Annotated in this window: 21 protein-coding genes (2 of these 21 running past the window's edge); 8 read left to right on the forward strand and 13 right to left on the reverse strand. The window is 74.9% G+C overall.

Translation table 11 applies throughout. The features are described 5' to 3' along the window. The 4 genes in view from ACWD0J_RS03580 to ACWD0J_RS03595 are tightly spaced (at most 44 nt apart) and all read right to left on the reverse strand, a layout consistent with a single transcriptional unit that may run on beyond the window. Window positions 1-774: the 5' portion of a beta-ketoacyl synthase N-terminal-like domain-containing protein gene (locus ACWD0J_RS03580; RefSeq protein WP_451494063.1), read on the reverse strand. Its footprint begins 360 nt before the window's first position; only the first 774 of its 1,134 coding nucleotides appear in the window; its start codon is at window positions 772-774; its stop codon lies beyond the left edge, outside the window. Then, a complete protein-coding gene (locus ACWD0J_RS03585) occupies window positions 771-2,027 on the reverse strand; it encodes a beta-ketoacyl-[acyl-carrier-protein] synthase family protein (RefSeq protein ID WP_451494064.1) in 1,257 nt (418 codons plus the stop codon). The genes ACWD0J_RS03580 and ACWD0J_RS03585 overlap by 4 nt, the downstream gene beginning before the upstream one ends. Before the next feature lie 44 nt (window positions 2,028-2,071). Beyond that, window positions 2,072-2,323: an acyl carrier protein gene (locus ACWD0J_RS03590; protein WP_451494065.1), complete on the reverse strand. Its 252-nt coding sequence runs from the start codon at window positions 2,321-2,323 to the stop codon at window positions 2,072-2,074. 42 nt (window positions 2,324-2,365) lie between these two features. Beyond that, entirely contained in the window at window positions 2,366-2,584 is a 219-nt protein-coding gene (locus tag ACWD0J_RS03595; protein WP_451494066.1) for an MbtH family protein, read from the reverse strand. Between the two features lie 717 nt (window positions 2,585-3,301). Between ACWD0J_RS03595 and ACWD0J_RS03600 the strand changes: the two genes are divergently transcribed. Beyond that, a complete protein-coding gene (locus ACWD0J_RS03600; RefSeq protein ID WP_451494067.1) occupies window positions 3,302-3,544 on the forward strand; it encodes a hypothetical protein in 243 nt (80 codons plus the stop codon). Between the two features lie 60 nt (window positions 3,545-3,604). Here the strand turns inward: ACWD0J_RS03600 and ACWD0J_RS03605 are convergent, their stop codons facing one another. Next, window positions 3,605-4,141 (reverse strand): hypothetical protein, encoded by a 537-nt coding sequence (locus ACWD0J_RS03605; protein WP_451494068.1) that lies wholly within the window; start codon window positions 4,139-4,141, stop codon window positions 3,605-3,607. 182 nt (window positions 4,142-4,323) lie between these two features. On the opposite strand from ACWD0J_RS03605, the gene hppD reads away from it, so the two are divergent. The 6 genes from hppD to ACWD0J_RS03635 all read left to right on the forward strand — a co-directional run bounded on the left by hppD (window position 4,324) and on the right by ACWD0J_RS03635 (window position 12,255). Continuing rightward, window positions 4,324-5,349, forward strand: a complete 1,026-nt coding sequence (hppD, locus tag ACWD0J_RS03610) for a 4-hydroxyphenylpyruvate dioxygenase (RefSeq protein WP_451494069.1) — start codon at window positions 4,324-4,326, stop codon at window positions 5,347-5,349. Beyond that, on the forward strand, window positions 5,346-7,823 hold the full coding sequence (locus tag ACWD0J_RS03615) for an aminotransferase class I/II-fold pyridoxal phosphate-dependent enzyme (RefSeq protein ID WP_451494070.1): 2,478 nt from the start codon (window positions 5,346-5,348) through the stop codon (window positions 7,821-7,823). Before hppD ends, ACWD0J_RS03615 begins: the two co-directional genes overlap by 4 nt. Beyond that, window positions 7,820-8,929: a prephenate dehydrogenase gene (locus tag ACWD0J_RS03620; RefSeq protein ID WP_451494071.1), complete on the forward strand. Its 1,110-nt coding sequence runs from the start codon at window positions 7,820-7,822 to the stop codon at window positions 8,927-8,929. The genes ACWD0J_RS03615 and ACWD0J_RS03620 overlap by 4 nt, the downstream gene beginning before the upstream one ends. A gap of 72 nt (window positions 8,930-9,001) precedes the next feature. Further along, window positions 9,002-10,234 (forward strand): sensor histidine kinase, encoded by a 1,233-nt coding sequence (locus ACWD0J_RS03625; RefSeq protein ID WP_451494072.1) that lies wholly within the window; start codon window positions 9,002-9,004, stop codon window positions 10,232-10,234. Window positions 10,235-10,465: 231 nt separating this feature from the next. Beyond that, window positions 10,466-11,404, forward strand: a complete 939-nt coding sequence (locus ACWD0J_RS03630; protein WP_451494073.1) for an ATP-binding cassette domain-containing protein — start codon at window positions 10,466-10,468, stop codon at window positions 11,402-11,404. Between the two features lie 14 nt (window positions 11,405-11,418). Beyond that, a complete protein-coding gene (locus ACWD0J_RS03635) occupies window positions 11,419-12,255 on the forward strand; it encodes an ABC transporter permease (protein WP_451494074.1) in 837 nt (278 codons plus the stop codon). 71 nt (window positions 12,256-12,326) lie between these two features. Here the strand turns inward: ACWD0J_RS03635 and ACWD0J_RS03640 are convergent, their stop codons facing one another. The 8 genes from ACWD0J_RS03640 to ACWD0J_RS03675 all read right to left on the reverse strand — a co-directional run bounded on the left by ACWD0J_RS03640 (window position 12,327) and on the right by ACWD0J_RS03675 (window position 57,383). Continuing rightward, the gene (locus ACWD0J_RS03640) at window positions 12,327-12,650 is read right to left on the reverse strand and encodes a hypothetical protein (protein ID WP_451494075.1); all 324 of its coding nucleotides are present in this window, start codon (window positions 12,648-12,650) and stop codon (window positions 12,327-12,329) included. Window positions 12,651-12,869: 219 nt separating this feature from the next. After that, window positions 12,870-13,949, reverse strand: a complete 1,080-nt coding sequence (locus ACWD0J_RS03645; protein WP_451494076.1) for a hypothetical protein — start codon at window positions 13,947-13,949, stop codon at window positions 12,870-12,872. A gap of 234 nt (window positions 13,950-14,183) precedes the next feature. Then, window positions 14,184-29,075 carry an amino acid adenylation domain-containing protein gene (locus ACWD0J_RS03650; protein WP_451494077.1) on the reverse strand — a complete coding sequence of 4,964 codons (14,892 nt, stop codon included), beginning with the start codon at window positions 29,073-29,075 and terminating at the stop codon, window positions 14,184-14,186. Next, on the reverse strand, window positions 29,075-44,563 hold the full coding sequence (locus ACWD0J_RS03655; RefSeq protein WP_451494078.1) for an amino acid adenylation domain-containing protein: 15,489 nt from the start codon (window positions 44,561-44,563) through the stop codon (window positions 29,075-29,077). Before ACWD0J_RS03655 ends, ACWD0J_RS03650 begins: the two co-directional genes overlap by 1 nt. Beyond that, complete coding sequence (locus ACWD0J_RS03660; RefSeq protein ID WP_451494079.1) at window positions 44,563-50,853, reverse strand: amino acid adenylation domain-containing protein; 6,291 nt, start codon at window positions 50,851-50,853, stop codon at window positions 44,563-44,565. The genes ACWD0J_RS03655 and ACWD0J_RS03660 overlap by 1 nt, the downstream gene beginning before the upstream one ends. Before the next feature lie 232 nt (window positions 50,854-51,085). Continuing rightward, a complete protein-coding gene (locus ACWD0J_RS03665) occupies window positions 51,086-52,312 on the reverse strand; it encodes a cytochrome P450 (protein WP_451494080.1) in 1,227 nt (408 codons plus the stop codon). Beyond that, window positions 52,309-53,298: a TauD/TfdA family dioxygenase gene (locus ACWD0J_RS03670; protein WP_451494081.1), complete on the reverse strand. Its 990-nt coding sequence runs from the start codon at window positions 53,296-53,298 to the stop codon at window positions 52,309-52,311. The genes ACWD0J_RS03665 and ACWD0J_RS03670 overlap by 4 nt, the downstream gene beginning before the upstream one ends. Then, on the reverse strand, window positions 53,295-57,383 hold the full coding sequence (locus ACWD0J_RS03675; RefSeq protein ID WP_451494082.1) for a PA14 domain-containing protein: 4,089 nt from the start codon (window positions 57,381-57,383) through the stop codon (window positions 53,295-53,297). The genes ACWD0J_RS03670 and ACWD0J_RS03675 overlap by 4 nt, the downstream gene beginning before the upstream one ends. 287 nt (window positions 57,384-57,670) lie before the next feature. On the opposite strand from ACWD0J_RS03675, the gene ACWD0J_RS03680 reads away from it, so the two are divergent. Beyond that, window position 57,671, forward strand: partial view of a response regulator gene (locus ACWD0J_RS03680; protein WP_451494083.1) — a 1-nt sliver only. Its footprint extends 650 nt past the window's final position; a 1-nt sliver of its 651-nt coding sequence is all that appears in the window; its start codon straddles the right edge of the window (only 1 of its three bases is visible, at window position 57,671); its stop codon lies off the right edge, out of view.

The following is a 57,671-nucleotide window of genomic DNA, read 5'->3' on the forward strand; positions in this document are numbered from 1 at the left end:
GACGCCGGCCTGCCGCTGCGCCGCGCGGACGGCCGCCTCCACGCCGGCCTCGTCGGGGGCGGTCTGGTGGTGGGCGTCGCAGTTGACGGCCACCGACTCGAGCCGGCCGCGGACCGGGCGGCCGGCGGGGGCGGAGCGGGTGAGGACGACGGCCGCGGCGCCCTCGCCCAGGATGGTGCCCTGACGGGCCCGGTCCATGGGGCGCACGGCGGGCGGCGGGTCGAACTGCACCCGGTCCGCCTGGCCGAACATGCTCTCCGTGACCACGTCGCAGCCGGCCACCACGACGGTCTCCGCCTCGCCCTGTTCCAGCAGGTCCCAGGCGAGCGCCAGCGCGTAGAGGGAGGCCGAGCAGGCACCGGCGAAGGTGTGGGTGTCGACGCTGCCGAACCGGCGCCGCAGCGCGTTCGCGAAGTGCAGTCCGTCGGCGTCGAGGGGGACGCCGTCGCGCCACCACAGTTCCAGGGTGCGCAGCTCGCGCAGCCCGGTGCCGACGAGTACCGGGATCCCCGCCAGCTCGGCGGGGCCCAGTCCGGCGTCCTCGACGGCCTGCCGGACCGCCTCGACGAGGAAGCGGGTGGCCCGCCCGGGTTCGTCGACGCCCTCGGCCTGCCGGTCGTCGATCTCGAAGAGCTGCTGGGCCGTGTAGCGGGAGGGGTCGAAGGCCCGCAGCGGTGCGAGGCCGCTGCGCCCGGCGCACAGGGCGGCGAATATCTCCTCCGGGTCGGCGCCGATGGAGGCCACCGCGCCGGTCCCGACGATGGGGTACGTCACCGGGGGTCACCGTCCCCGTCGTACTTGCCGAGGATCACGATGGCGTTGTTGCCGCCGAAGGCGAGCCCGTTGTTCTGCACGACGCGGAGGTCGGCGTCGACGGCGTGGTTGGGCACGCAGTCGATGTCGCACTCCGGGTCGGTGCGGTGGTGGTTGATGGTCGGCGGGATGAAGCCGTGCGTGATGGCGAGGCCACAGGCGATGGCGCCGAGCGCGCTGGCGGCGCCCATGGTGTGGCCGAGCATCGACTTCAGCGAGATGGTGCGTGGGGTGGCGTCGCCGAAGACGCTGCGGATGGCGGCGGCCTCGGTGATGTCGTTGGCCTTGGTGCCGGTGCCGTGGGCCGAGATCAGGTCGACCTCGGCGGGCTTCACTCCGGCGTTGTCCAGGGCGATGCTCATGCACTGGGCGACGCTGTCGCCGTTGGGCGCGACCTGGTGGTACGCGTCGCAGTTGAGGCCGTAGCCGAGGACTTCGGCGTAGATGGTGGCGCCCCGGGCGAGCGCGGAGTCCAGGCTCTCCAGGACGAGGACGCCGGCGCCCTCGCCGGTGAGGATGCCCTTGCGGTCGGCGTCGAAGGGCTGGCAGTACTCGGGGGCGATGGTGCCGAGCCGGTAGAAACCGGTGAAGGTCTTGCGGCACATCGCGTCCGCGCCTCCGCACAGGGCGAAGTCCACCTCGCCCGAGCCGACCGCGTCGAAGCCGTACCCGATCGCGTAGTTGCCGGCGGAGCAGGCGGTGGCGATGGTGGGGGCCTCGACGTCGGTCAGGTCCAGTTCCTGGGCGATGGCGGTGGAGAGCCGGGCCGCCGAGACCCGCCGGACGATCTCCGGGTCCATGTGCTCGGGCCCGTCGGCGAGCTCGGCGGCCACCAGCTGGTCCAGTTCGTAGGACTCGCCGTCCGTGGTGCCGACGGAGATCAGTCCCCGTCGGCCGGCGAGTTCCGCGGGATCCAGACCAGCGTCCCGGACGGCCATCACGGCCGCGGCGACGGCGAAGCGACTGGCGCGGCCCAGTTCGCCCACCGGAGTGCGGGAGATCCACTGCTCGGGGTCGAACCCCTTGACCTCGCAGCCGTTGACGTGGGCGAAGCCCTCGACGTCGAACAGCGAGATGGGGCTGACACCACTGCGGCCGGCCCGCAGGCTGTCGGTGAACTCCTCGGCTCCGGTGCCGATACTGGAGATCACTCCGAAGCCGGTGAGAACCACGCGGCGTTTCCCGGTTCCCACGCCAGGGCGTGTTGAGGACATGCTTTTTCCCCTTCAACCTTCGGATCGGCTCAGCGGTGACTCGGTCAGCGGACGGGCGCCTTCGCGACGACGGTGTAGACCGCCTCCAGGTTGATCATCTCGGCCAGTTCGGACTGGTCGATGGTGATGCCGAACTCCTTCTCCAGGGACGCGAGGATCTCGATGGCGCGCAGCGAGTCGGCCCCGTGGTCGTCGATGAAGAGGCTGGTGTCGGTCACCTCGCCATCCTCGAGCTCGAGAATGTCGCAGACTATTTCCCTGACTGCGGCGCGGCGGTCTTCGGCAAGGATCGACATTTTTCGTTTTCTCCTAGGTGGTTCGGTCGCGTGCGGGGGATGTCAGGACGCCGGCGCGTCCATGGCGGCTGCCAGGCTGCGCGGACGCATGTCCGTCCAGTGCTCTTCGACGTAGTCGAGGCATTCCTGGCGGGGGGCGGCGCCGTGCGCCCTGTCCCAGCCCGCCGGAATCTCGGCGAATACGGGCCAGAGGGAGTACTGCCCCTCCTCGTTCACGAGCACGTAGTACTCGGCATTGTCATCCTCGAACGGATTGACCATCGCACTCTTCCCTTCCGGGCCTGTCACCCATTTCGGCTCGACTCTAGGCAGCGGGGAATCACGCCGACAAGGCCTCACGGAAACTGGTCCGACCGGACGTTCGAGGGTTTGCAATGAGAAGAATTGAATAACGCGTTGCGGGATTTCCGGCGGCCGTCCCGCAGGGGCACAACCCGCGGCGAAAAGGGGCGGGCGGGGCCCTCGCCGGCCGCCGATCCGACGGGCGGTCACTCCCACGGCCTTCCTGACTACCCAGGGTCATCCGCGGGCCATCGAAGATTTCTGGCCGCCGACTGCGCCGCGCGGCGGCTGCCGGTACGTTCCCCGATGCCCTTTCCACGGCCCCGAGAGGAGTCCGGATGACCGGGCCACGGATACCACCGCAGACAGGGCCGCGGATCCGGCCGCTGAAGCCACTGATCCAGCCACTGATCCAGCCGCTGAAGGCACAGACCCGGCCACTGCCCCGCCCCGGGGCCCCGCACACCCTGTCCCGCCTGAGCCGCCGCGGCGGCGGTACGGCACGCTTCCGGCCCTGGGCCCGCGTGCTGCCCGAGAACACCGAGCCGGCCCGGTCCTCCTGCCCCGGCAGGGAGGCCCGGCACACCGAGCCGTTCGCGCGCGACGGGGCGGAGCTGCCCGACGACGCCCCGACCGCGCTGCGCGGCCTCGCCGGGCGCGGCGGTACGGGAAAGGGGCGAGCGGCGCGCGCTGGAGGTGTTCCGGGCGGACCTGCGGGCCGCCGGTTCCTGGCGGTACCGGCCGGGCGACGTGGTCCGGGCACCGCTGCGGGGGCCGGCCGGCGAGGACGACGACCTGGACGGCACGGCCGTGGACGCCTGGCACGCGCTGTCCACCGGCGCGGTGACGCCGACCCGTCTCACCGGCGGCCGCTTCCGCGCCTCGCCGGTCCGGCGGGGTCTGCCCCGGCACCTGACGGCGTTCCACGTCCCGGCGTGAGCGCGCGACCGGGGCGAGGGCGGGCCGGGCGAGCCACGCGCCCCGGGGCCGCCTGGCGGGTCAGGGACTCGTCGTCTCCCGTACGACCCGGTTGCGGATGGCCCGCAGCATGGACTTACGGGTGAGACCGCTGGCGAACACGATGAGATACCAGTAGGGCGCGAACCTGCGGCGGGTCCGCTCGTCCGTGGCGAAGACCCGGGTCTCCGTGCTGAGGACGCCGTCCGCGACCCGCACGTTCATGCCGATCTTCAGGATCCCCGGATCCTGGCAGCCGGTGACGATCTCATAGAGGCTGCCGGCGGGCCGGGGCGCGTCGCCCGGGGACTGCGCTCCGACGAAGAGGAACTCGTCCTCGCCGCCCGGCACCACCTCCCCCATGCCGGCCAGGAAGTCGGGGACGATGCGGCGCTCGGCCGACACGTCGGCCCGGGTGAGGGCGACCAGCGCGCGGGCCAGCGGAGCCTCGGACCAGGTCGTCGCGTGCACGGCCCGCATGACCTCCGCCCGGGTACCGGGAACCGGAATGGTGTGCAGCTCCCTGAAATGCCATTCCGGCAGCATGCGGGCCAGTCCGTAACCAGATTCTTCGGACACCTCGGTCTCCTCCCGGGACATCACTTCGCTCACACTCCGGACAGCCTAGAGAAATTTTCGATGCAGCCTCGAAAAAAGCCGCCCGATGGCAGCTAAATGACACTGCGGAGATGCTGCGCCAGATATCCGGCCATGACCCGTGGTCCGGTTTTCAGGAAGCTGCCAGAAAACGGAGATGCATAGTGACCGCATACGACGTCGAGTACATCGAGATCTACACCGCCGATTCTCGGGGCACCACCGCCTACTTCCGCTCCGCGTTCGGCTTCCACGAGATCGCGCGCGGCACCGCGGACGGCCTCGACTCGGTGCTGCTGGAACAGGGCGGTGTCCGGCTCGTGGTCAGTTCCGGGCCGGCCGCCGGCGCGTTCCTCGCCGCCCACGGCGACGGTGTCGCCGACCTCGCGTTCGCCTGCGCGGACCCCCTCGCGGTGCGGGACACCGCGCTGGCCGCCGGCGCCCGCGCGCTGCCCGGCCACGCTCCCGACGCCCCGGTCGTCTCCGGCTTCGGGGCCGTCCGCCACACCCTGGTCCGGCGTCCCGTGGGCGCCCCCGCCCGCCTGCCCGCCGGTCGCGAGTGGACCGCCCGCGGTCCCGCGCCTCTCACCGCGGCGCCCGCGCTGAACTCGCTCGACCACGTCGCGGTGTGCCTGGAGGCCGGGACGCTGCGCGACACGGTCCGCTTCTACCTCGACGGGTTCGGCTTCGAGCAGTACTACAGCGAGTACGTCTCCGTCGGCGAGCAGGCCATGGACTCGGTCGTGGTGCGCAGCCCGTCCGCCGGGATCACCTTCACGATCATCGAGCCCGACGTGTCGAGGAAGCCCGGCCAGATCGACGAGTTCCTCGTCCGCAACGGCGGCGCCGGGGTCCAGCACCTGGCGTTCATGGTGGACGAGATCGTCCCCGCGGTCCTGGAGTTCGAGTCCCGGGGCGTGGAGTTCCTGCGCACCCCGGACACGTACTACGACGCCCTCGCCGAGCGGGTCGCCACGCTCGACGAGACGATCGCCGACCTGCGCCGGACCAACGTGCTCGCCGACCTGGACGAGTGGGGCTACCTGCTCCAGCTGTTCACCCGCTCCCCCTTCGAGCGGCGCACGCTCTTCTTCGAACTCATCCAGCGGCACGGCGCGCAGGGCTTCGGCAGCTCCAACATCCGTGCCCTGTACGAGGCCGTGGAGCGGGCCCGGGCGGTCGCCGCGTGAGCGGCCGCACCGGCGCCGCCGCACCGCCCCGCGCGGTGACACTCGCCGACGTCGCCGAGCGGGCGCGGGCCGTGACCGACCCCCATGTCTGGGACTTCGTCGAGGGCGGGGCCGGTGAGGAGCGCACGCTGGCGGCGAACCTGCGGGCGTTCGACCGCGTCCGGCTGCGCCCGCGGGTGCTGGCCGGGGTCGGCGAACCGGACCCGGGCACCACCGTCCTGGGGCGCCGCTGGGCCGCGCCGGTGGGGGTGGCGCCGATGGCGTACCACACGCTGATGCACCCGCAGGGCGAGACGGCCACGGCCCGGGCGGCCGGCGCGGCCGGCCTGCCGCTCGTGGTGAGCACCTTCGCGGGCCGGGCGTTCGAGGAGATCGCCGAGGCCGCGAGCGGTCCGCTGTGGCTCCAGGTGTACTGCTTCCGGGACCGGGACACCACCCGGCGGCTCGTGCAGCGCGCCGAACGGGCCGGCTTCGAGGCGCTGGTGCTCACGGCCGACGCCCCGCGGCTCGGCCGCCGGCCGCGCGACGAACGCAACGGGTTCCGGCTGCCGCCGCACATCGTGCCGGCCAATCTCCCGCCGGGCGACCACGCCTGCCCCGCCGCACATGCCCGGGCCGAGCTCGACCCCGCCCTCGACTGGTCGGTGGTGGCCTGGCTGCGTTCGGTGAGCGCGCTGCCCGTCCTGGTCAAGGGCGTGCTGACGGCCGCCGACGCGGTGCGCGCGCTGGCCGCCGGCGTGGACGGCCTGGTGGTCTCCAACCACGGCGGCCGGCAACTGGACGGCGCCCCGGCCACGCTGGACGTGCTGGCGGAGGTCGCCGCCGCGGTGGACGGCCGGGTGCCGCTCCTCCTGGACGGCGGGGTCCGCCGGGGCGCCGACGTGCTGGCGGCGCTCGCCCTGGGCGCGGACGCCGTCCTGGTGGGCCGCCCCGTGCTGCACGGCCTGGCCGCCGGCGGCCGGGACGGAGCGGAAGAGGTCCTGGAACTGGTCGTCGACGGGCTCACCGAGGCCATGGCCCTCACCGGCACCGCGTCGGTGGCCGCGGCCGGCCCCGGCGTACTGGAACGCGCCGCCGCCGGCCCGCGGACACGGCCGCACGAGCCGCTCCCGCACGCGGCGCCCGGCCCGTCCGCCGCGCGGCGGACGGTGCTGCGCCGGCAGGACCTGCACGCCAGTGTCTCGGACCCGGTCCTGGACACCATGAACTTCCTCAACGAGATCGCCGGGCGCTTCCCCGCCGCGGTCTCCTTCGCCCCCGGCCGCCCCTACGAGGGCTTCTTCGACACCGAGGAGCTCTTCGGGCACATCCGGCGCTACCTCGACCACCTCGCCGCCCGGGGTGCCTCCGCCGACGAGGTGCGCACCGCGCTGTACCAGTACGGGCCGACGGCGGGCCGGATCCGTGAGCTGATCGCCGACTCGCTGCGCACCGACGAGGGGATCGACGTCCCGCCGGAGTCGATCGTCGTCACCGTCGGCGGGCAGGAGGCGATGCTGCTGTCCCTGCGCGCCCTGTTCGCCGGACCCGACGACGTCCTGCTGGTGGCCAGCCCCTGCTACGTGGGCATCACCGGCGCCGCCCGGCTGCTGGACATCCCGCTGGCGCCGGTGGAGGAGCGGGCCGACGGCATCGACTGCGCCGACGTCGAGGCGGCCGTGCTCGCCCAGCGGGCCCTCGGGCGCCGCCCGCGGGCCCTGTACGTCGTACCGGACCATTCCAACCCGTCCGGTACGACCCTGACCCGCGCGGCGCGCGAGGGGCTGCTCGACCTGGCGGCGCGTCACGACTTCCTGATCCTGGAGGACAGTCCGTACCGGCTGGTCAGCGCCGGACCACGGGAGCCGGCCCTCAAGTCGCTCGACCGTGAACGCCGGGTCGTGCACCTGGGCTCGTACTCCAAGACGGTCTTCCCGGGCGCCCGGATCGGGTTCGCCGTCGCGGACCAGCCGGTCGTGGACGCGTCGGGCGCCGGCGGCCTCCTCGCGGACGAACTGGCGAAGATCAAGAGCATGGTCACGGTGAACACCCCGCCGCTGAGCCAGGCGGCCGTCGCGGGCGCGCTGCTGGCGTGCGACGGCAGTCTCGCCGAGTTCAACGCCGTGCCCGCCAAGCACTACGGCGAGGCGCTCGGGGTGCTGCTCGGCGCGCTCGACCGGCACTTCCCCCAGGAGCCGGGCGCCGCCTCCAAGGTGAGCTGGAACCGGCCGGCCGGCGGGTTCTTCCTCACCCTGCGGGTGCCGTTCGCCGCGGACGACGACGCGCTGCTCGACTCCGCACGGGAGTACGGGGTCATCTGGACGCCGATGTCGTACTTCCATCCGGCGGGCGGCGGCGACCGGGCGATCCGGCTGTCGTTCAGCTCGCTGGGCCACGCGGAGATCGAGGAGGGCGTGGCCCGCCTCGCCCGCTTCGTCCGGGCCAGGACGGCGCCGGCCGGCTCCCGCGCCGAGCCGACGGGACGGACCGCATGAGGACCGCCGCCGTCATCGGGACCGGGCTGATCGGCACCTCCGTCGCCCTGGCGCTGAGCCGGCGGGGCGTGGCGGTGTTCCTGGACGACGCGGACACCACGGCCGCCCGGACCGCGGAGGCGCTGGGCGCCGGTTCGCTCGCGGCGCCCGGCGCGCCGGTGGACCTCGCCGTGCTCGCGGTGCCGCCGACGCAGGTCGGCCCGGTGCTCGCGCGCTGTCAGGAGCGGGGGCTCGCGCACGCGTACACCGATGTCGCCAGCGTCAAGGTACGCCCGTACGACGGTGTGCTGCTGGCGGGCGGGGACCCGGCGCACTACGTCGGCGGGCATCCGCTGGCCGGCTCGGAGCGCTCGGGGCCGCTGGCCGCCCGCGCCGATCTCTTCGAGGGCCGGCTGTGGGTGCTGACCCCCTCGCCCGCGACCACCCGCCCGGCCCTCAACCAGGGACTGGAACTGGTGTCCCTGTGCGGCGGTACGCCGGTCATCATGGACGCCGCCGCCCACGACCGGGCGGTGGCCCTCACCTCGCACGCCCCTCATCTGGTCTCCTCGATGATGGCGGCCCGGCTGGAGGGGGCGGACGCCGAGTACGTGCGGGTGTCCGGGCAGGGGCTGCGGGACATGACCCGGATCGCGGCGGGCGAGCCCGCCCTGTGGGGCGACATCCTGGAGGCCAACGCCGACGCGGTGGCCGACGTCCTGGAGGCCTGTGCCGAGGACCTCGGCCGGACGGTCCGCGCGCTGCGCGGTCTGGGCAGCCCGGACGACGGGGTGCGCGAGGAGGCCGCCGTCGGCCTGGACGAGGTGCTGCGGCGCGGCAACCGGGGCTGCGCGCGGGTCCCGGGCAAGCACGGCACCCGCCCCGCCGAGCAGGTCACGGTCCCGGTGGCCGTACCGGACCAGCCGGGCGCGCTGGCCCGGCTGTTCGCCGCGGTGAGCGGGGCGGGCGTCAACATCGAGGACGTCAGCATCGAGCACGCGGTGGACCAGCCCAGCGGCCTGGTGGAGCTGCTCGTGGACCAGTCGTCGAGCGAGGAGGTGCGACGGCTCCTCGACCTGCACGGCTGGGCCCCCGAGGCCCGGGTGACCCTCACCGGGAACGGCTGAATCCCACCGGTCCGCCGGTCCAACTGACCGGCGGCCCGGCCGGGTTGATCCGCCGGGCCTAGAATCTGCGGGATGGCGGCGCTGGGCTCGAACACCGGGAAAGACCTCCACCGGCGGGTGCTGCGCCCGGTCTGCGCGGCCCTGGGGACCGGCGTGGTGGCGGCCGGGCTGGTCGCCGGCCCGACGGCCGGCTGGCGGGCGACGGTACCGATGGCCGTGGCGGTGCTGGGCACCCTGGTCACGGCCGGCCTGCGCGGCCGGGTCCCGGTGGCGGCGACGGCCGCCGTGGTGGCGGTGAGTTCCGCGCTGGGCACGGTGCTCGGCCGGCCGCCGGCCGAACGGCAGTCGACCGGACTGGTCACCCTGGTGGAGATCGCCGCCGAACTGCTGCTGGTCTGCCTGGTCGTGCGGTACGCGATCCCCCGGTGGGCCACGGTGACCGCCACCGCGCTGGGTCTCGCCGCGTCGACCGCGATCCTGCGTCTCCAGGTGCCCGACACCCTGCTGGAGACGGCCGCGCAGAGCGCGTTCTTCGCGCTCGGCGCGGTCGCCGCGGCCGCCGTCGGGGGCTGGCTGCGCGCCCTGGAGGCACGGCGGGTGCGGTCGGTGCACGAGGCCCGCCGCAGCCAGCGGCTCCACCTGGCGCGCGATCTGCACGACTTCGTGGCGCACGACGTGTCGGGCATCGTGGTGCTCGCGCAGGCGGCACAGGTGATCGGCGCGGACCAGCCGGAGAAGGTGCTGCCGATCCTGGAACAGATCGAGGCCGCCGGGCTCCAGGCCCTCGGCTCCATGGACCGTACGGTGCACATGCTGGACGACTCCAGCGGTCCGGCCGCGGGGCCGGGCGAGGGACCGGGCGAGGGCGCACCGCAGGCCTACGGGCTCGCCGACATCGTGGACGTCGTCGAACGGTTCCGGGAGGCGGGGCGGACCGAGGTACGGATGGACATCGACCTCTCGGCCGAGCAGGCCGCACGGGTGCCCCGGGAGGTGGCCAGCACCGCCCACCGGGTGGTGGTCGAGGCCCTGACCAACGTCCGGCGCCATGCGGCGGCCGCTCCCCTGGTCCGCGTGTCCGTGCGGCCCGGCCTCGACGGCCCGGACGAGGTGCTCACGGTGACCGTGGCCAACAGCGCCCCGTCCCTGACCGAACCGGGGAGCCGGCTCGGTGACGGCGGGCGGCGCGGCGGCACGGGTCTGGAGGGGCTCGCCGGACGGGTCGGGGCACTGGGCGGGCGTCTCGACTTCGGCGGCGACGGGGACGGCGGCTGGCGGGTGACGGCGGTGCTGCCGGTGGGCTGAGGCGACGGCCCGCCCGCTCCGCCGCCGCGCGTTGACCGTACCCGCCGAAAAATACCGGTTCCGAAGGGGCGCGCAATACCAGTTCGAGAGTTCTGATGCCGCCTCGGGAATTCCCGGATCCAGGGCTACCGTACGCCTGTAGGTGACGGCCCATGTGGTCCCTTTCGGTCATCCCTGAAACACCGCCCGACGACCGGCAGTGGGCTTCCGGAATCGTGCGGAGGGAATTCCATGGACACCCTGATGATCGACGTCTCGGACGTCACGAAGACTTACGGTTCGGCGCATGCCCTGGACGGGGTGAGCCTGGCCGTGCCGCAGGGCACCGTGCAGGGGCTGCTCGGGCACAACGGCGCCGGGAAGACCACGCTCGTCGGCATCCTGAGCACCCTCTCGCTGCCGACGGCGGGGCGGGCGAAGGTGGCCGGGCTCGACGTCACCCGGCAGCCGGAGGAGGTGCGCCGCCGCATCGGGCTCACCGGCCAGTACGCGGCCGTCGACGAGACCCTGTCCGGCCGCGCCAACCTGGTGCTCATCGCCCGGCTGCTGGGCGCCTCACGGGCCCGGTCCGCGGAGCGCGCCGAGGAACTGCTCGACCTCTTCTCGCTCACCGACGCCGCGGACCGCAAGACGAAGGACTACTCGGGCGGGATGCGCCGACGCCTGGACCTGGCGGCCAGCCTGGTCGGCCGGCCGGAGGTGATCTTCCTCGACGAGCCCACCACCGGCCTCGACCCCGCGGCCCGCCGGGCCCTGTGGAGCGTGGTCAAACGGCTGGTCCGGGAGGGCACCACGGTCCTGCTGACCACCCAGTACCTCGACGAGGCCGACGTCCTGGCCGATGCGATCACGGTGCTCGCGGCCGGCCGGGTCATCGCCTCGGGCACGGCCGAGGAACTCAAGAGCCGGGTCGGACGGCGTTCGGTGTCGGTCACCGTGCGCGACGCCGAGGACCGCTCCCGGGCCGTGGCGGCGTTGCGCGGGGCCGGTCTCGTCCCGGCGCACGAGGAGAACGGCCTGGTGCTGACCATGCCCGTGACCGACTCCACCGACCTGGCCCGGATCGTGCGGGCGGCCGACGACGCGAAGGTGGAGCTGACCGGCCTCGCGTTCTCCGAACCCTCGCTGGACGACGTGTACATGACCCTGAACCACTCCACCGGACGCTAGGCAGGGATGTCCCGATGACCCTCACCACCCACCAGACGACGCCGTCGGCGCCCGCGCCCGCGCCGCCCGAGCAGTACGGCGGAGCCGGCCTGCTCCGGCAGATATCCGTCCTGTCCGGCCGGTCGCTGCGGGCGCTGCGGGACCCCTCCCTGGTGCTGCCGGGCATCCTGGAACCGATCCTGATGCTGACCGTGTTCAGCCAGGTCTTCAAGAGCGTCTCGCAGACCTCCGCCTTCCCCCCGGGCGTCAGCTACATCGACTACCTGCTGCCGGCCTTCCTCGTCACCGGCTCGATCAGCGCGGCCCTGAAGTCCGGGGTGGCCCTGACCACCGAGATGAACAACGGCATCATCGCCCGCTTCAAGGCGATGCCCATCAACACCGCGTCGGTCCTGATCGGCAGGAGCATCGCCGACACCGTGCTCAACGTGGTCAACATGCTGGTCATGCTGGCGGCCGCCGCCCTGGTCTTCGGCTTCGGTCCGGCCGGCGGCCTGCTCGGCTCGCTCGGCGCGGTCCTGGTCGCGGTGGTGCTCGGCTGGTCCCTCGGCTGGGTGTTCATGGCCCTGTCCGCCTGGCTGCGCCGCCCGGAGGCGCTCCAGCCGATCGGCGGCATGGTGAACATGGTGCTGCTGTTCGCCTCGAACGCCTTCGTCCCGGCCGAGGGCCTGCCGAGCTGGCTGAAGGGCTTCGCCGAGGTCAACCCGATGTCCCACGCCATCACGGCGGCCCGCGACCTCGCGCTCGGCGAACCCGCGACCGGCACCGTGCTGGCCACGCTGGCCGCCTGCGGGGTGCTCGTGCTGGTCACCGCGCCGCTGGCGATCCGCAACTTCCGCCGGGCGTCCTGACCGGCCGCGTCCCCGGCACGTACGTCGGCCCGGAACCGGGTGACCGGTTCCGGGCCGAGGTGTGTGCCGGATCAGCAGGGGATGAGCCCCACATAGCGGTCGGCCAGCCAGAAGGGCTCGCTGGTGGTGACCGTCGTGCCCGGCGCCACGGTGTGGCACTTGTCCGGGACGTAGGTCACGCCGCCCCTGGTGTACTCCACGTTCACCTGCTGGGTGGTGGTGCAGTTGTTGGTGATCGAGGCACCCACGGTGACCATGTAGACGGGCTTGCCCACCACGCAGCCGGGGACGGACGCCGCGGCACCGCCCTCGGCGGCCCGCGCCGTGCCCTGGAGACCGCCGAGCAGGGCGAGTCCGGCCGCGCCGGCCCCGATCGCGTGCACGAGCTTCCTCATTCTGCGCCTCCTGATGGTGTGCGGTCCCGGACCGTTCGTGATTCCGGGAAACCCGATTCAATAAGTCCGGCGTACGGCGCCTCAATGCCACATCAACGAATTCACAGGAGCACCCACGGAAAGCAGCCGGCCGCAAAAGGAGCTGTCCGCAAAAAAAGGAGCCGTCCGCACAAAGGGCCCGGAACCGGTGTTCCGGTTCCGGGCCCTGCCGTGCGGTGTTCATCCCCGGCCGCAGCGCTTGCACTCCCCGCGCCGCCGGAAGTAGTAGGCGAGCGTGGCGGCCGCCAGGGCGATGCCCCACACCGGCCAGACCGTCTCGGGGACCGTGGCGCCCCAGTCGTCCTTCTCGTTGTCGAAGGAGCCCGTGAGGTGCAGGCGGATGTACATGATCCCGGCGATGGTGACCATCACGGAGACGAGCGAGGCCGGCACGATGGCCAGGGCCGGCGGCACCCGCTTGCCCCGCAGCCCCAGCACCCAGCGCGGGAAGACCTCGCCCCAGCGCCGCACCAGGCCCAGGGTGAGCAGCGAACCGAGCGCGCCCATGGTGGCGAGGGCGGCACCGAAGATCCACAGGTGGTCCTCCTTGCCCTCCTCCCACAGTTCGTCGGAGATGCCGAGGGGGTAGCCGAGGGCCCAGGCCCAGCGCGTGCTGGCGTACAGCAGGGGGACGACGACGGCGGTGTAGGCGGCCTTGCGGCCCCAGCGGGCGGCGGACTCCGGCGAGGTCCACTCCCCGCCCTCGTCGGTGCGTCCGCAGCGTACGCAGGCACCGCCGGTCCGGCGCTGGTAGGCGACGGCCGCGGCGGCCAGGAGACCCACCGAGCCGACCGCGAACACCTGGTTGACGACCGACCAGTTGATGGCGCTGAACCGCAGCATGAAGACGTAGGCGAGGTTGCCGAGGATGCGGAAGTCGGCGAGCGTGCAGAAGACCGCGGCGACGCACAGGCCGGTGGCGCCGAGCAGCACCGGCGTCGGGATCCGGCGGCGGCCCGGCAGCGCGAGCAGCAGGGCCACCGCGGCGGCGGCCAGGAAGCCGGCCGCGAGCCACGGGGCCAGCTGGTCCCGGCCGACGTGCTCGAAGGCCGAGTACTCCGGGTTGGCGTCGTCGGCGCCGAAGGGGAAACCGCCGCCGCCGAGGGCCCAGTAGGTGTGGGCGAGCCCGTAGCACAGCAGGGCGAGGAAGGCCGCGAGTCCGATCCGGGTGGGCCGGGCGGGCCGGTCCGGCTCTCGGCGCTCCGGTTCCCCAGGGCCGGCCTGCCGCCGTAACGACGCGTTGTCGGTGGCCTGTGTCATGACGCTGCCTCCTCGTGTGTTCTGTGTTCAGCATCGCGGGCGGGCCGCGTCGGCACATCTGCCGATCGGCAGAGATCCGGAAGGCGAGGAGCCCGGCGGCGGGGAACCGGACGGCGGCAGCACGACGGCCCGGCGCCGCCCGCTCGCGAGGCGGACGGCGCCGGGACCGGTCGTACGGCGGCGGGGACCGCCGCCGCTGTCCGCGGCGGCCCCTGGGCGCCCGGAGCGCCCGGACTAGCCCTCGGCGGGGGCCCGGAGCCGCTCCTGGAGAATCCGGCCGACCTCGGCCACCGGGCCGGCCTGCAGGAGCTGCCGGTGCTCGCAGTCGATCTCCCGCACCTCCACCTCCCCGGTGACGAACCGCCGCAGCCTGGTGACCGAGCGGTCCTTCTTGGCCTGCGGGGTCTCGTCCTCGTCCCGGGTGGCGACGAGGAGCAGGACGTCACCGTCGAAGACCGCCGGTTCGTAGCCGACCGTCAGGGACCAGTTGTTGTTGTTCACGGCGCCGATCCGCAGGATGTGCTCCTCGTCGAAGGTGGCGAGCGCGCTGCCCTCCGCCCGCAGCACCGCCATGACCTCCTCGTGCACCAGCGGTCCCGCCCCGAGCGTGCGGGGGTCGCGGCCCACGAAGTCCAGCAGGGCCAAAAGGACCTTCTGTTCGTCCGCGGCGACGTACTCGCCGCCCAGTTCCTCCGCGCTCATCGGCACCTGGTCGAGGTTGGCCAGCAGTCCGACCCGCTCCCCCCGCGCCTGGAGCCGGGCCGCCACCTCGTGGGCGAGGATCGCGCCCATCGACCAGCCCAGGAGGTGGTACGGGCCGGACGGCTGGACCTCCTGGATCCGCTCCACGTAGTGGTCGGCCATCTCCGGCACGGAGGCGGGCAGTGGCTCCTCGCGGGCGAGGCCGCGGGCCTGGATGCCGTAGACCGGGTGGGCGCCGTCGACGTACCGCATCAGGCCGGAGTACATCCAGCTGACACCGCCGACCGGGTGCAGGCAGAACAGCGGGGCGGCGTCCCCTCCGGTCCGCAACGGCAGGACCACGTCGAAGGAGTCGTCCCGGCGTCCGCCGGCGCTCAGCAGGTCCGTCATCGCCGCCACCGTGGGCGCCTCGAAGACGGCCCGGTTGGACAGGTCCACGCCGAACACGGCCCGGACCCGGCTGGTGAGCTGGAGGGAGACGATGCTGTCGCCGCCGAGTTCGAAGAAGTTGTCGTCGATGCCGACCCGGTCCAGCCTGAGCACCTCGGCCCACAGCCGGCACAGAAGTTCCTCCCGTGGGTCGCGCGGCCCGCGGCCCTGGGCCGACGCCGAGAAGTCCGGGTCGGGCAGGGCCGCGCGGTCGACCTTCCCGTTCGCGTTCAGCGGCAGCTCGGAGAGGTACACGAACGCGGACGGGACCATGTAGTCCGGCAGTTGCCGCGCGACCAGGTCCCGCAGTCCCGCGGTGTCCGCCCCGGGCTGCGGGACGACGTAGGCGACGAGCTTCTTGTCACCGGGACGCGGCTCCCGCACGGTCACCAGGGTCTGGGCGACCTGCGGCTGGCCGCGCAGGGCGGACTCGATCTCACCGAGCTCGATGCGCAGGCCGCGGATCTTCACCTGGTGGTCCGCCCGCCCGACGAAGTCGAGGTACCCCTCGGCGTCCCAGCGCACCACGTCACCGGTGCGGTACATCCGCTCGCCCACCGCGCCGAACGGGTCGGCCACGAACCGCTCCGCGGTCATCGCCGGCAGTCCGGCATACCCGCGGGCGGTGCCGGCTCCGGCCAGGTACAGCTCGCCGGGCACACCGGTGGGCACCGGCCGCATCCGCTCGTCCAGGACGTACGCCCGGGTGTTGTCCATCGGGCGGCCGATCGGAATGCTGCGGCCCACCCGGGCGGAGCCGCGCAGCGGCACACAGGTGGCGTACACCGTCGCCTCGGTCGGCCCGTAGACGTGGACCACGGTGGTGTCGGGGCAGGCGTCGAGCACCCGCCGGAAGGCGGGCGGGGACACCTGTTCACCGCCGGTCCACACCTCGGCGAGGGCGCCGAAGCAGGCCGGGTCCTCCTCGGCGAGCAGGTTGAACAGGGCCGTGGTGAGGAACACCGCGGTGAGCCCCTCGTCCTCGGTGAGCCGGCGCAGCCGCACCGCGTCCAGCTGCCCGGGGGGCGCGACGACGAGCAGTCCGCCGCCCAGGAGCGTCCCCCAGATCTCGTACGTCGAGGCGTCGAAGGCGTACGGCGAGTGCAGCAGCACCCGCTCGTGCCCGGTGTGCCAGCGCTCGTCGGCGGCGAGCGCGACGACGTTGGCGTGCGTGATCCCGATCCCCTTCGGCTCTCCCGTCGACCCGGAGGTGTACATGAGGTACGCCAGCTGGTCGGGGTGCAGGCCGAGCCGGAGCGGGGCCGGATCGCAGGCCGCGACGGCCGCGGCGTCCTCGTCCGCGTCGACCACCAGCACCCGGGCCGCGTGCCGGAACTCCGTGCCCGCCAGGGCCTTGTCGGTGAGGAGGACTCCGCAGCCGGTGCGCTCCACGATCAGTTCGAGCCGGGGCTGCGGGGAGCGGACGTCCAGCGGCACATAGGCGGCGCCCGCCTTCAGCACGGCGAGCGTGGAGACCACCAGGTCGATCGACCGCTCCTGGAGGACCGCCACCCGGTCGCCCGGGGCGACCCCGGCGCCGGCGAGCCGGCGGGCGAGCCGGTCGGCCCGGGCGTCCAGCTCGGCGTAGTCGAGGGTCTCGCCCGCCGCGGTGACCGCCGGGGCGTCGGGGGTCGCCGCCGCCCGTGCCTCGAACAGCGAGACGATCGTCTCCCGGGGCAGGTCCCGGGCGGTGTCGTTGACCTCGGCCAGCACGGTCCGCTCGCGCGGTGAGAGCAGGTCGAGGTCGGCCACCGGGCGGGCCGGGTCGGCGACGACCGCCGCCAGCAGCCGCACCAGCCGGCCGGCGACGGCCTCGGCCGTGGCGCGGTCGAACAGCGCGGTGTTGTACTCCAGCTGGCCGCCGAGACCGGCCGGGGCACCGTCCACGGCGGTCTCGGCGAAGCCGAAGGACAGGTCGAACTTGGCGATGTCCGCCGTGGTCGGCTGCGGTGCCAGGGTGAGCCCCGGCAGCTCCAGCCGTGCCTCCTCGTTGTTCTCCAGACTGACGGCCACCTGGAAGAGCGGGTTGCGGGACAGGGCCCGCGCCGGGTTCAGCTCCTCCACCAGCCGCTCGAACGGCACGTCCTGGTGGGTGAAGGCGGCCAGGTCGGCCGTCTTGACCCGGTCCACCAGCTCCGCGAACCCGGGGGTGCCGGACAGGTCGGTGCGCAGCACCAGCGTGTTGACGAAGAAGCCGACCAGGTCCTCCAGGGCCTCGTCGCCGCGGCCGGCGACCACCGTGCCGAGCGGGATGTCGGTGCCGGCGCCGAGCCGGTGCAGCAGGGCCGCGACGGCCGCGTGCACCACCATGAACAGGCTCGCCCCGTGCTCCCGGGCCAGCCGGTGCACCCCCTCGGCGACGTCGTCCGGAACGGCGAGGTCGACCCGTCCGCCATGGTTGCCGGCCCCGGCCGCGCGCGGCCGGTCGAACGGCAGCGGCAGTTCCTCCGGCAGGCCGGCAAGAGCCGTGCGCCAGTACGCCAGCTGCCGTCCGAAGGGGCTGTCCGGGTCGGTGTCGTCGCCCAGGGACTGCCGCTGCCACACGGCGTAGTCGGCGTACTGCACCGGCAGCGGGGTGAACTCGGGCGGACGGCCCGCCGTCCGGGCGGCGTAGGCGGTGCCGAGGTCCCGGGCCAGCGGGGCCAGCGAGGAGCCGTCGCAGGCGATGTGGTGCAGGACCAGGGCCAGTACGTGCTCCTGCGGGGCCAGCCGCAGCAGTTCGGCGCGCAGCGGGATGTCCGCGGCCAGGTCGAACGCGGCCGCCGCCACCGTGCCGAGGGCCTCGTCCAGGTCCCCTTCGGTGACCGTGCGGGTGCCGAGGGCCAGGGTGTACTCGCCGGGGGCGAGGATCCGCTGGCGCGGGGCTCCGCCCTCGGCGGGGAAGACGGTGCGCAGGCTCTCGTGACGCTCGACCACGTCCGCGAGCGCCGCCCGCAGTGCCTGCGCGTCCAGCTCGCCCAGCAGCCGTACGGCCAGCTGGATGTTGTACGAACCGGCCGTGTCCTCCACCGAGTCGATGAACCACAGCCGGCGCTGGGCGTGCGAGAGGGGGACGGCCGCCGGCCGTTCGACCGGCGCGAGCCGCTGCCGCGCCGTCTGCGCGTCGGCCAGCCTGGCGGCGAGCGCGGCGACCGTGGGCGCCTCGAACACGGCCCGCACCGGGACCTCCACGCCGAAAGCGGTGCGGACGCGGTTGACGAGCCGGGTGGCGAGCAGGGAGTGCCCGCCGAGGTCGAAGAAGCCGTCGTCGATGCCGACGTCCGGGACGCCGAGGACGTCGGCGTACAGGACGCACAGCCGTTCCTCGCGCTCGTCGCGCGGTGCCCGGCGCTCCGTCCCCGCCGTGCGGTCGGGCGCGGGCAGGGCCCGGCGGTCGACCTTGCCGTTCGCTGTCAGCGGCAGGGTGTCCACCGCGAGCAGCGCCGACGGCACCATGTAGTCGGGCAGTTCGCCGCTCAGGTGCTCCCTGAGCGCGCCGGTGTCGAGCGTCCGGCCGGGGTCGGCGGTGCGGTCCGGCACGACGTAGCCGACCAGGCGTTTGTCGCCGGGCCGGTCCTCGCGGACCAGGACGGCGGCCTGGGCGACGGCCGGGTGGCGGGCCAGCCGGTCCTCGATCTCGCCGAGTTCGATGCGGAAGCCGCGCAGTTTGATCTGGTCGTCGGCCCGGCCGGCGAACTCCAGCACGCCGTCGCCGGTCCAGCGGACCAGGTCGCCGGTGCGGTACATGCGGGCGCCGGACGGACCGAAGGGGTCGGCCACGAACCGCTGCGCGGTCAGTGCCGGCTGCCGGGTGTAGCCGCGGGCGAGTCCGGCGCCGGCGATGTGGAGCTCGCCGACGACGCCGACGGGTACCGGGCGCAGGGCGCGGTCGAGGACGTACACCCGCATGTTGTCCAGCGGCCGGCCGATCGGTATCCGGGAGGGCACCGGGGCGCCGGCGGCGAGGGTGTGGCCGAGCGCGAACGTGGTCGTCTCGGTCGGCCCGTAGCCGTCCGCGACCACGGTGTCCGGGCAGGCCGCGCGCACCTGGCGCACCGCCGCCGCCGGCACCACGTCGCCGCCGGTCCACACCTCCCGCACGCCCGCCAGGCTGCCCGGCGCCTCCTCGGCGACCAGGCGGAAGAGGCCGGCGGTGAGCCAGAGCGCGGTCACCCGGTGTGCGGTCAGGACCCGTTCCAGGGCGGCCACGTCGAGCTCCGCCGGCGGGGCCACGACCACCGTGCCGCCGTTCAGCAGCGGGACCCACAGCTCGTAGGTGGAGGCGTCGAACGCCGTCGGGGAGTGCAGCAGCACCCGCCGGTGTGCGGCGTCCTGCCAGCGCCGGTCGGCGGCCAGTTCGACGACGTCCCGGTGGGTGATCTCCACGCCCTTGGGCAGGCCGGTGGAGCCGGAGGTGTACATCACGTACGCGAGCCGGTCCGGGAGCGCCGTGACGGGGGGCGCCGTGACGGGCACCGCCTCGCCGGGGGTGTCCTCGTCGGCGGCGAGCACGGTGATGCCGAGTTCCTCGGCGCGTGCGCGCAGGGCGGTGTCGGTGACGACGACCGGCGCACCGGTGTCGGTGACGACGTGGCGCTGGCGCGGCAGCGGGTCGGTGTCCCGCAGCGGGACGTAGGCGCCGCCCGCCTTGAGGATGCCGAGCAGGGCGACGGGCAGCCACTGCGAGCGCTCCATCAGCACGGCCACCGGGGTCTCCGGGCCGACGCCGAGCGCGGCCAGCCGCCCGGCGAGCCGGTCGGTGAGCTCGTCGAGTTCGCGGTAGCCGTGACGGACCTCGCCGAAGACGACGGCGGGGGCGTCGGGGGTGCGGGCGGCGTGGGTCCGGAAGAGTCCGGGCACGTCGGTGGCCGGCACCTGCCGCGCGGTGTCGTTCCACTCGACCAGCAGGGTGTGCCGCTCGGCGGCGGACAGCAGGTCGAGGGTGTCGACCGGGCGGCCGGGGTCGGCGGCGAACTCCTCCAGGACCGTGCGCAGCCGTTCGGCCAGGGCGCGGGCGGTGTCGTCGTCGAACAGGTCGGGACGGTGGTCGAGGGTGAGCGCGACCGTCGTCCCGTTGTCCGCGGCACCGAGCGCGAGCGGGTAGTGGGTGCCGTCCTGGACCAGGGCGTCGACGACCGTGAGGTCCCCGGCCGTCTCCTGGAGGTCGTCGGAGTCGACCGGGTAGTTGCTGAACTCGGTGGAGGTGTCGAACAGGGCGGCCGTTGCGGTGATCCGCTGGATGTCGGTGAGGCCCAGGTACTTGTGCGGCAACAGGGCGACCTGCTGCTCCTGGAGCCGCCTCACCACGTCGAGCAGCGAGTCGCCGCGCTCGACGCGCACCCGCACCGGAAGGGTGTTGATGAACAGGCCCACCATGGTCTCGACGCCGGGCAGTTCGGCGGGGCGGCCGTTGACGGTCTCGCCGAAGATGACGTCGTCGCGGCCGGTGAGGCCGGTCAGCAGCAGGCCCCAGGCGGCCTGGATCACCGTGTTCTTGGTGACGCCGTGCCGCCGGGCCGTCGCGGTGAGGGCGGCGGTGGCCGACGCGGACAGCTCCAGCCGGTGCCGGTGCGGCCGTACCGGCTCGCGGGCGGGATCGGCGGGCGCGACCAGGGTCGGCTCGTCCACCCCGTCGAGGGTCTGCCGCCAGGCCTCCTCGGCGGCGGCGCGATCCTGCCCGGCGAGCCAGACCAGGTACTCCTTGTACGGCGTCACCGGGGGCAGCGCCGTGTCGTCGCCGCCGGTCCGGTACAGCTCGAAGAGCTCACCGCACAGCACGGGTCCCGACCAGCCGTCGAACAGGATGTGGTGGTTGGCCAGCAGCAGCCGGTGGGTCTGCGGGCCGGTCCTGACCAGGGTGAAGCGCAGCAGCGGGGCGGTGCGCGGATCGAAGCGTTCAGCGGTCGCCCCGGCGGTCAGCCGGTCGAGTTCCCGACCGCGCGGCTCCTCGTCCAGCCCGCTCAGGTCCACCTCGTGCCAGGGCACGTCGACGGTCCGGGGGATGACCTGGAGCGACTGGCCGGCGGCGCCGGGACGGAAGGCGGCCCGCAGGTTGTCGTGCCGGCGCAGCAGCGCGGCGGCGGCCTCCCGCAGCCGGGACGCGTCCAGGTCGCCCCGCAGGTCGAAGGCGAGGAGGGTGGTGTAGATGTCGCTGCCGCGCTCGTCGTAGAGGGCGTGGAAGAGCAGTCCTTCCTGGAGCGGGGAGAGCGGCAGGACGTCGGCGACACCGCCGGCGGCGGACTCGAACCGGTCGATCTCGTCCTGGTCGAGGCGGACCAGGGTGAGGTCGGAGGGGCTGAGCCCGCCTGCCGCGCCGGGGCCCTCGGCGTGCCGCACCAGGGCCTCCAGCGCCCGGAACCAGGCCTCGGCGAGGTCGCGGATCTCGTCGTCCGAGAACAGTTCCCCGGCCCAGATCCAGTGGGCGACCAGCCGGGGCCCGTCCGGGTGGGTGACGGCGGTGGCGGTGAGGTCGAGGGCGTGCGGCAGGGCCATGCCGGCCTCGGCGACGCCGGACAGGTCGCGGTTGATCACGGGCTGCCCGGGCTCGGAGGCGTCCTCGGACGCGCCGAGCCGGCCCAGGTAGTTGAAGCCGATCTGGGGCCGCGGGTAGCGGCCGAGGACCTGGGCGGTCTGCGGGTTGAGGTGGCGCAGCAGGCCGTAGCCGATCCCGTTGTCGGGCAGGGCCCGCAGCTGTTCCTTGATCCGTTTGACGGCGCGGCCGACGGCCGGCCCGCCGGACCACACCTCCTCGGACGCCGTCTCGCCCGGGTCGAGGCGCAGCGGGTAGAGGCTGGTGAACCAGCCGACGGTGCGGGAGAGGTCGATCCCGTCGGCGATCTCCTCGCGGCCGTGTCCCTCCAGGTCGATGAGGACGTCCTGTCCGGCGCCGCGTCCGGTGCGCCGGCGCCAGTCGCCGACGGCGAGCGCGAGCGCGGTCAGCAGCACGTCGTTGATGCCCGCGTTGAACAGGGCGGGGACCCGTCCGAGCAGGGGCTGGGTGAGTTCGGCGGGCAGGTGCACGCTCAGCTGCGCGGCGGTGCCGAAAGTGTCGCGCGCCGCGTCCAGCGGGCGGGTGGTCAGCAGCGGGTCGGGGCCGTCGAGGATGCCGCGCCACAGCGGGAGTTCCCGCATCCGGTCCGGCTGTCCGGCGAGTTCCGTCAGCCGGCGGGCCCAGCCGCGGAAGGAGGTGCCGACGGGTTCGAGGGTGACGCTCCGGCCGGCCGTGAGCGCCTCGAAGGCGGCCTCCAGGTCGGGCAGCAGGATCCGCCAGGACACCCCGTCGACGACCAGGTGGTGGGCGACGACGGTGAGGCGGCCCGGCTCGGCGGGGCCCGCGTCGAACCAGACGCAGCGCACCATGGCCCCGGCCCCGGGGTCGAGCCGGGACTGGGCCGCGGTGATCTCGGCGGTCGCGCGGGCGTCGAGCTCCTCCTCGCTCAGGCCGGCGGCGACCAGGGCGGCCGCGTCGACGCGGTGCAGGCAGTCCTTCGCGCGTACGGTGCCGGGCGCGGTGGTGCTCAGGGACCAGCCGAAGTCGTCGCCGAGCCGGGTCAGGGTCATCCGCAGCGCGTCGTGGTGGTCCAGTACGGCCTGCAGCGCGGCCGTCACCAGGCCGGTGCCGGCGCCGGGCGGCACCGGCAGGGACATCGTCTGGTTGAACTGGTCCAGGGCACCGCCGCGTTCCCGGATCCAGTGGACGATCGGGGTCAGCGGCACGTCGCCGACGCCGTCGCCGGGTGCCGCGGACGGCCCGGCGGCGGGGTCCGGCTCGGACAGCGCGGACAGCACGGACGCGGCCAGGGCCTCGGGCGTGCGGTGCACGAACACGTCACGCGGGGTGAACCGCAGTCCGGCCACGCGGGCCCGGCTGACCAGCTGGATCGAGCTGATGCTGTCGCCGCCGGCGGCGAAGAAGCTCTCGGTGACGTCGACCCGTTCGACGCCGAGCACCTCGGCGAACAGCGCGCACAGCGTCGCCTCGGTGGGGCCGGCCGGCTCCCTGGACGGCTCGGCGGCGCCGAACTCGGGCGCGGGCAGGGCCTTGCGGTCGAGTTTGCCGTTGACGGTCAGCGGCAGCGTGTCCAGCGGGACGAACAGGGACGGCACCATGTGGGCCGGCAGCGCGGCGGCCACGTGGGCGGCCAGTTCCTCCGCGCCGGGCCGGCGGCCGGCCGCCGGCACCACGTAGGCGACCAGGTGCCTGACGCCCGGGGAGGCCTCGTGGGCCACCACGACCGCCCGGTCGACGTCGGCGTGCCGGGCCAGGACGGTCTCGATCTCGCCGGGTTCGATGCGGACACCCCGGATCTTGACCTGCTGGTCGGCGCGGCCGACGAAGTCGAGGACGCCGTCGGCGCGGCGGCGCACGACGTCGCCCGTGCGGTACATGCGTCCGCCCGCGGGATGGAACGGGTCGGCGACGAACCGTTCGGCGGTGAGCGGGGCCCGGTGCAGATAGCCGCGGGCCAGCGAGCCGCCCGCCAGGTACAGCTCGCCGGGCACGCCGGGCGGCACGAGCCGCAGCGAGGAGTCCAGGACGTAGGCCCGGCTGCCCCGGATCGGGCCGCCGATGGGCGGCGCCCCGGCTCCCGGGGCGAGCGGCTGGGACAGGGTGGTGGCGACGGTCGCCTCGGTGGGGCCGTAGGCGACGACGAAGCGCCTCCCGCGGCTCCAGCGGTCCGCCAGCTCGGCGGAGACGGTGTCGCCGCCGACGGCCACGCTGCGCAGCCCGGGTACGGCCTCCGGGGCGATCGTGGCCAGTACGGCGGGCTGGATCTGCAGATGGCTGACCCGGCGGTCCGCCAGGACCGCGGCCAGCGGGTCGCCGGCCAGCGGGCCCGGCTCGGGCACCACGAGGGTGGCGCCCGCCAGCAGGGTCATGCACAGCTCCATCACCGACGCGTCGAAGCTCGGTGAGGCGTACTGCAGCACCCGGCTGTCCGGGGTGACGTCGAACCGCTCGTGTTCGGCGGCCGCGAAGTCGGCGAGGCCGGCGTGGGTGACCACCACGCCCTTGGGCACGCCGGTGGAGCCGGAGGTGTAGATGACGTAGGCGGGGTGGACCACCCGCAGCGGGCGGGTGCGGTCCGCGTCGGCCGGGGGCGTGCCGGGCAGGGCGGCGAGCCGGGCGGTGACGTCCGCGTCGTCGAGGACGGTCACCGGCGCGGTGCCGGTGTCCGGTACGGCGTGCAGGTGGGCGGCCGTGGTGAGGACGGCGCCGGGCCGGGCGTCCCGGAACATGAACGCGATCCGGTCCGCCGGGTAGTCGGGGTCGACCGGCAGATACGCGGCGCCCGCCTTGAGCACGGCGAGCTGGGCCACCACGGACTCCACGGACCGGCCGAGGACCAGTGCCACCGTCCGCTCCGGTCCGGCGCCCTGGGCGATCAGCAGCCGGGCCAGCCGGTTAGCCCGCTCGTCCAGCCGGGCGTAGTCGAGCCGCAGCCCGGGGGCGTCCACGGCGGGCGCCCGGGGGGCCGCGGCGACGCGGGCGGCGAACAGGTCGGGGAAGGTGGCCGGGGCCACGGGAGCGCCGTCGGCCGCGCCGGGCGCGGTCATCGCGGCCCGTTCCGCCGTGGAGACCAGCTCGGTCGCCGCGAGCGGGCGGGCGGGGTCCTCGGCGAAGGCCTCCAGCACCCGCAGCACCCGCTCGCCGACGGCCGTGACGTCCGCGCGGTCGAACAGGTCCGGCCGGTACTGCCAGTGCAGGCTCATCCGGGTGCCGCGCTGGGTCACCCCGAGCGCCAGCGGGTAGTGCATGGCGTCGTGCACCTGGGCGTCGACGACCCCCAGCCCCTGCCCGGAGCTGTGCAGGCCCTCGAAGTCGACGGGGTAGTTCTCGAACACGAGGACCGTGTCGAAGAGTTCGCCGCCGCCCGCGAGCCGCTGCACGTCGGTCAGGCCCAGGTGCTGGTGGGCGAGGAGGGACGCCTGCCGGGTCTGCAGCCGGTCCAGGAGGGTCAGCAGGGTGTCGTCGCGTTCGGTCCGGACCCGGACCGGCAGGGTGTTGATGAACAGGCCGACCATCTTCTCGACGCCGGGCAGCTCGGGCGGGCGCCCGGAGACCGTGGCGCCGAAGACGGCGTCCTGCCGGCCGGTGAGCGCGCCGAGCACCACGCCCCAGGCTCCCTGCACCAGGGTGTTGACGGTCAGCCCGTGTGCGCGGGCCCGTGCCACCAGCCGTTCGGTGAGCGCCCCGGGCAGTTCCACCAGGAGCCGCTCGGGCACGACCGGGTCACGCTCCTGGGCGTCGGGCGCCAGCAGCGTGGGCTCGTCGAGCCCGGCCAGCGCCTCGCGCCAGACCTCCAGCGAGGCCTCCCGGTCCTGCGCGGCGAGCCAGGCGAGGTAGTCCCGGTACGGCACGACCGGCGGCAGCGTCGCCGGGTCACCGCCCTTCCCGTACAGCTCGAACAGCTCGCCGATCACCAGCGGCATGGACCAGCCGTCCAGGGCGATGTGGTGCACGGTCAGCACGAAGCGGTGGCGCTGCCCGTCGAGCCGGACCAGCGTGCAGCGCAGCAGGGGCGGCGCGCCGAGGTCGAAGCGCCGGCCGCGGTCCGCCGCGAGCAGCCGGGCCAGCTCCTCCTCCTGGGCGGGGCCGGTGAGGTGGCCGAGGTCGATCTCCTCCCAGGGCAGCTCCACCTCCCGGGGCACCACCTGGAGCGGGTCGCCGGACGAGCCGGTGACGAAGTAGGCGCGCAGGTTGTCGTGGCGGCGCAGCAGCTCCCGTGCGGAGCGGCGCAGCGCCCCGCTGTCGAGGGGGCCGTCGAGTTCGAGGGCCGACTGGATCGTGTAGACGTCGGCGACCGTGTCGTCGTACAGGCCGTGGAAGTGCAGCCCTCGTTGCAGCGGGGAGAGGGGCAGCAGGTCGGCGAGGCCGCCGGGGGCCTCGGCCAGCCGGTCGAGCTCCGGCTGGGTGACGGTGACCAGGGGCAGGTCGGAGGGGGTGGGGCCGCCGGCGTCCGGGCGGGCGGCGTGCTCGGTGAGGGTCTGGAGCGCCTCGAACCACAGCCGGGCGAGCCGTTCGGCCTCGTCGTCGGCGAGGAGTTCGCCGGAGTACGTCCAGGACGCCACCAGGCGCTCTCCGTCGGAGTGTCCGACGGCTGCCGCGTTCAGCTCCAGGGTGTACGCGAGCGGCATGGCCGCGTCGCCGGCACCGGTGAGGGCCCGCACCCGCACGGAGTCGGCGCCGGCCGCCTCGGCGGCGTCGGCGGTGCCCAGCCGGCCCAGGTAGTTGAAGCCGATCTGGGGTTCCGGGAAGCCCGCCAGCTCGGGGCCGGTGGCGGGGTTGAGGTGGCGCAGCAGGCCGTAGCCCATGCCCTTGTCGGGCAGGGCGCGCAGCTGCTCCTTGACCGTCTTGAAGGCGGCGCCGAGGGCGGGACCGCCGGACCACACGTCGTCCGGGTCGGTCGGGCCGGGGTCGACGGCGACCGGGTAGAGGCTGGTGAACCAGCCGACCGTGCGGGACAGGTCGGCGCCCGCCACGATCTCCTCGCGGCCGTGCCCCTCCAGCCCCACCAGCACCGCACTGCCCTCACCACGGCCGCGCTCGCGCCGCCAGCGCGCCACCGCCAGGGCCAGCGCGGTGAGCATCGCCTCGTCCGGGCCGGCCCGGAACAGCGCGGGCACCTCTCTCAGCAGGGGTCCGGTGACCGAGGCGGGCAGCGTCAGGGTCAGTTTCCGGGCCGTGCCCACGACGTCGCGGGCCGGGTCGGTGCGGCGGTCGGCGAGCAGCGGGTCGGGGGTGGCCAGCACCGAGCGCCACAGCGGGAGTTCGGCGGTGCGGCGGTCGGTCAGCGCCTCCTCGGCCAGTTGTCGCGCCCACTGGCGGAACGAGGTGCCGACCGGGTCGAGGCGGATCTCCTCACCGGCCAGCAGCGCGGCGAGGGCGGCCTGCAGGTCGGGCAGCAGGACCCGCCAGGACACGCCGTCGACGGCCAGGTGGTGGACGACGAGCGCCAGCCGGCCCTCGGCGTCGGGCCCGGCGTCGCACCAGAGCGCCTGCACCATCCGGCCCTCGGCGGGCGCGAGCCGTTCCATGGCGGCGCGCAGCCCGGCCGCGTCGACGCCGTCGGCCGCGTCGGCGGCGGCGCGCGTCACGCAGTCCGCGGCGCGGACGGTGCCCGCCGGGGCGACCTGAAGGGTCCACCGGTCGTCCGCCGCGCGGCCGAGCCGCAGCCGGAGCGCGTCGTGGTGGTCGAGCAGGGCCTGTACGGCCGCGTGGATCCGCTGCTCGTCGAGGCCGGCCGGGACGGGCACGGTCATGGTCTGGTTGAAGGCGTCGAGGGGTCCGCCCTGTTCCAGCTGCCAGTGCATGACCGGGGTGAGCGGCACCGGGCCGGTCCCCTCGTCGGCGGCGGCCGGGGGGCCGGCGGCGAGCCGCTCACGGCCGGCGAGGACGGCCAGCCGGGCCACCGTGCGGTGCTCGAAGATCTCCCGCAGGCTGAGCACCAGGCCCTCCTTGCGGGCGCGGTGGGCCAGTTGGATGGAGCTGATGGAGTCGCCGCCGCGTTCGAAGAAGCTGTCGTGCACGGAGACCGAGTCGACGCCCAGCACCTCGGCGAACAGCCGTGCCAGCAGGGCCTCGTGCTCGTCGCGGGGGCCGCCGCCACCGTCGGACCGCGCGTCGGACCGCGCGGTGTCCGGCGCGGCGGCGGGGGCGCCGGCCGGGAGCACCAGGCGGGCCCGGTCGGCGGCCGTGAACAGCGCCACGGAGCCGACCGGCCGGCCCGGGTCGTCGGCGAAGGCCGCCAGGACCGCCAGCAGCCGGTCGAGGATCTCCCGTCCGGCGCCCTCGGCGAACAGGTCCGACCGGTGGTCCAGCCGGACCGTCATGCGCTCGCCGCGGACGGTGCCCTCCAGGTTGAGGGCGTAGTGCGTGGCGTCGACGGTGGTGGCCGCCACGGCGCCGATACCCTCGGCCTCCACCCGCAGCGTGTCGGTGTCGACGGGGTAGTTGGCGAAGATCGTGATGGCGTCGAACAGCGGTCCGCTGCCGAGGAACTGCTGGATGTCGGCGAGGCCCAGGTGCTTGTGCGCGAGCAGGTCGGCCTGGGCGTCCTGCAGCCGGCGCACCTGCTCGCCGAGCGGCAGGCCGGCCTCGATGCGCATCCGGACGGGCAGGGTGTTGATGAACAGGCCGACCATCTTCTCGACGCCGGGCAGCTCCGGCGGCCGGCCCGAGACGGTCTCCCCGAACACCACGTCGTCGCGGCCGGTCAGCCCGCCGAGCACCAGGCCCCAGGCGGTCTGCACCACGCTGTTGAGGGTCAGGCCCAGGGCGCGGGCCCGCCGTACGAGGGCGCCGGACAGCTCCGGGGCGACCTCCTCGATCAGCGTCGCGGGCATCGAGGCGCCGCGCCCGGGGCCCGCGACCAGCGTCGGCTCGGCGCCCGCGAGCGCCTGCTTCCAGGCCAGTTCGGCCTCCTCGCGGTCCTGCGCGGACAGCCAGGCGAGATAGTCCTTGTACGGCACGACGGGGGCGAGCCGCGCGCGGTCGCCGCCGTTGTTGTAGAGCTCCATCAGCTCACCGAGCACCAGCGGCATGGACCAGCCGTCGAGCAGGATGTGGTGGGCCGTGAAGACGAACCGGTACTCCTGCTCGGCGACCTTGATCAGGGAGAACCGCAGGGGCGGGCGGGACAGGTCGAACCGCCGGGTGCGGTCGAGGTCGAGGAGCCGCCGCAGTTCGCCGGCGCGCTCCCCCTCCGCCAGAGCGCTGATGTCGGCCTCGGACCAGTCCGGCGCGGCGTCCCGCAGGATCGCCTGGACCGGCTCGCCGGACGCGCGGTTGCGGAACGAGGCCCGCAGGTTGTCGTGGCGGGCGAGCACGCCGGACACGGCGTTCCTCAGGGCGCTCACGTCCAGCTCGCGCCGCAGGTCGAGCGCCATCTGGATGACGTACACGTCCGTGGACCGCTCGTCGTACAGGGCGTGGAACAGCATGCCCTTCTGAAGCGGGGACAGGGGCCAGATGTCGACGAATCCAGGCTTTGTCACCGTGCTGCTTCCTCTCATCAGCTCAGATCACTCTCGAATTCATCGATCTCGTCCTGCGACAGCTGCAGCAGGGACACGTCGGACGGGGTCAGGCCGCCGGCCTCGGGACGGGCGGCGAACTCGGCCAGGGCGGTGAGCGCCCCGGCCCACAGGTCCGCGAGTTCGCGGACCTCCGGCTCCGTGAACAGGGCCTCGGGCCAGGACCAGACGGCCACCAGCCGCACCCCGTCGGGCCGTTCCTGGGCCACCGCGCCGAGCCCGAGGGCGTGGGCGAGGGGCCGTTGCGGGTGGCCGCCGCTGCCCAGGGTCTCGGTGGCCTCCGGCGGCGGCGCCCAGTCCTCGGCCCGGGCGTCGGCCGCGTCACCGGGACCGGGTGCGTCGTTGGCGGTGAAGCGGCCCAGGTAGTTGAAGCCGATCTGGGGTTCCGGGAAGCCGGCCAGCTCGGGGCCGGTGGCGGGGTTGAGGTGGCGCAGCAGGCCGTAACCCATGCCCTTGTCGGGCAGGGCCCGCAGCTGCTCCTTCACCCGCTTCAGGGCGGTGCCCGGGTCCGCGCCGGCCGGGCCGGGGTCGACGGCGACCGGGTAGAGGCTGGTGAACCAGCCGACCGTGCGGGACAGGTCGGCGCCCGCCACGATCTCCTCGCGGCCGTGCCCCTCCAGCCCCACCAGCACCGCACTGCCCTCACCACGGCCGCGTGCGCGCCGCCAGCGCGCCACCGCCAGGGCGAGACCGGTCAGCAGCACCTCGTCGACCGTGGTGTGGAACGCGGCGGGCACCGTGCCCAGCAGCGGTCCGGCCACCTCGGGCGGCAGCGAGAGCGTCAGCCGGCGCGCGGTGGACACCACGTCGACGGCGGGGTCGAGGCGGCGGTGCGAGAGCGCCGGGTCGGGGGTGGCCAGCACCGAGCGCCACAGCGGGAGTTCCGCCGCCCGGGCCGGGCCGGTCGCCTGCTCGGCGAGCCGGGCGGACCAGCGCCGGAACGAGGTGCGCACCGGTACGAGGTCCGCCGTGCGGCCCTCGGTGACGGCCGACCAGGCCGCGGCGAGGTCCTCGCGCAGGATGCGCCAGGACACGCCGTCGACGGCCAGGTGGTGGACGAGGACCAGCAGCCGGCCGGGCCGGCCGGGTCCCGCGTCGAACCAGACGGCGCGGACCATGGCGCCGTCGGCGGGCGACAGTTCGGCCTGCAGCCGCGTCTGGGCCTCGGCGACCAGGTGGATCAGCTCGCTCTGCGGCACGGCCGAGATGTCCGTACGGCCGAGCAGCGCGGCCGCGTCGACCGCGCCCGGCGGGGCGACCTCCAGCCGCACTCCCCCGGGTCCGTCGAGCGTCCGGGAGCGGAGCATGTCGTGGTGGTCGAGGACGGTCTGGAGGGTGGCGGCGAGCCGCTGCCGGCCGGCGCCCGCCGGGACCTGGAGGAGGGCGGCCTGGTGGACCTCGTCGGTCGGCCCGCCCCGCTCGTACAGGTCGAGCATGACCGGCGTCAGGGCGAGTTCGCCGAGGGCGTCCTCGGGCGCCTCGCCGGCCGCCGGACCGTCGTCCACCCGGGCGACGCGGGCGAGAGCCCGGACCGTGCGGTGCTTGAAGACGTCCCGCAGGCTGATCAGCAGGCCCGCGGCGCGGGCCCGGCCGGCCAGCTGGATGGAGACGATGGAGTCGCCGCCCAGTGCGAAGAAGTCGTCGTCGTGTCCGACGTCGGCGACCCCGAGCAGGTCGGCGAAGAGCCCGGCGAGCACCTCCTCCCGCGAGGCGGCCGTCCCGGCCGGGAGGCCGCCCGCCCCGGCCGTTTCGTCGGCGCCCCGGTCGCCGGCGGCGTCCGCCGTGTCCCGGCCGGCCCGTCCGTCGAGCCGGGCCCGGACGCCGGACCAGAACGCGGTGAGCGGGTCGTCGGCCGGACGGACGGGCCGTGAGGCGGGGGCGGCGAGGGTTTCGAGGACCTCCCGCAGCCCGTCGGCGACGGTCTCGGCGTCCGCCTTGGTGAACAGGTCGGGGCGGTAACCGAGCCGGCAGTGCAGCTGGTCCCCGGACAGACCGGCGTCCAGGGTGAGCGGGTAGTGGGTGGCGTCGTTCATCTCCAGGTCCACGGCTCGGACCCGGTCGGCGTCGCCGCCGAACCCCGCTCCGTCGGCGGGGATGTTCTGGAACACCAGGAGCGTGTCGAACAGCTCGCCCTTCCCGGCCAGGCGCTGCACGTCGACGAGGCGCACGTGCTGGTGCGCGGTGAGCTCGATGTGCTGCTCCCACAGCCGGTTCAGTACGGCGTCAACCGGCTCGCCGGGCAGGTGGCGGGCGCGCACCGGCACGGTGTTGATGAACAGGCCGACCATCCGCTCGATCCCCGGGACCGCCGGCGGCCGTCCGGAGACGGTGGCCCCGAACACCACGTCGTCGCGGCCGGTCAGCCGGGCCAGCAGCATCCCCCAGGCGGCCTGGACGACGGTGTTCATCGTGGTGCCGTGCCGGCTCGCGAGGCGGGTGAGCGCCGCCACCAGGTCGCCGCCGAAGGCGACGGAGATCTTCTCGGTCGCCACCGCGGCCCGGTCCTGGTCGGCCGGAGCCAGCAGGGTGGGTTCGACGGACGGGTCGAACACCTCCGCCCAGGCCCGTTCGGAGCGGGCCCGGTCCTGGGCGCCCAGCCAGGCCAGATAGCCGCGGTAGGGGCGGGCCTCGGGCAGACCGGACGGGTCGCCGCCGGCCGCGTACAGCCGCATCAGCTCGTCGAGCAGGATCGGCGTGGACCAGCCGTCCAGCAGGATGTGGTGGAAGGTCAGCACGAGCCGGGCCCGGCCGCCGCCGAGGCGCAGCAGCGCGCAGCGCACCAGCGGGGGACGGTCGACGTCGAACCGCTCGGTCCTGGCCCGCAGCATCGCGCGGTCCACCTCGGCGGCCTGCTCGGCGGCGTCCAGCTCGCTCAGATCACCCTCGGACCAGGGGAGTTCGATGTCCGCCGGGATGAACTGCACCGGCCGGGACAGTCCCTCGTGGGCGAATCCGGCGCGCAGGTTGTCGTGCCGGTCGAGCAGGGCCCGTACCGCAGCGCGCAGTACGCCGGTCTCCGGGCCGCCCTCCAGGTCCAGCCCGAACTGGACGGTGTAGACGTCGGGTTCGCGCCGGTCGTACAGGGAGTGGAAGAGCAGTCCCTCCTGCAGCGGGGCCAGCGGCAGGACGTCGGCGAGTGCCCGTCCGTCCCGCTCCAGCAGGTCGATGTCCCGCTGCTCCAGGCGCACCAGCGGGAAGTCGGACGGGGTGCGCCCGCCGGACCCGGCGGAGCCGGCGGCCACCGCCCGCAGCGCGCGCTGCCACAGCTCGGCGAGCTCGGCCACGTCGTCCCGCGCGAACAGTGCCTCGGGCCAGCTCCAGCGCGCCGCCAGCCGGACACCGTCGGGGCCTTCGCAGGCCCAGGTCTCGACGTCGAGCGGGTGGGTCACCGGGGTGTCCGCGTCGGCCACGGAGGCCGGGCGTACGGCGTCCGGTGCGCCGAGCGGCACCGAGCCGTCGGCCAGCGGCTGCCCGAACCGGCCGCGGTGGGCGAACCGCACCTGGGGCGCCGCCTGGGCGGCGAGCAGCGGCACGGTCTGCGGGTTGAGGTGGCGCAGCAGGCCGTAGCCGGTGCCGTCGCCCGGGACCCCGGCCAGCAGTTCCTTGACCCGCTTGACCACCGCCACGGGCTCCGGGGCGCCGTCGTCGGTGCCGGTGTCCAGCCGGACGGGGTGCACGTCGGCCAGTGCCCCGACGGTGCGCCGGTCGGCGTCGGCGGTGCGGCCGTCGCGCTCCACGGCGACCAGGATCCCGTCGCCGGGGGCGAGTCCGCGCCGGCCGCGCCACTCGGCCACGGCGGCCGTGAAGGCACCCAGCAGCACCTCCTCGGTCCCGGTGCCGAAGTGGTCCGGGAGTTCGGTGAGCAGGGCCGCCGACTCCGCGCCGGAGAAGCCGAGTTCGAGGTGGCGGACGGTGGCGTGGGTGTCCCGGCCGGGGCTCTGCGGCCCGGTCAGCGGCGTGGCGCCGGTCGCCGACGGGCCGGTCCACTCCTGGAGTTCGTCGAGGAGCTCCGGGGCGGCCGCCGCGGCGGCGGTGCGCTCGGCCCACGTCCGGTAGGCGGTGGGCGGTGGCAGCGTCGCCGTCGGCGCGTCCCAGACGGCGCGCAGGTCGTCGACGAGGATCCGCCAGGAGGCGGTGTCGGCGGCGAGCGGGTGCGCCGCGAGCAGCAGCCGGTGCTCGCCGTCCGGTCCCCCGTCGAACCAGACGGCCCGGAAGACGACGCCGTCCTCCGGTGCCAGGGCGGCCCGTACGGCGTCGGCCCGCTCGGCCAGCGCGGCGGCGTACGCCGCGGGGGCGGCGCCGGCCAGGTCGACCCGGGTGAGCAGCGCGTCGGCGCGGACCTCGGCGCGCGGCCGGACCTCCAGGTCCCACACCAGGTTCCCGGCGCGCCGGCCGAGCCGCAGCCGCAGCGCGTCGTGCCGGTCGAGCAGCGTCTGCAGCGCGGTGCGCAGGCGCTGTCCGCCGGTGCCGGCGGGCAGGGCGAGCAGGACGGTGGAGGCCGCGCCGGCCACCGGGCCGCCCCGCTCGCGCAGGGCGTGGACCGCCGGGCTCAGCGGCACCTCGCCGCTGTCGGCGGCGTCGGCCTCGCCGGCCGGGGCCGAGGGGTCCGGGCCGGTGGCGGCGGCGGCCAGTTCCCCGACCGTGCGGTGGCGCAGCACGTCCGCCGCGGTGAACTCCAGGCCCGCTTCCAGCGCCCGGCTGACCAGCTGGATGGAGACGATGGAGTCGCCGCCCAGGTCGAAGAAGCTGTCGTCGACGCCGACCCGCTCCACACCGAGGAGGTCACGGATCAGCTCGCACAGCAGCCGCTCCTTCGCGTCGCGCGGCTCGCGGCCGGCGGGCCGCCCGCCGGGGTCGGGGTCGGGGTCGGGCAGTGCCCTGCGGTCGACCTTGCCGTTGGCGTTCAGCGGCAGCGCGTCGAGCACGACGTACGCGGTGGGCACCATGTACTCCGGCAGCTGCCCGGCGAGATGGGCGCGCAGGGCCTCGGGCCGGGCGGTGGCGCCGGGGGCCGGGACCACATGGGCCACCAGCCGCCGGCGGCCGTCGTCGGACTCGTGGACGCTCACCGCGGCGCGGGCCACGGTGGCGTGGGCCGCGAGCACGGCCTCGATCTCGCCCGGCTCGATCCGGAAGCCGCGCAGCTTGACCTGGTCGTCGGCCCGGCCGTCGAACTCCAGCTGCCCGTCGGCGGTCCAGCGCACCAGGTCGCCGGTGCGGTAGAGCCGCTCGCCCGGGGCGCCGAAGGGGTGGGCCACGAAGCGTTCGGCGGTCAGCGCGGCCCGGTCCAGGTAGCCGCGGGCGAGGCCGTCGCCGGCGATGTGGAGTTCGCCGGTGACCCCGGGCGGCACCGGACGCAGGAAGGCGTCCAGGACGTACACCCGGGTGTTCCACAGCGGGCTGCCGATGGGCGGGCGCACCGCGCCGGACTGCGGCCGGCTCATGGTGGAGCAGACGGTCGCCTCGCTGGGCCCGTACACGTTGAGCAGCCGTCGGCCCCGGGACCAGTGCGCCACCTCGTCGGGCGGGCAGGCCTCGCCGCCGACGGCGAGGGTGCGCAGCGCGGGCAGCTCGACGTGCGGCAGCGTGGCCAGGACACCGGCGGTGATCTGCAGATGCGTGACGGCGTGGCCGGCCAGCAGCGCGGCCAGTTCCGGGCCGGCCGGTGCCACATCGCCGTCCGGCAGCACCAGGGTGGCGCCGCTGAGCAGGGTCATCGCCAGGTCCGCCATGGAGACGTCGAAGCTCGGCGAGACGGCTTGCAGGACGCGGCTGCCGGCGTCGATCGCGAAGTTCTCCGCGTGCGCCCCGGCCATGCCCGCGATGCCCCGGTGGGTGACCAGGACGCCCTTGGGCCGGCCGGTCGAGCCCGAGGTGTAGATCACGTACGCGGGATGGTCGAGGAGCAGCCGCCCGCGCCGGTCGCCGTCGGTCGGGTCGGTGGCCGGCGAGGCCGCCACCGCGGCCCGTACGTCGGGCGCGTCCGCGCGCAGCACCGGGACGCCGTCCGGCAGGCCGGCCGGCGGCGGGCCGGTGACGACGACCAGGGCGGGCCGCGCGTCCTCGGTGATGTACGCGAGGCGGTCGGCGGGCAGACCGGGGTCGACGGGCAGGTGGGCCGCGCCCGCCTTGAGGACGCCGAGGGTGACGGCGAGCCAGTCGGCCGAGCGCGGCACCGCGACCATCACCCGCTGCTCGGGTCCGGCCCCGCGGCGGATGAGGTGGTGCGCCCACCGGTTGGCGCGCTCGTTGAGCTCGGCGTAGGTCAGCCGCTGCCCGCCGGCCTCGACGGCGGTGCGGTCGCCCGCCGCGGCGGCCCGCGCCTCGAACAGGTCGGGGAACGTGGCGGCCGGCACCTCGCGCGCGGTGTCGTTCCACTCGGTGAGCACCTGCCGCAGCGCGGGGCCGGAGAGCAGGTCGATCCCGCTGACCGGGAGCCGCGGGTCGGCGGCGACCGCGTCGAGCAGGGCGGTGAGGCGGGCCGCGATCGTCCGTACGGTCGCGGCGTCGAACAGGTCGGTGCGGTAGCTGACCATGCCGTCCAGGCCCGCCGGGCCGCCGTCGGCGGCGAACCGCTCGGTCAGTTCGACGCCGAGGTCGGTCTTGGCCGAGGTCAGCTCGATGTCCGCCGGCCGGGCGGTGAGACCGGGCAGCTCCAGGCGGGGCGCCGCGTTGTTCTGGAAGGCGAGGAACACCTGGAACAGCGGGGTGTGCGCCGATGAGCGCACCGCCGGGCCGAGGTGGTCGACGAGCCGCTCGAAGGGCAGGTCCTGGTGGGCGTAGGCCGCGAGGTCGGTGGCCCGCACCCGGTCCAGGAGGTCCGCGAAGGCGGGGTCGCCCGAGGTGTCGGTGCGCAGCACCAGGGTGTTGACGAAGAACCCGACGAGGTCCTCCAGGGCCGCGTCGGGGCGGCCGGCGACCGCGGTGCCGATCGGGATGTCGGTGCCGGAGCCGAGCCGGGTGAGCAGGGCCGCCAGCGCGGCCTGCGCCACCATGAAGAGGCTGACCTGGTGGGTGCGGGCCAGCGCGGCCAGCCGGCCGTGCAGGTCCGCGTCGATCCGGAAGTCGACGGTGGCGCCGGCCGCGGTCAGCTCCGCGGGCCGGGGCCGGTCGACGGGCAGCGCCAGCTCCGCCGGGGCGCCGGCCAGCGCCTCGGTCCAGAAGGCCAGTTGGCGGGCGGCGAGGCTGTCCGGGTCGTTCTCGTCGCCGAGCAGCTCGCGCTGCCACAGGGTGTAGTCGGCGTACTGCACGGGCAGGGGCGTGAAGCCGGGCGCCCGGCCCTCGGCGCGGCGGGCGTAGGCGTGGCACAGGTCGCGGGCCAGCGGGGCGTTGGACCAGCCGTCGGACGCGATGTGGTGGAGCGTGAGCAGCAGCACGTGCTCGGTGCCGGACAGGGCGAACAGGGTGGCGCGCAGCGGGGGTTCGGCGGCGAGGTCGAAGCCGCGCGCGGCGGTGTCCCGCAGTGCCGTGGCGAGGGCCTCGGGCGCGAGGGTGACGATCTCCAGCGGCACCGTGGCGCCGTCCGCGTCGAGCACCGACTGCCGGGGCCGGCCGCCGGTGTCCGGGAACACCGTGCGCAGGCTCTCGTGCCGGGCCACCACGTCGGCGACGGCGGCGCGCAGCGCGGCCACGTCGAGCGGGCCGGTGAGCCGGATGCCGATGGGGATGTTGTACGAACCGGTGCGGCCCTCCAGCCGGCCGAGGAACCACAGCCGGCGCTGGGCGAAGGACAGCGGGATCTCCTTCGGCCGGGGCCGCGGGGCCAGTGCGGGCCGTGCGGTGCCGCCGGCGGCGACCCGTCCGGCCAGCAGGGCCGGGGTGGGTGCCTCGAAGACCGCGCGGACGTCGACCTCGGCGCCGAAGGCCGCCCGGACCCGGCTGAGCAGCCGGACCGCGCTGAGCGAGTTGCCGCCGAGCTCGAAGAAGTGGTCGTCCACGCCGACGCCGGGCCGGTCGAGCACCTGGGCGAAGAGCCCGCACAGGATCTCCTCCTGCGGGGTGCGCGCGGCGCGGGGCGCCGGGGCGGCGGTGAACTCCGGTTCCGGCAGGGCCTTGCGGTCCAGTTTGCCGTTGACGGTGACCGGCAGGGCGTCGAGGACGACGACGGCCTCCGGGAGCATGTACGCGGGCAGCGTGGTGGTGAGCCGCTCGCGCAGCTCCCCGCCCGTGAGGGCGGCCCCGGCCGCGGGGACGGCGTAGGCGATGAGCCGGGCGCCGTCGGCGCCGTCGCGGACCACCACCGCCTGGGCGGCCACGCCGGGCAGGGCGGCGACCGCGGCGGACACCTCGCCGAGTTCGACGCGGTGGCCGCGGATCTTGACCTGGTCGTCGGCGCGGCCGGCGAACACCAGGTCGCCGTCCGGCAGCCGGCGGGCCACGTCGCCGGTGCGGTACATGCGGGACCCGGCCGGACCGTACGGGTCGGCGGTGAACCGTTCGGCGGTCAGCGCGGGCCGGCCGAGGTAGCCGCGGGCCAGGCAGGGGCCGGCCAGGTACAGCTCGCCCGCCACACCGGGCGGGACCGGGCGCAGCGCCCCGTCCAGGACGTAGGCCCGGACGTTGCCCTGCGGGCGGCCGATCGGGACCGGTCCGGGGGCGAGCTCGGCACCCGGTGCGATGCGGAACTCGGTGACGTTGACGGTGGCCTCGGTGGGGCCGTACACGTTCCAGACCGTCGCGTCCGGGTGGCGTGCGCGCCACTCGGCGAGTGTCTCCCCGAGCAACGCCTCCCCGCCGAGCAGGAGTTCACCGGCGGGCGAGTACGCCGTGGGCAGCGCCCCCAGCAGCGGCAGGTGGCTCGGGGTCGCCTTCAGGAAGGTGACGGGTGTCCCGGCCAGGCGGGCGGTGGTCTCGGGGGTCTCCTCCAGCGGGGCGATCAGGACGGTGCCGCCGACGGTGAGCGGGGTGAACAGGGCGGTCACCGTCAGGTCGAAGGCGACCGGGGAGTGCAGCAGGGCGAGTCCGGCGGCGCCCGGGTAGGCGGTGGCGGTCCAGCCGAGGTAGTCGACGACCGAGGCGTGGGTGACGACCACGCCCTTGGGGCGTCCGGTGGAGCCGGAGGTGTAGAGGACGTACGCCGGGTGGGCGGGGGCCAGCGGGCGGACACGGTCCGCGTCGGCCGGGTCGGCGGCCGGGTGTGCCGTGAGCGAGGCCGCGGTGCCGGGGTCGTCCACGACGAGGGTGTCGAGGGCGTGCGCCGGCAGGACGGCGGCCGTGGCGCGGTCGGTCAGCAGGAGGCACGGGCGGGCGTCGCCGAGCAGGTGGGTGATGCGCTCGGCCGGGTGGGCCGGGTCGACGGGCACGTACGCGGCGCCGGACTTGAGGACCGCGAGCAGCGCGACCACCAGGCCGGCCGAGCGTTCCATGGCGACGGCGACGAGCGCCTCGGGGCCGGCGCCGCGGGCGATCAGGGCGTGCGCGAGGCGGTTGGCCCGCTCGTTGAGCGCGCGGTAGGTCAGCTCGGTGCCGCCGTCGGCCAGGGCGACGGCGTCGGGGGTCCGGGCCGCCTGGGCCTGGACCAGTCCGGGGACCAGGGCGGCGGAGGCGGGCCGGACGGGGCCGGCCGCGCCCACGGTCAGCTGCCGCGTCTGCGTCTCGTCCAGCAGGGCGAGGCGGCCGACCGGGGTGTCCGGCGCCGACGTGAACGTCTCCAGGATCCGCCGCAGCCGGCGGGTCGCGGACGCCACCAGCTCGGGGTCCAGGAGGTCGGCGCGGTAGTACCAGTTGAGGACCATCCGCCGGTCGTCCTGCAGGACGACCATGCCGAGCGGGTAGTGGTTGTCGCCCTTGGTGTCGACCTCGGACAGGGCGAGGCCGTGCACGTTCTGGCCCGTGCCGGGGTCGGTGGGGAAGTTCTCGAAGACGACCGCGGTGTCGAACAGGGTGGTCAGACCGGTCAGCCGCTGGAGGTCGGCGAGGCCCAGGTAGTGGTGGCCGAGCAGGTCGACGCGCCGGGCCTGGACCCGGGCGAGGGTGTCGGCGAGGGAGACGGCCGGGTCGACGCGGACCCGGACCGGCACGGTGTTGCTGAACAGGCCGACCATCGACTCGACGCCGGGCAGCTCCGGCGGGCGGCCGGAGACCGTCTCACCGAACAGGACGTCGTCGCGGCCGGTGAGGTGGGCGAGCACCAGGCCCCAGGCGCCCTGCACCACCGCGTTCGGGGTGAGGCCGTGGGCGCGGGCGGCCGACAGGAGCGCCGCGGTCAGGTCGCCGGGCAGTTCGTCGACCACGCGGTGCGGCAGCGCGGCCGGGTGACCGGCGGCGTCGGGGGCGATCAGCGTCGGCTCGTCGACACCGTCGAGGGCGGTGCGCCACGCGGCCTCGGCGGCGCCGCGGTCCTGGCCGGCGAGCCAGGTCAGGTACTCCTTGTACGGGACGACGGCCGGCAGGACGCGGACGTCGCCGCGCTGCCCGTACAGCGCGAACAGCTCCCGCGCCAGCACCGGTGCCGACCAGCCGTCGAGCAGCAGGTGGTGGGCGGCGAACAGCAGCCGGTGCCGGTCCGGGCCGAGCCGGATGAGGGTGAAGCGCAGCAGCGGCGGCCGTTCGGGGTCGAAGCGGCGGGCCCGCTCCCGCACCAGCAGCCGGTCCAGTTCGGCCCGCTGCTCCGCCTCGTCGAGACCGCTCAGGTCGATCTCGCTCCAGGGAACGTCGACCCGGCCCGGTATCAGCTGGACGGGCACGCCCTGGTCGGTGCGGTGGAAGGCGGCACGGAGTCCGTCGTGGCGCTCCAGCAGCCCGGCGACGGCGGCGTGCAGCGCCCCGGTGTCGAGCGTGCCGCGGACGTCCAGGGCGAGCCGGGTGATGTAGACGTCCTCGGCGTGCTGGTCGTACTCGGTGTGGAAGAGCAGCCCTTCCTGGAGCGGGGACAGCGGCAGGACGTCGGTGAGGTGCGGCAGGGCCTGTTCCAGGCGGTCGATCGCGGCCTGGGGGAGCTCCACCAGGGGCAGGTCGGAGGGCGTCAGCCCGCTGGAGGCGGCCGGCCGGCCGGCGCCGTCCACCACGGCGCGCAGGGCCTCGAACCAGGCCTCGGCGAGCGGCCGTACGTCGTCCTCGGTGAGGAGCCCGCCGGGCCAGGTCCAGGTGGCGGTCAGGCGCGGCCCGTCCGCGTGGGTCTCGGCGGCCGCGTTCGCCGTGAGGGTGTAGGGCAGCGGGGTCGCGGGGTCCGCGCCGCCGCCCAGGCCGTCCCCGGTGCCGCCGTCCGGGCCGCCGATGCGGCCGAGGTAGTTGAAGCCGATCTGCGGCTCGGGGAACCGGGCCAGGGTCGCCGCGGTACGGGCGTTGAGGTGGCGCAGCAGGCCGTAGCCGATGCCGTTGTCGGGGACCGCCCGCAGCTGCTCCTTCACCGCCTTGAGCGCGCCGACCAGGGCGGGGGCGTCCGGGGCGGTGATCTCGCCGGGGTCCAGCCGCACCGGGTAGAGGCTGGTGAACCAGCCCACCGTGCGGGAGAGGTCGGCCCCGTCGAGGATGTCCTCGCGGCCGTGTCCCTCCAGGCCGACCAGGACGGACGAGGTGTCGCCGAGGCCGCGTCCGCGGCGCCAGCCGGCGACGGCGACGGCCAGGGCGGTGAGCAGGACGTCGTTGATCTGGGCGCTGAAGGCGGCGGGCACCTTGCCCAGCAGCGGTCCGGTGATCTCGGCGGGCAGCTGGAGGGTGAGGTGTCCGGCGGTGGCGAGGGTGTCCTTGCCCGGGTCCAGGGGGCGCTCGGTGAGCAGCGGGTCCGGGCCGGAGAGGATCGAGCGCCACAGCGTGAGTTCCCGGATCCGGCCGGGTTCGCCGGCCGCCGCCGTCAGGTGCTGGGCCCAGCGGCGGAAGGAGGTGCCGACCGGTTCGGGGGTGAGGTTTCGGCCCTCGGCGGCCGCCTGGAGCGCGGCCGAGAGTTCCGGCAGGAGGATGCGCCAGGAGACGCCGTCCACCGCGAGGTGGTGGATCACCAGGTGCAGCCGGCCCTGCCGGTCCGGTCCGGCGTCGAGCCAGACCGCCTGGACCATCCGTCCCTCCTCGGGGGCGAGCCGGGCCTGGGCGGCGGCGGACTCCCGCTCGGCGCGGGCGCGCAGCGCGTCCGCGCCGAGTCCGGCGACGTCGGCCCGGTGCAGCGACTCGGCGGCCGCCACGCTGCCGGGCGGGGGGATCTCCAGGGTCCACTCGTCGATGTCCTCGATGCGGGTCAGCCGCAGCCGCAGGGCGTCGTGGTGGTCGAGGAAGGTCTGCAGCACGCCGGTGATCCGGGCGGTGTCGAGCCCGGCGGGCACCGGCAGCGACATCGCCTGGCTGAACTCGGCGGTGGGACCGCTGTGTTCGCGGAACCAGTGGATGATCGGGGTGAGCGGGACACCGCCCACCCCGTCCGAGGGGGCGCGGCGGCGGACCGGGGCACCCTCCTGGACCACGGCGGCGAGCGCCTCGACGGTCTTGTGGGTGAACACGTCACGCGGGGCGAGACGCAGACCGGCCTTGCGGGCGCGGCTGATCAGCTGGATGGAGGCGATGCTGTCGCCGCCCAGCTCGAAGAAGCTCTGGTCCACGCCGACCCGGTCGACGCCGAGCACCTCGGCGAAGAGCCGGCACAGCTGCTCCTCGCGCTCACCGGCGGGGGCGCGGCCCTCGGAGACCGGGGCCTGCGGGGCGGGCAGCGCCTTGCGGTCGAGCTTGCCGTTGACCATCAGCGGCAGCGTGTCGAGCGGCACGACCAGCGACGGCACCATGTACTCGGGCAGCAGTCCCGCGGCGTGCGCGCGCAGCGCCTCGGCGTCGACGTCCGCGCCGGTGACCGGGACGGCGTAGGCGACCAGCTGCCTGACGCCCTGCTGGGTCTCGTGGGCGATCACGGCGGCCCGGTCCACGTCCGGGTGGCGGGCCAGGACGCTCTCGATCTCGCCCAGTTCGATCCGGAAGCCGCGCACCTTGACCTGGTCGTCGGCGCGGCCGACGAACTCCAGCTGGCCGTCCTGGCGCAGCCGGACCACGTCGCCGGTGCGGTACATCCGCGCGCCGGGGGCACCGAACGGGTCGGCGACGAAGCGTTCCGCGGTCAGTGCGGCGCGGCGCAGGTAACCGCGGGCCAGCCCCGCGCCGGAGACGTACAGCTCGCCCTCGGTGCCCTGCGGTACCAGGCGCAGCGCCGTGTCCAGGACGTAGGCGCGGGTGTCGCGCACCGGCGCGCCGATGGGCGGGACGCTGCCGGTGGCCTCCAGCGGGGTGCTCATGGACACCGCGACCGTCGACTCGGTGGGGCCGTAGGCGTTGACCATGCGCCGGCCCGGGGCCCAGCGGGCCACCAGGTCGGGCGGGCAGGCGTCGCCGCCGACGATCAGGCAGCCGAAGCCGGGCAGTCCGGCGGCGGGCACGCTGGCCAGCGCGGCCGGCGGGATCAGGGCGTGGGTGACGCGGCGGGCGGCGATCAGCTCGGCGAGCGGTTCGCCCGCCAGCGGGCCGGGCTCGGGCACGACGAGGGCCGCGCCGGACGTCAGGGTCATGCACAGTTCGAGGACGGAGGCGTCGAAGCTCGGCGAGGAGAACTGCAGCACCCGGCTGGAGCCGTCCACGGCGAACCGCTCGCGCTCGGTCGCGGCGAAGGCGGCGAGCCCGGCGTGGCTGACGACGACACCCTTGGGCACCCCGGTGGAGCCGGAGGTGTAGATCACGTACGCGGGCGAGGCGACGGAGACCGGGCCCGCGGGCCGCGTGTCCGCGACGGCCTCGCCGGTCTCGTCCGGGCCGTCCAGGACGAGCACCGGGACGTCCGTGCCGGGCGGCACTGCCCCCGCGTACGCCGTGGTGGTCAGGACGGCCGCCGGACGGGCGTCGTCGAACATGAACGCGATGCGGTCGGCGGGGTAGTCGGGGTCCACCGGAAGGTAGGCCGCGCCCGCCTTCAGCACCGCGAGGGAACCGGCCACGGAGTCCGCGGAGCGGCCGAGGACGAGGGCGACGGTCTGCTCCGGGCCGACGCCCCGGCCGGCCAGCCGCGCGGCGAGCTCGTCCGTACGGGCGTCGAGTTCGGCGTAGGTGAGCCGGAACCGGCCGGCGTCCACGGCGAGCGCGTCCGGGGTGCGGGCGGCCTGCGCGGCGAACAGCTCGGGGAAGGTGGCCGGTTCGACGGCCGGGCCGGCGCCGGCCGCACCCGCCACGAGGTGCTCGCGCTCCTCGTCGGCGAGCAGGTCGAGCCCGGCCACCGTGCGGTCGAGTCCGTCGGTCAGGGTGTGCAGGATCCTGATCAGGCGGCTGCCGACGGCCTCGACCTGGTCGGGACGGAACAGGTCGGGACGGTAGTTGAGCAGCAGCCGCAGTCTGCCCTCGTGGACGTGCGAGACCAGGCAGAGCGGGTAGTGGTTGGCGTCCAGCACGTCGAAGCCCTCGATGGCCAGTTCGCCGGCGAGGTCGCGCAGGCTCTGCAGGTCGAACGGGAAGTTCTCGAACGCCACATAGGTGTCGAAGAGTTCGGGGTGCCCGGAGAGCCGGTGGAGGTCCCGCATCCCGGTGAACTGGTGGGCCGTCATCTCCAGGTGCTCGCGCTGCAGCGCGCCCAGCACCGAGCCGAGCGTGTCGCCGCTGTCCAGGCGGACGCGGACCGGCAGCGTGTTGATGAGCATGCCGACCATGCGCTCGACGCCGGACACCTCCGGCGGCCGCCCGGAGACCACGGTGCCGAACACCACGTCGTCGCGGCCGGTGAGCACCGACAGCAGCAGCGCCCAGGAGCCGTGCACGGCGTTGGAGAAGGTGAGGTCGTGGGAGCGCAACCGGGCCGACAGCGCCTCGGTGGCCTCCCGGGACAGCTCCAGCACGAGCTGTTCGGGGTGGACGACCGCGCGTCCGGGATCGGCCGGCACCAGCCGGGTGGGCGCGTCGATGCCGGCCAGCGCCCGGCGCCAGGCCTCCTCGGAGGCCGCGTGGTCCTGCCGGGCGAGATGCGCGAGGTGCTCACGGAACGGGGTGACCGGCGGCAGCCCGGAGGCGTCGCCGCCGGCCGCGTACACCTCGAAGAGCTCGCCGAGCAGCACCGACGTGGACCAGCCGTCGAGCAGGATGTGGTGGAAGGTGCACAGCAGGCGGTGGGCGTCGTCGGCGTGCCGCACCAGGCGGTAGCGCATCAGCGGCGGCCGGGCCAGGTCGAAGGCGTGCGCCTTCTCCGCGGCCTGGAGGCGCTCCAGCTCCGCGGTCCGCTCGGCCTCGCCGAGCCCCCTGAGGTCGCTCTCCGCCCACGGGACCTCGACCTGCCGGGAGACGACCTGCACCGGGCGGCTCTGCTTGGGGTGCAGGAAGCCCACCCGGAGGTTGGCGTGCCGGTCCAGCAGCGCCTGCGCGGTGGCCCGCAGCGTTGCCGCGTCCAGGTCACCGCGCAGGTCGAGCACCACCTGCACGGTGTAGACGTCGTCACCGGTCTCGTCGTACAGCGCGTGGAAGAGCAGTCCCTCCTGCAGCGGGGAGAGCGGCAGTATGTCCTCGGGACCCGGCTTCGTCATCACAGTGTCCTCCACTCGGCTTCGAGGCCGTCGATCTCGTCTTGGGAAAGGTCCACCAGCGCCAGGTCCGATGGGGTGTAGCCGCCGGCGTCGGGGTGCTCGGCGTGCTGGGTGAGGGCGCGCAGGGCGCGGAACCAGGTGTCCGCGAGTTCACGGACGTCGGCCTCCGACAGCAGCCGTCCCGGCCAGGTCCAGCGGGCCGTCAGCCGCGGCCCGCCGGTCTCCTCCCGGACGGCGGCGTCGATCTCCAGCAGGTGGGACAGCGGCAGGTCCGCGCCCTCCCCGAGGACCGCGTCGCTCTCGGGTGCGGGCTCCCAGTCGGCGCCGGGCGCGGTGGCCCGCCCCAGGTAGTTGAAGAGCACGGGTGCCGTGGCCAGGCCGGCGAGCCGGGGCCCGGCCGCGGGATCGAGGTGGCGCAGCAGCCCGTAGCCGATGCCGTCGTCGGGGGCGTCGCGGAACTGCTCCTTGACCGTGCGCAGCGCCCGGCCCGCCTCCGGGCCGCCCGCCCACAGTCCGTCCCAGTCGGTGACCCGGGGGTCGAGCCGGGCCGGGCGGATGCTGGTGAACCAGCCGACCGTGCGGGACAGGTCCAGGCCGTCGGCGATCTCCTGCCGGCCGTGGCCCTCCACGTCCACCAGGACACCGGCACCGCCGCCGAGGCGGCGCCTTCGCCGCCAGTGGTCGACGGCCACGGCGAGCCCGGCGACCAGCACCTCGTGGACGTCGGCGCGCAGCACCCGGGGGACCAGGCCGAGCAGGGCCGTGGTGTCCTCGGCGGGCAGGGCCTGGGTGAGGTGCCGGGCGGCCGACGCGGTGTCGCGGGCCGGGTCGAGCGGCCGCTCGGTGAGGGCCGGAGCGGGCTTCTCCAGCGTGCGGGCCCACAGCTCCTCCTCGGCGGCCCGGGTGGCGGTGTGGGCGCCGAGGAGTTCCGACCAGCGGCGCAACGGGGTTCCCACCGGGGCGAGTTCGGGTTCCTTGCCGGCGGTGACGTCCTCCCAGGCGGCCCGCAGATCGGGCAGCAGGATGCTCCAGGAGACGCCGTCCACGACCAGGTGGTGGGCGGCGAACAGCAGCCGGCCGGGGGCGTGCGGTCCGGCGTCGAACCAGACCAGCTGGACCATCACCGCCCGGCCCGGGTCGAGCCGCCGCCAGGCCGCGCGGGCCTCCTGCCCGATCAGCCGGCGCAGCGCGTCCCCGGTGAGTCCGGCGGCGTCCACCCGGCGCACCAGCGCGTCGGCCGGGACGCTGCCGCGTGCGGTGATCTCGTACGTCCAGCCGCCCTCGGCGGCGGAACGGTCCAGGCGGGTGCGCAGCGCGTCGTGCCGGTCGAGCACCGCCTGCAGCGCGGCGGCCAGCGGGCTCTCGCCGAGCTGTGCCGGGACCTGGACCAGCGCCGTCTGGTGGAAGGCGTCGACGGGGCCGCCGCGCTCCTCCAGCCAGCGCATCACCGGGGTGGCCGCCAGGGCGCCGACGCCGGCGTTCTCGTCGGTGCCGGCGGCGGGCACGGCGGTCCGGGCCGCCTCGGCGGCGAGCGCGGCCACCGTCTTGAGTTCGAACACCTCCTTCGGCGAGAGGGCGAGCCCCTTGCGGCGGGCGCGGGCCACCAGCTGGATCGAGACGATGCTGTCGCCGCCCAGCTCGAAGAAGTTGTCGTGCAGGCCGACCGTGTCCCGTCCGAGCACCTCGGCGAAGAGGCCGGCGAGGGTCTCCTGCATCGGGGTGCGCGGCGCGTCGGGGCCGCCCCGCTCCTCCAGGGTGCCGGGGGCCTCGGGGGCGGGCAGCGCCTTGCGGTCGAGCTTGCCGTTGGGGGTGAGCGGCAGCACGTCGAGGACGACCACGGCGGCCGGCACCATGTGGGCGGGCAGCCGGGCGGCGGTCCCCGCGAGGACCTCCGGGACCCGGACGTCCTCGCCCGCGCCGGGCACGACGTAGCCGACGAGCCGCCGGTGGCCCGGCACGTCCTCGCGTACGGTGACGGCCGCGGCCCGCACCCCGGGGTGGCGGGCGAGCGTCGCCTCGATCTCGCCGAGTTCGATGCGGAAGCCGTTCAGCTTGATCTGGTCGTCGGCCCGGCCCAGGTACTCCAGCCGGCCGTCGGCCCGCCAGCGGCCCACGTCCCCGGTGCGGTACAGGCGGGCGCCGGGCGGGCCGAACGGGTCGGCCACGAACCGCTGCGACGTCAGCGCCGGGCGGTCCAGGTAGCCGCGGGCGAGCTGCCCGCCGCCGATGTGGATCTCCCCGGGTACGCCCGGCGGCACCAGGGCCAGGTCCGGGCCGAGGACATGGATCGCCGAGTTCCACATCGGGCGGCCGATCGGCACCGCGCCGCCGGGCACGGGGGTGTCGGGGCCGATGCGGAACTCCACACAGCCGACGGTGGCCTCGGTGGGGCCGTACTCGTTGATCACGGTGATGCCCGGCCGGTGCCGGCGCAGCTCCGCGACGGACTCGCCGAGCAGCATTTCGCCGCCGACGACCAGCTCGCGGGTGGGCGAGAACTCCTCCGGCAGCACCCCGAGCAGGGCCAGGTGGGCGGGGGTCGCCTTGAGGAAGGTGGGGCGCGGGGCACCGGTGGCCGGGCCCTCAAGAGCGGTGACGGCCACCGACCCGCCGGAGATCAGGGGGGCGTAGAGGGAGGTGACGGTGAGGTCGAAGGAGACCGGTGAGTGCAGCAGGGTGCGGCCGGCCACCGACGGGTAGCGCTCGCGGGCGTACTCCAGGTAGACGGCGACGGAGCGGTGGGTGACCACGACGCCCTTGGGCCGCCCGGTGGAGCCGGAGGTGTAGATGACGTAGGCGGGGTGGGCGCAGTCGAGCGGGTGCCGCCGGTCGCGGTCGGTGGGGTCCGTGTCCGGTGCCCGGTGCCCGGCGGTCACGTCGAGCACCGGCACCCCGGCGGGTACGGCGTCCCGGGTGGCCGGGGTGACCAGGACCAGGGCGGGGGACGCGTCGTCGAGCATGTAGGCGATCCGCTCGGCCGGGTACTCCGGGTCGACGGGCACATAGGCGGCGCCGGACTTGAGGACCGCGAGCAGCGCGCTCACCAGGTCCGCGGACCGGGGCAGCAGCACCGCCACCCGCTGTTCGGGGCCCGCGCCGGCGGCGATCAGGGTGTGGGCCAGCCGGTTGGCGCGGGCGTTGAGTCCGGCGTAGGTGAGGGTGTCGGCGCCCTCGGTCAGGGCAGGCCTGCGCGGGGTGCGCGCGACCTGCTCCTCGAAGAGCGCGGGCAGCAGCCGCCGCGGCGCGATCCGCGGGGCCCGGCCGAACTCCTCGACGAGCAGCCGCCGTTCGTCCTCGGCGAGGACGTCGATGTCGCCGACGTGCTGCCCGGCGTCGGCGGTGAAGGCCTCCAGGACCCGCACCAGGCGGGTGCTCATGCTCTCGACGGTGTCCTGGTCGAACAGGTCGGTGCTGTACTCGAGCCGGCCGCTGATGCCGGCCGGTGCCTCGTGGCCCGCCGAACGCTCGTCGAGCCCGAACAGCAGGTCGATCTTGGTGACGCCGGGGTCGACCTGCTGCGGGGTGGTGACCAGGCCCGGCAGCACCAGCGTGGACTCGGCCGGGGTCTGCACGTCCAGCATCACCTGGAACAGCGGGTTGCGGGCGAGCGAGCGGGCCGGGTTGAGTGCCTCCACCAGCCGCTCGAAGGGCACGTCCTGGTGGGCGTGCGCGGACAGCGACATCTCGCGGGTGCGGTCGATGAGCTGGGCGACGGTGGGGTTGCCGGAGACGTCGTTGCGGAACACCACGGTGTTCACGAAGCAGCCGACCAGGTCGTCCAGCGGGGCCTGGCCGCGGCCCGCGACCGCGCTGCCGAGGGGGATGTCGTGCCCCGCGCCGAGCTTGCTCAGGAGCACGGCGACGGCGCTCTGCAGCACCATGAAGAGGCTGGCCCGCCGGGTACGGCCCAGCTCGACGAGGCGCCGGTGCAGATCGGCGGGGATGTCGAAGCGGACGATGTCCCCGCGCTGGCTCAGTTCGGCCGGCCGGGGCCGGTCGACGGGCAGCCGCAGTTCCTCGGGCAGTCCGGCCAGGGCCTGCTTCCAGTGGCCGAGCTGACGGGCCAGCGGGCTGTCCCGGTCGCTCTCGTCGCCCATCACGGACTGCTGCCAGAGCGTGTAGTCGGCGTACTGCACCGGCAGCGGTACGAAGGCCGGCGGCCGGCCCGCCGTACGGGCGGTGTAGGCGAGGCCGAGGTCCCGGGCGAGCGGGGCGAGGGAGAGGCCGTCGGCGACGATGTGGTGCAGCACCACGAGCAGGACGTGCTCCTGGGGGCCGAGGACCAGCAGCCGGGGGCGTACGGCGAGTCCCGCGGTGAGGTCGAAGCCCTCCGCGACGATCCCGGCGACGGTCGCGTCCAGGGTGTCCGGCCCGGCCGGCTGCTCGACGAGCCGTACCTGCGCGGCGGCCTCGGCCGGAGCGAGGATGTGCTGGCGCGGCCGGCCGTCGGTCTCTGGGAACGTGGTGCGCAGGCTCTCGTGCCGGGCCAGGACGTCGTGGAAGGCGGCGGCCAGCGCCGCCCGGTCGAGCCGGCCGGTGAGTCTGAGGGCGAGGCCCATGTTGTAGGCACCGCTGGGCCCTTGGAGCCGGTTGACCAGCCACAGCCGCTGCTGGGTGAGGGAGAGCGGGAGTTCGGCGGGCCGGGCGACGGGTTCCAGGGCGCGGCGGACGCTGCCGGTCCCCTCGGTGCGGGGGGCGAGTCCCGCGACGGTGGGGGTCTCGAAGACGGTGCGGATGGACAGTTCCGCCCCGAAGGCCTCCCGGATCCGGCTGAGCAGCCGGATCGCGGTGAGCGAGTGCCCGCCGAGCTCGAAGAAGTTGTCGTCGACGCCGACCCGGTCCACCGTGAGGACGTCGGCCACCAGGGCGCACAGCGCCTCCTCCCGCGGGGTGCGGGGGGCGCGGTGGGCGGCCCTGGCCGGGGCGTCCTCGCCGCCGGCCGCGGCCGGGCGCTCGGGCGGGGCCCAGCCGGCGGGCACGGCCAGCGCGACCGAGTCCACCGTGGCGTCGGGGGCGGCGCCGGCCAGCGCGCCGAGGAAGCCGATGAGGGCGGCCCGGTGGCCGGCGACCGCGTCCTGGCCGTACAGGTCGGCGTTGGCGTGGAAGTCGAGGAGGAAGCCGTCGTCGGACGTCCGGTTGTCGACGATCAGGGAGAGGTCCTCCTCCGGGCCGACCGAGAAGCCCCGCACGCTCGCCGGCTGTCCGGCGAAGTCCACCGGCCGGCCGTACAGCAGCAGGTTGACCTCGGGGCCCCACAGCCGCTTGCGGTCGCCGACCATGCCGAGGTCGCGGTGGATGTCCTCGTAGCGGTAGCGCTGGTGCCTCAGGGCCTCGCGGATCTCACCGGCGGCCGAGCGCAGCAGGCCGGCCACGGTCGTTCCGGGGCCTACCGCGATGCGGACCGGCAGGGCGTTGGAGACCATGCCGGGGATCCGGCGGGCGGCGGGGACGGTCCGGGCGGCGGTGGCGAGGCCGAGCACGACGTCCTCGGCGCCGGTCAGCCGGTGCAGATAGGCGGCGATGCCGGCGACCACCGCGGCCGGCCAGCTGACGCCGGTGTCCCGGGCGAGGTCGCGCAGGGCGGCGGCGCGGTCCGCGGGGACCTCACCGGCCTGTCGGACGTGGTCGACGGGGACGCGGGTGGGGCGGGCGGCCAGGCCGGCCGGCTCGCCGAGCCCCGCGAGGCGCTCGGTCCAGTACGCGCGGTCCGCCGCGAACTGCTCGGACGCGCGGTAGGCGGTGTCCAGCCCGACGAGGTCGCCGAGCGGTCCGAACGGCGACGGCGCGGGTTCCTCGCCGGCCGCCAGCGCCGAGTAGACGGCGGCCACCCGGGCCACGATCAGCGACCAGCTGTAGCCGTCGACGACGGTGTGGTGGACCCGGCTGAACCAGATGTGCCGGTCGTCCGCCAGCGTGAGCAGTCCGAAGGTGAACAGCGGGCCGCCGTCCAGGTCCGCGGGGGCCGTCACCCGGGCCAGCATCCACTGCTCGGCCGCGGCGGCCGGGTCGGGGGCCTCGCTGACATCGGGGGTGTGCAGCGGCCAGTCGAGGGCCGGTACGACCGTCTGCACCGGGCCGTCGGGCCCGGGCCGGAACGTGACACGCAGTGTCTCCGCCTCCTCGACGGTGCGGCGCAGCGCGGCCTCGAAAAGGCAGAGGTCGATCCCGCCCGATATCTCGACGCATTCGGCGATGCTGTACATCGGGTTCTGCGGATTCACCTGCTGCGCCAGCCACATTCCGTACTGTGCGGCCGTCAGCGGCAATTGCAGTCCATTCCGATCGGCCATTGCCTTCTCTCCGATGTGGGTAGACCCGTCAGTGGCGACCCGGCCACCTTACGAATCAAATGCGGGCGGCCCAGCGACTCATGGAAAACTTCGATCCGCCGGAAGGCGTATATCGAAGAATGTTTATCGCGCTGTACAGAACGGATTCCGGCGTGGCGGCGGGCACGACGAGTGCCCCGCTCGGAAGGGAGCGGGGCACTCGCTTCGCGCGGCCCGGAGGCGGGGGATTTTCCTACCGGGCCGGTCTCAGGGAGACGGGCAGACTGCTGTACCCGTACAGGAAGTTGGAGTGGATCCGCCGGCCGGGGGCGGTCGCCGACGCCTCGGCGACATGGGCGCGCAGCGCCGTGAGCAGGGCGTGGATCTCCACCCGGCCCAGATAGGCGCCCAGGCAGAAATGCGGCCCGTAGCCGAACGACACATGCTTGTTGGGGGTGCGCCCCAGGTCGAACACCTCGGGCCGGCCGAAGACCTCCTCGTCGAAATTGGCCGAGCTGTTCCAGAGCGTGACCACGTCTCCGGCCCGGATGGTCCGCTCACCGATCCGTACGTCGGTCAGGGCCCGGCGGCCGAAGTGCATCGCGGGCGTCACCCAGCGCAGGACCTCCTCGACCGCGCTGTCGACCGAGACCTCCCCGGATCTCAGCCGCCGCCACTGCTCGGGGTGTTCGATCAGCTCGTTCATGGCGCAGATCATCGACAGCCGGCTGGTCTCGTCGCCGCCGATGATGACGCTGTAGCAGTTGAAGACGATCTCCTGCTCGCTGAGCGGGACGCCGTCGATGGTGGCCCCGGCCAGCACGCTCACCACGTCGTCCCGCGGGTCCAGCCGGCGGTCCTCGGCCAGCTCGGCGAAGTACAGCAGGAGTTCGTTGCGGGCGACCAGCGCCTCGTCCTCCGGGACCCCGGCCTCCTCGGCGCTGAGCGCCTGCTTGGTGAGGGACAGCAGGTAGTCCCGGTCCGAGGGCGGGACGCCGAGCAGGTCCGCGACGGTCGCCATCGGGATGTGCTCGGCGACGTCCTGGGCGAAGTCGCACTCGCCGCGCGCCACGGCCTGGCGCACCAGCCGGTCGGCCCGCCGGCCCACCCCGTCGACCACGGGTTGCAGGACGCGCGGCGCGAACGCCTTCAGCAGCAGGTTGCGCAGCTCGCGGTGGCGCCGGCCGTCGGTGACGGCCAGCATCTTGCCCGCGGCCGAGTCGCCGCCCTCCAGGAGGGTGGCGAGGACGTTGCCCCGCTCGGAGGTGAACCGCTTGTTGTCGCGGTAGACCTCCATCACGTCCTGGTGGCGGGAGACCACCCAGAACCCGGGCACCGCCCGCCCGGTCACCGCGTGCCAGTGGACGGGGCTCTCGTGCCGGAACCTGCGCCACAGGGCGGCCAGTTCGGCCTTGGGCTGCTGGAAGGTCCGGGGATCGGTGAGATCGGTCCCGGTCAGCGACGCCGCGACGGTGGTCACGTCCCCGCCGCCTCGCGCTGGGTCATGGCGACCAGGACCTTGCGGTCGCCGGTGAAGGGACGGCGGCCGTGCGAGGTGAGGATGTTGTCGATCATCAGCAGGTCGCCGGTCTCCCAGGGTTCGGCGTACGTGGTCCGGTCGTACACGCCGAGGACGGTGGCGATCTCGTCGGCGGTGATGGGGGTGCCGTCGCCGTAGTAGGCGTTGCGGGGCAGCCCGTCCTCGCCGCAGATCTCCAGCAGGCCCTCGCGGACCGCCTCCGGCAGCGCCTGCACGTGGAAGAGGTGGGCCTGGTTGAACCACGTCTTCTGCCCGGTGACGGGGTGCGTGATCACCGCGGGGCGGCGCTGGCGGGTGCGCAGCACGTCGCCGTCCCACTCGGTCTCGATGCCGTGGTCGGCGCAGTAGCTCTCGACGTACCCCTTGTCGTCGCTCTGGAAGCCCTCCTGCCAGGACAGGCCCATGCCGGTGCGGTAGGTGCGGGTGTACAGCACGCCCTTGTCCTCGAACCGCCGCACCAGGTCCTGCGGCAGCTGCTCCAGCACGGCCGTGCTGTCGGCGACCGGGGTCTGCCCGCCGGTCGCCGCGGCCAGCGCGCAGAAGAAGAAGACGTTGTGCGGCCAGTTCTGCGAGTAGGCGCTCTCGTTGTGCTGCGGGATGGACTGGTCGGCCGGGTACTCGGTGGAGGTGTACACCTTGCCGGTGACCCGGCTGCGCGGGGTGGACCGCTCGTTGTACTCCAGGGTCCGGCCGCCCACCTCCTCGGCGATCTCGGCGAGTTCGGACTGCTGGACCAGGCCGCTGCCCTTGACCATGACCGCGGCGTGCTCGTACATCGCCGAGCGCAGCGCCGGCGCGTTCGCCGTGAACCAGGAGCGGTGGTCGCCGCCGGCCCGGGGGGTCACCCGCACCAGGCGGGTGCCGTGGTGCTCGATCAGGTCGCTGTCTGCGTCCGTGAACGGGGTCCGCAAGGAGGTCTGCATCATTCCTTCTCCACGTCGAGGCTGTAGCCGTTGATGCTGGTGTGGTTGACCGGGTCACCGGCCGCGTACTCATAGGGGTTGAGGAAGGGACCGGCGGCGACGGGGGCCGAGAAGCGGCCGAGTCCGGGGTTGAACACCCGGGTGTCGAGCACCACGTTGAAGAAGGCGCCCTGGTGCTCGGTGCCCACCTGGTGGCGGCCGAGCCAGCCGAGGTCGAAGTCGCCGGGCAGGTTGTCCGGCACCTGCCGGGTGTCGACGGTGCCGTCCGCCGTCAGCGGCTCGCCGTACAGGCCGTACTGGTGGAGACCGCCGCGCCGGCGGCCGTCGTCCCCGGTGAGCAGGAAGACGTCACCGCGGACCGTCGGGTGGCTCCAGGTCGTCCGGGCGGCGCCGGGGGCCCGGGTGCCGGCGGTGAGGACGACCCCGCCGGGCAGCGGCACCACGCGGGCCAGCAGCCGGCTGTCCGCGTCGAGCACCAGGTCGGCGTCCGGGTTGGTCATGTCCGTGTGGCCGTACAGGATCCGCTCGGTACCCGCGGGGGTGACGGCGGTGCGCGCCATGATGTGGTCCGCGATGTCCTTGGTGTACGTCACGTCCGCGGCGTCGGCGCCGGTGACGCCGCCGCCGAGGTAGCGCTCGGCCGCGTCCTGCCGCTGGGTGACCTCGGCGGCCCCGGCCGTGTATCCGGTGAGGTGACCGTTGAGGGCGTACTGCGGTGCGGTCACGGCCCGTTCGCCGGTGGTGGCGAGCAGCCGGTCGGCGGCGTCGTAGCAGTACCCGGTGACGGTGGTCCCGTCGGCGGTGCGGTCGGTCAGCCGGACCACGTTGCCGTTGGCGCCGGCGTCGGGCCGGGTGCCGTCGGGGCAGCCGGCCGGGGGACGCGCGGTGAAGTCGCGCAGGTACGCGTGCCCGGTGATCCGGGCGCCCACCAGCCGGCCCGCCGGGTCGTACGTGAAGTTCGGTCCTTCGGGGGCGGCGTCCTTGCCGGCCACCGACTCGTCGACGATCGTCCCCGACTGCGAACGGGTCACCCGGGCGGACTGCCGGGTGCCGTCGGCCAGCACCCAGTCCTTGGCGGTGATCCGTCCGGCCGGGTCGCGTTCCACGGTGAGACGGGTGCCGTTGGCGTAGCGCACACTGCGCAGGGCGCCCGCGGCGTCGTGGCCGGCCGTGGCCAGCCGCCTGCCGTCCAGGACGACGGTGAGGATCCGCCCCGCCGCGTCGTAGCGGGTCCGCTTCACCTGGACCGCGTCGGCGGCGCCCGGCGGGCCGACCCGCTCCAGCACGGCCCGGCCGGGCCGGTCGTACCGGGTCTCGGTGCGGGTGCCCTGGCCGTCGGTGTAGCTCACCGTGCGGCCCAGCAGGTCGACGGTGCTGGTCATGGAGTGGTCGTGCTGGGCCGCCTTCAGCGTCAGCGGGTCACCGCCGTGCGCGCTGTCGTACGTGACGCTCCAGGCGGGGAGGCTGGAGTTGCCCGGCATGGACATCCGGACGATCCGGCCCCGCGCGTCGTACTGGACGCAGGTCCAGTCGGACCCGCCGAAGGTCACCGCGACGGGCAGGCCGCGCGCGTTGAAGACGTACCGCTCCACCCGTGCGGAGCCGTTCGCGCCCTCCGGCAGCCCCACGGACCTGATCTGGCCGCGCTGCGGGGCGGGGTCGTTCTCCTTGGTGCACGGGTTGTCGGCGGTCTCCGTCGCCCCGTAGTAGGCGAACGTCTTGCGCGCGCCGGCCGGGCTGGTCTCGGTCACCGGGCGGAAGGCGTCGTCGTAGGCGTAGCCGGTGGTCAGGGCGAGTCCGTCGGGGTCGGTGACCAGCGCGGCCGGCAGCCCGAACTCGTTGAGGCGGGTCAGGGTGGTCAGTTGCGGCACCCCGTCGGAGTCGGCGCGCACGGTCGTGATGCCGTCCGGGCCGAACGCGGTCGTCTGCGCCGGGACGGCGGCGCAGCCCTCCGGCGCCGGGTCCAGCGGGCGCAGGTCGGCGCCGAAGCACCTGCCCGGGCCGGGGCCGTAGGAGCCGGCCGGCATGCCCGTCCCGTCGTAGACGGTCGTGGTCATACGGCCCGCCGGGTCGGTCTGCGAGAGCGGGCGGCCGTCGGGCGTCCAGGTGTACCGCGTGGTGCGGCCGGTGCCGTCGGTGTCGGTGGTGACCAGGCCCGCGGTGTCGTGGGTGACCCTGCGCGCCCAGCCCTGCCCGGTGCTCAGGCCGGCGACGCGGAGCTCGGCGGCCCCGTCGGCGAAGGCGTAGGAGCGCTGCGGACGACGGGCGTCCGAGGCGTCGGAGCCGGCCGGGTCCGGGCCGGTGAGCCGGGCGGCCGTACCGGTACCGGGCCGGTAGTCGATGCGGTACCGGGCGGCGTCGGTGTCGCGTCCGGCGCCGGCCGCGACCCAGTCCGTGAGCAGCGGGGGCCGCACGGTGGTGAGCCGGTGGTCGGCCGTGTAGCCGAAGTCGGTCACCTCGGCCCCGGGGTTGACGACCCTGACCAGCTTGCCGGCCCGGTAGTGCAGGTGGGTGGTGCCCGCGCCGGGAACCCGGACCGCGCACACGTACCCGGCGGGCGCCTGGTCGTCGGCACACGCCTCGTCCCCGGCGTACGCGAAGACGAGCCCCGTGTCCTCGGCGGCGGCGATACCCGCGACCGGTCCGCCGGCCGCGCCGGCGCCGGCGGGAGCGGTGCCGGACGCGCCGGGAGCGGACTCACCGGTACCGGACGCGCCGGCCCCGGGGCTCTGGCCGGCACCGGTCGCCGCACCGGACGGGCCGGACACGTCCGACGCACCCGACGCACCCGACGCACCGGGAACCCCGGCGGCCGTCCCGCCCGTGCCGCCGGCCGGGCCCGCGCCGGGCCCGCCGGCCGTCCCCGCCCCGCCGGGCGCCCCGGACGTCCCCGGGCCTCCCGGTGCCGCCGCCGCGTTGGCGGCCGTGGCGGTGTCCGGACCGGTGGCGGCCGGAGTGACCGTCCAGCCCGGCGGCAGCACCGCGCCGGACGGCTCCAGCCACGACGCCGGGACGGGGGCGTGGTGTCCGGCCCCGCGGGCCCACAGCGCCAGGTTCCCGCCGTCGCCGGCGGCCCGCCGGTAGTCGACCTCGACCGGGTACGCGCGGCCCGCCTTCAGTGTGAGCCCGCTGCCGTCGACCGGGCGGTCGCCGGCGAGGGCGCCCTTCCAGTCGTCGAGGACACGCGTGCCGTCGACCCGGATCCGCAGCCCGCCGTCGTAGGCGCCGCCGAGCCGGTACGTCCCGTCCGCGGGCACCGTCAGCGTGCCGCTCCAGCGGACGCGGAACGCCCCGTCCGCCGCGGCGTCCGGGTACGGGGCCTCGTCGCCCCAGCGGAAGTCCACGCGGGCGTCGGTGCGCCGCGCGGCCGGCCGGTCGGCGGCGGTGATCCCGCCGGCCGCGTCACCCGGGTAGTAGGCGCCGGTCAGTCCGGCCGCACCGCTCACGGCCTGGGAGTCGTAGGTGAAGGTGGCGCCCAGCTGACCCGAACCGGTGGGCACCTGCGCCGTGTTGACGGAGGCGGTGACGTTGCCGGTGGCCAGGCTGACGGTCACGGGTCCGAGCGTGTCGGTGGCCACCGGACCGCCGGCCTGCTGCGCCCCCAGCCGCTGCGCGACCGTGAAGGAGCGGGCGGCGGCGTCCTCGCCGGCCCGGCCGGAGCGGTCCTTGGTCCGCACCGTCCAGGTGTACCGGCCGCCGTCCCTCAGCACCCCGGCAGGAACCTGCCAGCGGGGTTCGGGCAGCCAGCCCGAGGAGGTGACCTGCCCGGTGCGCGCACCGCCGCCCGTGGCGATCACGAACTCGTAGCCCACCGCGTCCGCCCGGCGGGCGGCGGCCAGATGGGGCCGGGTGCCGGTCAGCACCGCCTCGTCGGCCGGCCCGGCCGCGGCGGTCGTGACCTCTCCGTCGCCGCCCGGCCCGGCGGCGAACGAACCGGCGGGCCAGGCGGGCCGGTTGGGCGTCCCGCTCGCGGCGGCCGGCAGCGGCAGCCCGGTCGCGTCGCCCCGTCCCGCGGTGCCGGTCGCCGCCGGGGGCACGGCTCCGAGCAGCGTGAAGGACAGTGCCGCCACCGCCGTCGCGGCCGGCACTCTGAGTCTCCTGGTGTGAGCCATGCCCGGTCACCACTTTCCAAGCAACGGGGAACGCGCCGTACGAGGGCGCCGAAGAACCGGATGAGAAGAACCGGATGAGAAGAACCGGCCGGTATGAGAACCGGCCGACAAGAACCGGCCGGAGAACACCGGCTGGGAAACACCTGCCGGGAATCCGGCTCCCCCGATGCTGTCAGCGGGCGGATCCGCGCCTAAGTCCGCAGAGAATCTTTGAATACGGTTCCGGTGGCTGACCGGTGCCGTCTGCACCTACGGTACGTAGCG

Source organism: Streptomyces sp. NPDC003011 (genome assembly GCF_053591515.1).

Coding starts and splice junctions, on each gene's coding strand:
- ACWD0J_RS03630 (WP_451494073.1), top strand. CDS start 10,466: ATGGACACCCTGATGATCGACGTCTCGGACGTCACGAAGACTTACGGT.
- ACWD0J_RS03590 (WP_451494065.1), bottom strand. CDS start 2,323: ATGTCGATCCTTGCCGAAGACCGCCGCGCCGCAGTCAGGGAAATAGTC.
- ACWD0J_RS03660 (WP_451494079.1), bottom strand. CDS start 50,853: ATGGCCGATCGGAATGGACTGCAATTGCCGCTGACGGCCGCACAGTAC.
- ACWD0J_RS03650 (WP_451494077.1), bottom strand. CDS start 29,075: ATGAGAGGAAGCAGCACGGTGACAAAGCCTGGATTCGTCGACATCTGG.
- ACWD0J_RS03585 (WP_451494064.1), bottom strand. CDS start 2,027: ATGTCCTCAACACGCCCTGGCGTGGGAACCGGGAAACGCCGCGTGGTT.
- ACWD0J_RS03625 (WP_451494072.1), top strand. CDS start 9,002: ATGGCGGCGCTGGGCTCGAACACCGGGAAAGACCTCCACCGGCGGGTG.
- ACWD0J_RS03645 (WP_451494076.1), bottom strand. CDS start 13,949: ATGACACAGGCCACCGACAACGCGTCGTTACGGCGGCAGGCCGGCCCT.
- ACWD0J_RS03670 (WP_451494081.1), bottom strand. CDS start 53,298: ATGATGCAGACCTCCTTGCGGACCCCGTTCACGGACGCAGACAGCGAC.
- ACWD0J_RS03595 (WP_451494066.1), bottom strand. CDS start 2,584: ATGGTCAATCCGTTCGAGGATGACAATGCCGAGTACTACGTGCTCGTG.
- ACWD0J_RS03620 (WP_451494071.1), top strand. CDS start 7,820: ATGAGGACCGCCGCCGTCATCGGGACCGGGCTGATCGGCACCTCCGTC.
- ACWD0J_RS03640 (WP_451494075.1), bottom strand. CDS start 12,650: ATGAGGAAGCTCGTGCACGCGATCGGGGCCGGCGCGGCCGGACTCGCC.
- ACWD0J_RS03655 (WP_451494078.1), bottom strand. CDS start 44,563: ATGACGAAGCCGGGTCCCGAGGACATACTGCCGCTCTCCCCGCTGCAG.
- ACWD0J_RS03635 (WP_451494074.1), top strand. CDS start 11,419: ATGACCCTCACCACCCACCAGACGACGCCGTCGGCGCCCGCGCCCGCG.